Source organism: Pseudomonas costantinii (assembly GCF_001870435.1).
GTDB lineage: Bacteria > Pseudomonadota > Gammaproteobacteria > Pseudomonadales > Pseudomonadaceae > Aquipseudomonas > Aquipseudomonas costantinii.
Map to the genome: position 1 here is coordinate 1 of NZ_MDDR01000007.1, position 56,926 is coordinate 56,926.

The following is a 56,926-nucleotide window of genomic DNA, read 5'->3' on the forward strand; positions in this document are numbered from 1 at the left end:
CCCGCTCCACCGTGCCTACTTGCGGCCAGCGTGGTTTAACGGGGCGCCTAAGATCAAGATCAAAAGCAAAAGCACGGCGGCCTGAAAGCCGACCTGAGTGGTGTAGATCAAAAGCGGTCGAGTAATGTGGGTGCTCCATACATCAGGGAAACTGCATTCTGCCCTGCTTCTGATCTGGCTTTTGATCCACACCACTCAGGTCGGCTTTCAGGCCGCCGTGCTCTGCTTTTGATCTGCTTGTGATCTTGATCTCAGGCGCCCCATTAACCACGCTGGCCGCACGCAGGCTTGAATCCGTGGGTAACCCGGCAGGACGCCGGGTTAGCCGCGCTGGGCCAAGGATGGCCCATCGCGGCGGCCCACGGATTCAAGACTGCGTGCGGGCACACCGAGCCACAGCGAGGTGCCGAGTGGTGGGGCGAAGGCCTTTTGGTTACTTTTGGGCCTTTCCAAAAGTGACCCGCTGTAAGAGCGGAACCATAGGCCGCCGTTACCTAAATAACGGATATACACCTAAAATTACTTGTCAGCCTTAAGCACTTCGTAATCACGCAACTTATTGGCAATAGTGGTATGCGAAACCCCCAAGCGCTTGCCAAGCTGCCGACTACTGGGATGCTCTAAATACAACATCTCCAAGACAGCCTTCTCAAACCGCCCAACAATCTCCTCCAACCCACCTTCCAGCGAAAAATCGCCAAGCGGCTGACGCACGCCGTAATCGGGCAATCGAATATGCTCCGCCTTGACCATCCCCCCCTCACACAACGACACCGCCTGAAACAGCACATTCTCCAACTGCCGCACATTACCCGGCCAGTGGTAATGACTGAGCCGATCCATAGCCGCCGGTGCCAACTTGGGCAAAGGGCAACCAATCTGCCGACTGGCCTGATCAAGAAAATGCTCAACCAGCGGCGCCAAGCCATCCAGGCATTCGCGCAACGGCGGAATATGCAACGAAAGCACGTTCAGACGGTGATAAAGGTCCTGGCGAAACTCCCCACGGGCGCAGAGTTCCGACAAGTCCACCTGAGTCGCGCAGATCACCCGCACATCCAGATACACCTCTTCATCACTGCCTACCCGGCGAAAGCAGCCGTCCTGCAAAAAGCGCAGCAATTTCACCTGCAACCGTGCACTCATTTCCCCCACGCCATCTAGAAACAACGTACCGCCCGCCGTCAGCTCCAGCAGCCCCAACTTGCCTTCAGCCCGCGCCCCTTCAAACGCGCCGGGACCGTAGCCAAACAGCTCGGTCTCGGCCATCGATTCCGGCAGGCCTGCGCAGTTAAGCGCCATCAGCGGCGATTGCCCACGCGGGCTAGCCAGGTGGCAGGCGCGCGCCAGCAGTTCTTTACCAGTGCCGGTCTCGCCTTCTATTAATAGAGGCGCATCCAGCGGTGCCATGCGCCGCGCTTCGCGAACCACCGCGGCCATAACCTTGGAGCTTTGGAAAATACTGTCGAAGCCGCGCAGCTCTTGCTTGCGCACATTGTAGATTCGCTCACCCACGCGGTCGGCACGGTGCAGGGTCAGTACGGCGCCAGCCATGGCCTCACTGTCATCGTGCTCGGAGGATTGCAGCGGCGCGATATCCGCCAGGAACACATCGCCCTTGACCTTGACCCGCATGCCGTTGATCCGCGATTTGCTGGCACGCACCAGTTCCGGCAGATCGAAATCCTCGGCGTAACGCGACAACGGAATCCCCGGGACCTCGTCCACCCGCACCCCGAGCAACTGCGCCGCCGCGCGGTTGGCGGCGACGATCGAGCCACCCATGTCGATCGACAGCACTGGAAACTCCAGAGCGCCGAGCAACGCGTTGAGCTCCATATGTCGCCGCTCGCTGGGCATCAGCCCTACCCGTTTTACGCCGAATACACCGGCAATTGCCTCGAACTGCGGGCGCAGCGACTGGAACTGCATGTTCACCAGGTTCGGGCAAAACAGGTAAATGGCATTGCCATGTTCACCGCCGACCTCACCCTTGGCTACGTTGACGCCGTACTCCACCAGCAGGTTGAGGATGTCCCGCAGGATGCCGATGCGGTTCTGGCAGTGCACTTTGATACGCATGAAAAGGCCCGAAAAGTGGGTAGGCGCCGCGTCTTTTTGTCGCTGGGCGCAGATAGTCGTCAAGATTATGTGACAGCTTTCGGCCTTTTCACAGCCCAAGACACCGACAAACCCTACAATCGTAACGAATACTTTACGAAATTCGGTAAATTTTCCTACATCCCTAAGCCGCAGGCTGATGGAAACCGGCACTTTCCGAGTTATCAATAGACTCATCGCAGGACATAACAAGAACGAATGCCTAGCAGGAGAGCCGTATGAAGCAGACGCAATACGTGGCCCGCGAGCCCGATGCGCAAGGTTTTATCCACTACCCGCCGGAAGAACACGCGGTGTGGAACACCCTGATCACCCGTCAACTGAAAGTGATCGAGGGTCGCGCCTGCCAGGAATACCTGGACGGTATCGACAAGCTTGGCCTGCCCCTGGACCGTATTCCGCAACTGGGCGAAATCAACCAAGTGTTGGCCGAGACTACCGGCTGGCAAGTTGCCCGCGTGCCGGCGCTGATCCCCTTCCAGACCTTCTTCGAATTGCTCGCCAGCAAACAGTTTCCGGTGGCGACCTTTATTCGTACCCGTGAAGAACTGGACTACCTGCAAGAACCGGACATTTTCCACGAGATCTTTGGCCACTGCCCGCTGCTGACCAACCCCTGGTTCGCCGAATTCACCCACACCTACGGCAAACTCGGTCTGGCGGCCACCAAGGAGCAACGCGTGTACCTGGCGCGCCTGTACTGGATGACTATTGAGTTTGGTCTGGTGGATACGCCCGAGGGCCGACGCATCTACGGTGGCGGCATTCTGTCGTCGCCCAAGGAGACGGTGTACAGCCTGTCGTCCGAGCCTGAACATCAAGTCTTCGACCCACTGGAAGCGATGCGCACGCCGTATCGCATCGACATCCTGCAACCGTTGTACTTCGTGCTGCCCGAACTCAAGCGCCTGTTCGAAGTGGCGCAGGAAGACATCATGGGTATGGTCGAACGCGGAATGCAGCTTGGCTTGCACGCACCGAAATTTCCGCCCAAACCCAAAGCTGCGTGAACCTTACGTTTTGATGCCAGGTGAGTCTGTTCCCTGGCCCCGCGTTGCTTTAGGGTGACGCCACTGACGACCGTTTTTCAAACACTCGAATTCAGGACACTCCACATGACCACCTTGAACCAAGCCCACTGCGAAGCCTGCCGCGCCGACGCCCCACAAGTCAGCGATGAAGAGTTGCCGGTACTGATCAAGCAGATCCCTGACTGGAACATCGAAGTACGCGACGGTGTGATGCAGCTGGAAAAGGTTTTCCTGTTCAAGAACTTCAAATTCGCCCTGGCCTTTACCAACGCCATGGGTGAAATCTCCGAAGCCGAAGGTCATCACCCTGGCCTGCTCACCGAGTGGGGCAAAGTCACCGTGACCTGGTGGAGCCACTCGATCAAAGGCCTGCACCGCAACGACTTCATCATGGCCGCACGCACCGACGAAGTGGCCAAGACCGCCGAGGGCCGTAAGTAATGCACTTCGATGCCATTGGCCGCGTGCCCGGCGACCCGATCCTCGGGCTGATGGACCTGTATGCCCAAGACGCCAACCCGAACAAGTTCGACCTGGGCGTGGGCGTGTACAAGGACAACCAGGGCCTGACGCCGATTCCGCACTCGGTGAAACTCGCCGAACAGCGCCTGGTGGACACCCAGACCACCAAGACTTACATCGGGGGCCACGGTAATGCCGCGTTCGGCACCCTGATCAGCGAGCTGGTGCTCGGCTCCGACTCAGCGCTGATCCGCGAACGCCGTGCCGGCGCAACCCAGACCCCTGGCGGTACCGGCGCCCTTCGCTTGAGCGCCGACTTTATCGCCCACAACCTGCCCGGACGTGGCGTGTGGCTGAGCAACCCCACCTGGCCGATCCACGAAACCATCTTCGCCAAGGCCGGGTTGAAGGTCAGCCACTACCCCTATGTTGGCAGCGACAACCGCCTGGATGTGTCGGCGATGCTGGCCACGCTGTCCACCGTGCCAAAGGGCGATGTAGTGCTGCTGCACGCCTGCTGCCATAACCCGACCGGCTTCGACCTGTCCCAGGATGACTGGCGCCAGGTATTGAAAATCGTCCGTGAGCGCGAACTGCTGCCGCTTATCGACTTTGCCTACCAGGGTTTTGGCGACGGTCTGGAGCAAGATGCTTGGGCGGTGCGACTGTTTGCTGCCGAGTTGCCGGAAGTGCTGATCACCAGTTCCTGCTCGAAAAACTTCGGTTTGTACAGCGACCGTGTGGGCGCGTTGATTGTCTGCGCGGCGAATGCCGAGAAGCTGACGGATGTGCGCAGCCAACTGGCGAATACCGCGCGCAACCTATGGTCTACGCCGCCGGATCATGGCGCGGCAGTGGTAGCGACCATTCTGGGCGACGCCGAGCTGAAGAAACTCTGGAGTAGTGAAGTCGAAGCCATGCGTTCGCGGATTGCACAGTTGCGCTCCGGCTTGGTGCAAGCGCTGGCGCCACACGGGCTGGCCGAGCAGTTTGCGCATATTGGTGCGCAGCGTGGGATGTTTTCCTATACCGGTTTGAGTGCAGAGCAGGTGAAGCAACTGCGGGAGAAGCACAGCGTGTATATGGTCAGTTCGGGGCGGGCTAACGTAGCCGGAATTGATGCGACGCGGTTGGCGCTGCTGGCTGAGGCGATTGCCGACGTTTCCAACTGACGAAACCGAATCAAACTGTGGGAGCGGGCTTGCTCGCCCCCACAGTTGGACCGAGCAGGACCTTTAACCAGTGACCATTTCAGCTTTTAGCTGCGCTTCTTTCGCCTGTGCATCCGCCAACCGATACAACTCGATACTTCCATCCCAGTGCTCGATCAACGCCGTGCACGACTCCACCCAATCCCCGCAGTTGAGGTAATCCACCTCACCCACCTTGCGGATCTCCGCGTGGTGGATATGCCCGCACACCACACCATGCAGCTCACGCTTGGTCACTTCGTGGGCAATCGCCTCTTCAAAATCACTGATAAAATTCACGGCCGTTTTGACTTTGTGCTTGAGGTAGGCCGACAGCGACCAGTAGCCATAGCCATACCGGGCACGCCAGTGATTCAACCAACGGTTCAGCGTGAGAGTGAATTCATAGGCCGAGTCGCCGAGGAAGGCCAGCCAACGGTGATAGCGGGTGATCACATCAAATTGATCGCCGTGAATCACCAGCAAATGGCGGCCATCGGCGGTGACGTGTACCGCCTCATCGACGAGTTGGATATTGCCCAGGATCAGCTTGGAATAGCGGCGCAGGAATTCGTCGTGGTTGCCGGTGACGTAGATAACCTCAGTACCGCGCTTGGCCATGGTCAGCAAACGGCGAATCACGTTAGTGTGGGCCTGAGGCCAATACATGCCACCGCGCAGTTTCCAGCCGTCGATGATGTCACCCACCAGGTACACCTTGTCGGCGTGGTAACCCTTGAGGAACTGCGACAAGTGTTCGGCCTGACAATCCCGGGTGCCCAGGTGCACGTCGGAAATCCACAGGGTACGCACCCGTTGTTTGCGGCTGGGTTTGACGAACTCGGCACTGGTCATGGGCATCCCTCGACGGTGTTTTCGCGAGCTTGCGCCACGGCGATTAATAGCCCATGACAGATATGCGTCAGTCTGATGACAGCGCCTGGCGACGGCGAAGCGCTGTAGACTCTGCAAGCCAGCCCAGGAGACCGCGATGAGACCGACCCTCACGCTACGCCACTACCTCGAAGCCCCCATCGCCCACAGCCATGACCATGCGCAGCTGGTGTTCGGCCTGTCCGGGCACCTGGACCTGGAAGTCGATGGCCGTGGCAGCCAGGTGCACGAAAGCAGCGTGATGGTACTGCCCTTCTCTGCCCACCATAGTTGCGGCAGCCGTGACGGCAGCCGATGCCTGGTGTTGGATGTGCCTACTGAACACTGGGTGCTGCAATCTTTGGGCGAACACGCCGATGCCAGCCGCCGCTTGCTTGATCAACCGTCACGCCTCGCGCTGGACTCCCGGCAAAACCAGCTGGTGCAATGGTTGGCGCATAGCCCGGTGAATGATCCGCTGATCGTCCAGCAAGGCGCGGTGCTGTTGCTGGCCAGCCTCAATCATTCGCTGGCTCGACCGGTGCCGGGCAGGCGCCTGCCGTATGCGGCGTTCAATGCACATATCGAACGCCATGCGGCGCATCCGCTGCAGGTTGCCGACCTTGCACGGATTGCGGATCTTTCAGTGGCGCGCCTGCATGCACGTTTTATGGCGGAATGCGGACAAACGCCGATGGACTATCTGCGCAGCCGTCGCCTGCACATGGCTCTGGGGCTATTACGAAAGACACCACTGCCCATCGGCGAGATTGCCGAACGCGTCGGTTACACCTCACAAAGCGCGTTCTGCGCCGCCATGCTGCGTGAGTTTGGCGCCTCGCCCGGAAAGTTACGTCGGTCGGTGTAACAAGAGCCCTGCGTTAAAAAACGCGAGGTCGGCGACAGACGCCGACGCCCTCGAGCCTCTAGACTGCGATTCTGTTACCCCGTTGGTTCAAGGATCGCAATGACTCCCCGCTCAGCCCTCGGCGCCCTGCATATCGGCGCATTGATGTTTGGCCTTACCGGTGTCTTCGGCAAACTGGCCGCCGCCTCGCCCGCCATTATCGTATTTGGCCGAGCGGCGTTTGCCGTGCTTGCCCTTGCGGTATTTGCGCGGTTTGCCAGCAACACCACCTGGAAAAAACTGGAAATGCGCGACTGGCGCCGACTGCTGGTCAGCGGCGTATTACTCGCCGCGCATTGGGTAACCTTCTTTATTGCCGTTAAAGTCGCCGGGGTCGCCGTCGCAACCCTCGGATTTACAGCGTTTCCAGCCTTTACCGTGATCCTCGAGGGGCTGATTTTCCGCGAACGTATTCGCGCCAATGAAGTGCTGCTGGTCGTACTGGTGAGCGTCGGGCTGGTGCTGGTGACACCAGATTTCAACCTCGCCAGCGAAGCCACAGGCGGCCTGCTCTGGGGCATCGCCTCAGGGCTTTTGTTTTCGCTGCTGTCGCTGAATAACCGCGCCAGTTCCGGGCGGATTCCTGCCGTGCAGGCAGCGCTGTGCCAGAACGTGGTGGTCGCAGCCTGCCTGCTGCCCGTGGCGGCGCCGGGGTTGGCGGATGTGCGCGCGATTGACTGGCTATGGATCGGTTTACTCGGCGTGTTCTGTACGGGGCTGGCCCACAGCCTGTTTGTCGCCAGCCTCGCGGTGATCAAGGCGCGCACCGCGTCGGTGGTGTTTGCCATGGAGCCGGTCTACGGCATCACTATGGCCTGGTTGCTATTTGCCGAAACCCCGACCTTGCGCATGCTGCTGGGCGGCGTACTGATCATTGTCGCTATCGTCCTGTCCGGCCTGATGGGCAGCGCCAGCCAGGCCAAACAGCCGGCGGCAACGGCCTGATCTATACTTTAAACATCCGTAACAGTCTGTAGTCGTTCAACGGATAAAAGACAGCTCGACGACAGCCATGGTGTGTTCTGAAGTTGCTGCAAGCGAGTGGTCATCCCATCTACGCGATGCAGGGGTTTCATCATGGAAATGCTCATCAGCCTGTTGGTTCAGATCATCAGCGGTGCCATCGGCGGTAACTTGGCCGGCATGACAAATCAAAGCCTGGGGACCACCGGGCTCAATTCAATGGTCGGCGGTGTCGGAGGTTTGGTACTCGGCCAGCTCCTCGCCTGGGTGCTTGGCGCACCAGCAGGTGATGCTTTGAATGTTGCAGCGCTCGGCAGCAACATCATTGGGGGTGGCGTCGGCGGACTGGTACTGACCTTTGTCGTCGCCTTCATCAAAAACAAGATGGCTGCCAAATAATCGCGCACACCGGGTCACCGTCCTTCAGTGGCGGTGACCTTATTGCGTGCGGTCGTTATGCCCCAGGTCGCGCTGTGGATCTATCTGATCACGCACGCGCTGCTTAAGCACCTTGGCTTCCGGAAAGCCACCATCGGCCTTGCGCTCCCAGATCTGCACGCCATCGCAGGTGATGCGAAATGCACCGCCGGTGGCCGGTTCCAGTGCCACACGACCCAGATCATCGGAAAACGTGCTCAACAACTCCTGGGCCAGCCACGCGGCGCGCAGTAGCCACTGGCACTGGGTGCAATAGGTGATGACGATCTCGGGTTTGCTTGTGGACATAATTTGAGAGGTTCCTGGCGTAACGGGCTCGGAGGATCGAATGGCTATAATAGCGGCCTTTATCGCCCAGCCCGAGATTCATGATGCGCCGCCTGTTGTCCTGCCTGTTCTTGTGCCTGCTCCCTCTGCTCGCCGACGCCGTTGAAACACCACGCCCTAAAGTCGGCTTGGTGCTCTCAGGTGGTGCCGCCCGTGGCCTGGCGCATATTGGTGTGCTCAAGGCCCTGGAAGAGCAAGGCATCCAGATCGATGCAATTGCCGGCACCAGCATGGGGGCGGTGATTGGCGGGCTGTATGCGTCAGGCTACAAGATCGACGAACTGGAAAAGCTCGCGCTGAGTATCGATTGGCAGCAGGCACTGTCCGACGCACCGCCACGGGAAGATGTGCCATTTCGACGTAAACAGGATGACCGAGACTTCCTGATCAAACAGAAACTCAGTTTCCGCGACGACGGCAGCCTGGGTTTACCGCTGGGCGTGATCCAGGGCCAGAACCTGGCGCTGCTGCTGGAGAGCATGTTCGCCCACACCAGCAATACGCGTAACTTCAACAAACTGCCGATCCCGTTCCGCGCCGTGGCCACCGACATCACCACCGGCGAAAAAGTGGTGTTCAGCAAAGGCCACCTGCCCCAGGTGATCCGCGCCAGCATGTCGATCCCTGCGGTGTTCGCGCCGGTGGAGATTGATGGCCGGCTGCTGGTGGATGGCGGCATGACCGATAACATCCCACTGGATGTAGCGCGGGAGATGGGCGTCGACATCGCCATCGTGGTGGACATCGGCACCCCACTGCGCTCACGCAAACAACTGGCCACCGTGGTGGACGTACTCAACCAGTCCATCACCCTGATGACTCGCCGCAACTCTGAAGAACAACTCAAGGCTCTGCATCCGAAGGATGTGCTGATCCAGCCGCCCTTGGCCGCCTACGGCGTGACGGACTTCGGCCGTGCCAAGGACATGATCGACGCTGGCTACCGCGCCACTCGAGCCCTCGATATACGCCTGGCGCACCTGCGCCCCGCCGAACCGGTCGACCCGCAGCTGGTAGCCGCGCGCACCCCAGGTGAGCGCACGCCGGTGATCACCGCGATCAGCGTAGAGAACGACTCGAAAGTCAGCGACGACGTGATCCGCTACTACATCCGCCAGACCCTGGGTGAGCCGCTGAACCTGAGCCGCCTGCAAATCGACATGGGCACCCTGTACGGCCTGGACTACTTCGAGCAGGTGCAATACCGCGTGGTGAAAAAAGGCCAGGACAACACGCTGGTGATCAGCGCACGGGGTAAGCGCAGCGGCACCGATTACCTGCGCCTGGGCTTGAACCTGTCGGATGACATGCGCGGTGACAGCGCCTTCAACATCGGCGCCAGTTACCGCATGAATGGCATCAATCACCTCGGCGCGGAGTGGCTGACGCGGGTACAGATCGGCGATCGCCAAGAACTGTACAGCGAGTTCTACCAACCGATGGACACCGGCTCACGCTACTTCATCGCGCCCTATATCAGGGCCCAGGCGCAAAACGTTGAACTGATCATGGACAACGACCCCATCTCCGAATACCGCCTGGAACGCTATGGCTTTGGCCTGAACGTTGGGCGGCAGATCGGCAACAGCGGCGAGATCCGCTTCGGCGTCGGCGAAGCCTGGGGCAAGGCGGACGTGCGTATTGGCGACCGCGACCTACCGAGCGTGAGCTTCAGCGAAGGTTTCTATGAGTTGAAGTACTCGTTCGACTCCCTGGATAACGTGTACTTCCCTCACACCGGCGAAGACATTGGCCTGGCCTTGCGTGAGTTCGAGCCGGGCCTGGGCTCGGACCAACGCTACCGACAGTGGGAGTTCAAGCTGGACAAGGCCATGAGCCACGGCCCAGACACCCTAATATTGGGCGGTCGCTACGGGCGCACCCTGGATAAATCCGACGTAGTGACTTCCAGCTTCCTGCTCGGCGGCGCGCGACAATTGTCGGGCTTTCGCGAGGATGCGATCTCGGGGCAAAACATCAGCCTGATGCGTGCGGTGTACTACCGCCGCCTGACGCCACGCTCGTACCTGCCGTTGGATTTCCCACTGTACCTGGGGGCCTCGGTGGAACGCGGCCGGGCCTGGAACAACGACAATCAGTTCGACAGCGGGTATATCAACGCAGCAAGTGTGTTCCTGGGGTTTGATACGCCGTTGGGGCCGCTGAATTTCAGCTATGGGTTCAATGATGATAATCAGCAGGCGGTGTATCTGAACCTGGGGCAGACGTTCTGATACCCCATTCTCTTCCCGTAGCAGCTGCCGAGCCTTGGCGAGGCTGCGTAAGCCGCGCCGCCGCTATCAAACCCGGCACATTACCGAGGCGCGGCAGACGCCGCCTCGCTTAAGCTCGACAGCTGCTACGCCAACGAAGATCAGGACTTTTCCAGATTCGCCAGAATGTGCCCATGCACACGCATGCACACGCTCAAATCAGCCTCATCCACACCCACAAACAGCTCATGGCGCAAGGCCGTGGCAATGGTTTCGATCTGCTCGATCAAAGGACGGGCGGTGTCGCAGAGCAGGATGCGCTTGGCGCGACGGTCTTCCAGCACAGCTTGGCGTTGCACCAGGCCTTGGCCTTCCAGGCTGTCGAGCAAGCGAGCCAGGGTCGGCCCTTCCACTCCAACACTTTGTGCCAGTTCACGCTGAGTCGGTGCTTCTTCAAAACGGGCCAGGTGCAACAGCACCAGCCAACGCGCCTGGGACAAGCCCAGACCCGCCAAGCGGCGATCCAGTTCGGCGCGCCAGCCTCGGGACATTTGCGCCAACTGCATGCCAAATCGGTGTTGATCGGTTAACGGCATAAAAAACTCATGTTTTAGACTGAAAATAAAGTGTGGCTAATTATTAGTCAGCTAAGCATGAGCCATGCCAGTAGGCAAGAGTTGCTATGTACTGATTCGTTACATTGTCGTAATTGACGCACTAAATTTCGAATTCCGACTGCAACGCGGCACGCACGCAGTACAAAACACCCTCAGGAACACGCCCGGTAAACAGCGGTGAGATCTCCGAAACCGGTGGCAATTCACCCTCCCCGTCGAGGAAAGCGTCCTGGATTTCGCCGAGCAAATCTTCCGGCAAATCAAGGGCCTGCTCCAACGACAACTGCTGCTTGCCGATGGACTCGGCGAGCAAGGTGTAGACGTTCTTTTCCGAGCATTGCAGCTGGCCGGCGATCTGGATCGGGGTCATGCCGGCGCGCGCCAGGCTGATCAGCTCGTGGCGAATATCGGCGACTTCCTTCGGCGCTTCGGCCTGGCCACCGAGCACTTCCAGGAAGGCCTGGCCATAACGCTCCAACTTGCGTGCACCCACGCCGCTGACCCTGGCCATTTCGGCCATGGTGGTCGGCTGCTCACGCAGCATCTCAAGCAACGTGGAGTCGGGAAAAATAACGTAAGGCGGTACGCTGTGTTCCTGCGCCAGCTTGCGCCGCAGCGTACGCAGGGCCTCCCACTGCTCGCGCTCCTCGCCACGCACCAACTGGCTGGCCTGGCTGGTGCTGCTCTTGGCGGTGGTTTGCGGCTTGAGGTCGCGGCGCAACTCCAGGCTCACTTCGCCCTTGAGCAATGGCCGGCAACTGTCGTTCAAACGCAGGCCACCAAAGCCGTCGATATCGATATCTACAAGGCCACGCGCAACCATCTGCCGGAACAATGAGCGCCACTCACCCTCGGCGCGGGCCTTGCCGACACCGTAGACCGAGAGTTTTTCGTGGCCGAAGCTGCGCACCTTTTCGTTGTCCTTGCCCAACAGGACATCGACCAGATGGCCGACGCCATAACGCTGGCCGGTACGAAAAATTGCTGACAACGCCTGACGCGCCGGCTCGGTGGCGTCCCAGGTCTGCACGCCGTCGATGCAGTTGTCACAATGGCCGCAGGGTTCCGGCATGTCCTCGTCAAAATACGCCAACAGCGTCTGACGGCGGCAGCGGGTCTCTTCGCACAACGAGAGCATGGCGTCGAGTTTATGTTGCTCCAGGCGCTTATGACGCTCGTCGCCTTCGGAGTTCTGCAACATCTGCTTGAGCATCACCACGTCTTGCAGGCCGTAGACCATCCAGGCATCCGCCGGCAGGCCATCACGGCCCGCACGACCGGTTTCCTGGTAGTAGGCCTCAAGGGATTTGGGCAGATCCATGTGTGCCACAAAACGCACGTTGGATTTATCGATACCCATGCCGAATGCGATGGTGGCCACCATGATCAGGCCTTCCTCGTTGAGGAAGCGCTTCTGGTGATGGGCACGCGTGTCATTGGGCAAACCGGCGTGATACGGCAGCGCCGGGTAGCCCTGCTCACAGAGGAAGGCCGCCACTTCATCGACCTTCTTGCGCGACAGGCAATAGACAATGCCTGCATCGCTGCGCCGCTCGGACAGGAACGCCAGCAACTGCTTGCGCGGCTGCTCCTTGGGCACGATACGGTAGAAAATATTCGGTCGGTCGAAGCTCGATAGAAAGCGCTCAGCGTTCTGCAAATGCAGGCGCTCGACGATTTCTTCGCGGGTGCGCTTGTCGGCGGTGGCAGTCAGGGCAATGCGCGGGACATCGGGGAACAACTCCGCCAACTGGCCCAACTGCAAATATTCGCGACGGAAATCGTGGCCCCATTGCGATACGCAGTGGGCTTCATCGATGGCAAACAGGGCGATTTCCAGGCTCTGCAAAAAAGCCAGCATGCGCGGCTGAACCAGGCGCTCGGGGGCCAGGTAGAGCATCTTGACTTCACCGCGCTTGATCCGCGCGGCCAGGTCACGCTGCTGTTCAGCGCTGAGGGTGGAGTTCAGGGAAGCGGCGGCGACGCCGAGCTCTTCGAGGGTGGCAACCTGGTCGTCCATCAACGCGATCAGCGGTGACACCACCACGGCCAGGCCATTACGCAACAAGGCCGGCACTTGGAAGCACAACGACTTGCCCCCGCCGGTAGGCATCAATACCAAAGCGTCGCCGCCATTGGCCACGCGCTCAATGATCGCACCCTGGCGGCCACGAAAACTGTCGTAGCCGAAGATGTCCTTGAGGACGCGTTGAGCCTGCTCGAGCATGTAAAACTCCAAAAAAGTGCCGAAACCCTCTGTACAGGCTGGCCGAAAAAACACGCGCTCACGGGAAATAATCCGTAAGTGAAGTTTTCTCGGGTTGGTGCTTGGCCTGCAAGGGCATCACAAAACGCGGCAGTATACCCGAGCGTTACCCGGCAAAGGGCGCGGCTGACGAATAGCGACTGCTATCTAAAACCTGGCAAATATGCAGTGCGGCTGGCCTGGGCGCTCAAGAAAGCCTAGAATTCAGCATCGTTTATTCCCAAGGTAGTCCTTCAATGTCCTTCGCTGAGCAACTAACCCGCCTGCAAGCCTTCCTCGACGCCGATGAGCTGCATGACGAGGCGCTGGACTACGTGGCCGCCCACGGCTACCTGACCGCCCTGTCGATCTGTTCCGATATCGTGCCGGACCGTGAGTGGATCGACGCTTTGTTCGCTGAAGAACCTCATTACGCCGACGCCGCCCAACGCGAAGAAATCGAATCCACCCTGCTGGCCCTCAAGGCCCATATCGGTCGCCAACTGGCCTCCGATGAGGAGTTCGAGCTGCCTTGCGACCTGGACCTGGGCGAAGAGCCGGACGACTCCGACCTGCGCGGCTGGTGCATCGGTTTCATGGAAGGTGTGTTCCTGCGCGAAGCCGCCTGGTTCGAAACCGCCGAAGAAGAAGTCAGCGAAATGCTGCTGCCGATCATGGTCGGTTCGGGCCTGTTCGACGATCAGCCGGAATTCTCCGACATCGCCGCCGACGCCAACCTCATGGACGACATGATCGTACAGATCCCGGAAGCCCTGACCGCCCTGTACCTGCTGTGCAACGCACCTGACGAAAAACCGGCGATCCTCAAGCCTCGTCACCACTGAGTCGTTTGCCCGTGACATCCATGGGCAATCGCTCGCTACTCCTGCGTTACGTGTTGCTGGCCATCGGCTGGCTGAGCGTAGCGCTGGGGGTGATCGGTATTTTCCTTCCGGTATTGCCAACCACACCCTTTCTGCTTCTCGCCGCCGCCTGCTTCGCTCGAAGCTCTCCACGTTTCTACCGATGGCTGGTGGAACACCCGCGCCTGGGTCCGTGGATTCGTGACTACCTGGACGGCAATGGCATCCCGCTCAAGGGCAAGGTCTACGCCATCGGCTTGATGTGGTTGAGCATCGGCCTCTCATGCTACTGGGTGCCGCTGCCTTGGGCGCGTGGGTTCATGCTGACCAGCGCCGTGCTGGTGACCCTCTACATCCTGCGTCAAAAGACCCTGCCACCCCGCTCAGAACCCCCTGCGACATAAAATCTCACACGACCTTGGTCGACACTGACTAACCCCAAGCATCATGCGAGACTGTCCAACCGGGCCTGGAATGCCTGGGTGTTCTTATGCTCGGAGTTACCATGACGCTGTCCAGCGGGCTGATCGCCGCCGTTGCCCTGGCCTATATGGCCATTATGTTTGCCATCGCCTTTTACGGTGACCGCCGCCATGCGCCGCTGCCGCCGCGCATGCGTGCCTGGGTGTACAGCCTGTCGCTGGCCGTCTATTGCACCAGCTGGACCTTCTTCGGCGCTGTAGGCCAGGCCGCCGAGCAGTTGTGGGCGTTTTTACCGATCTACCTGGGGCCGGTGCTATTGCTGGTGCTGGCACCCTGGGTGCTGCAGAAGATGATCCTGATCAGCAAGCAGGAAAACATCACCTCAATCGCCGACTTTATCGCCGCGCGCTACGGCAAATCCCAGTCCCTGGCAGTGGTCGTCGCGCTGATCTGCCTGGTCGGCGTACTGCCCTATATCGCCTTGCAGCTCAAAGGCATCGTGTTGGGTGTGAACTTGCTGATCGGCTCCGGCCCCGACACCACTGGCACCCGCGCCCAGGACACCGCATTGATCGTGTCGCTGGTATTGGCGCTGTTCACCATTGTGTTTGGTACGCGCAACCTCGACGCCACCGAACACCACCGTGGCATGGTGTTGGCGATTGCCTTTGAATCCTTGGTCAAGCTGTTCGCCTTTCTTGCCGTTGGCGCGTTTGTGACCTACGGCCTGTACGACGGTTTCGGTGACCTGATCAGCCAGGCGATGCTGGCGCCGCGCCTCGAAGAATACTGGCAGGAGACCATCAACTGGCCATCGATGGTCGTGCAGACCGGCGTGGCGATGATGGCGATCATCTGCCTGCCCCGACAGTTCCATGTGACGGTGGTTGAGAACATCGACCCCCAGGATTTACGCCTGGCCAAATGGGTGTTCCCGGCTTACTTGATCCTCGCCGCACTGTTCGTCATCCCCATCGCCCTCGGCGGCAAAATGCTGTTGCCCGGTTCGGTATTGCCGGACTCGTACGTGATCAGCCTGCCCATGGCCGAAGCCCATCCCGCCCTTGCCGTGCTGGCATTTATCGGTGGTGCATCGGCGGCTACCGGGATGGTGATCGTGGCCAGCATTGCATTGTCGACCATGGTCTCCAACGACATGCTGTTGCCTTGGCTGCTGCGTCGCTCCAGCGCCGAGCGGCCGTTCGAGGTGTTCCGCCATTGGATGCTGTCGGTGCGCCGGGTCAGCATTGTGATCATCCTGCTGCTGGCCTACGTGAGTTATCGGCTGCTGGGCTCTACCGCAAGCCTGGCGACCATCGGCCAGATCGCCTTCGCGGCCGTCACCCAACTGGCACCCGCGATGCTCGGCGCGTTGTACTGGAAGCAGGCCAACCGTCGCGGGGTTTTTGCGGGTTTGGCCGCAGGCACATTCCTGTGGTTCTACACCTTGGTCCTACCGGTTACCGCGAAAAGCCTTGGTTGGTCAGTCAGCCTTTTCCCTGGACTGGCATGGATGCATTCACATCCGTTTGGCTTGTCCGTGACCTCGTTAACCCTCGGTACGGTGTTCTCCCTGGCAGGTAACTTCACGCTGTTTGTCTGGGTTTCGATGCTGTCGCGCACCCGCGTTTCCGAGCATTGGCAGGCTGGGCGCTTTATTGGTCAGGAAATTAGCCAACGTGCCAGCGCTCGCTCGATGTTGTCGGTACAGATCAGCGACCTGCTCAGCCTGGCTGCGCGCTTTGTCGGTGAAGAACGTGCTCAACAGAGTTTTATCCGCTTCGCCTATCGCCAAGGTAAAGGCTTCAACCCCAACCAGAATGCCGATAACGATTGGATCGCCCATACCGAACGTTTGCTGGCGGGCGTATTGGGTGCGTCGTCGACACGGGCTGTGGTGAAAGCCGCTATTGAAGGACGGGAAATGCAGCTGGAGGACGTCGTACGGATCGCCGACGAAGCCTCCGAGGTCTTGCAGTTCAATCGGGCGCTGCTACAAGGTGCCATCGAAAACATCACCCAAGGCATCAGCGTCGTCGACCAGTCACTGAGGCTGGTGGCCTGGAACCGGCGTTATCTGGAGCTGTTCAATTACCCTGAAGGCTTGATCAGTGTCGGCCGGCCGATTGCCGACATTATTCGCTACAACGCCGAGCGCGGCCTGTGCGGGCCGGGCGAAGCCGAAGTGCATGTGGCGCGACGCCTGCACTGGATGCGCCAAGGCCGCGCGCACACCTCCGAGCGCTTGTTCCCGAATGGGCGAGTGATCGAACTGATCGGCAACCCGATGCCCGGCGGTGGTTTTGTCATGAGCTTCACTGACATCACCGCGTTCCGTGAGGCCGAACAGGCGCTGACCGAGGCTAACGAGGGCCTCGAACAACGGGTCACCGAGCGTACCCATGAACTGTCGCAACTCAACGTGGCACTGACCGACGCCAAAGGCGTGGCCGAATCCGCCAGCCAGTCGAAGACCCGCTTCCTCGCTGCCGTCAGCCATGACCTGATGCAACCGCTGAACGCTGCCCGGCTGTTCTCCGCCGCCCTCTCACACCAGAACGATGGCCTGTCTACCGAGGCCCGGCAGTTGGTGCAGCACTTGGACAGTTCGCTGCGCTCCGCCGAAGACTTGATCAGTGACCTGCTGGATATCTCGCGCCTGGAAAACGGCAAGATCAATCCACAGCGCCAGCCTTTTGTACTCAACGAGCTGTTCGACACCTTGGGTGCCGAATTCAAGGCGCTGGCCCAAGAACAAGGCCTGCGCTTCCGCCTGCGCGGCAGTCGACTGCGAGTGGACAGCGACATCAAGTTGTTGCGGCGTATTCTGCAGAACTTTCTGACCAACGCGTTCCGCTATGCCGACGGCCCAGTGCTACTCGGCGTACGCCGACGCAAGAACGAACTGTGCCTGGAAGTCTGGGATCGCGGCCCAGGCATTCCGCTGGATAAGCAGAAGGTGATTTTCGAAGAGTTCAAACGCCTGGACAGCCACCAGACCCGCGCCGAGAAAGGCCTGGGCTTGGGCCTGGCGATCGCCGATGGCCTGTGCCGCGTGCTGGACCATAAGCTGAGCGTGCGTTCCTGGCCGGGCAAGGGCAGCGTATTCAGCGTGCGCGTGCCGTTGGCACGTAACCAGGCCAGCCCATCGGTCAAGGCCACGCAGGACAATGGGTTGCCATTAAGCGGCGCGCAGGTGCTGTGTGTGGATAACGAGGAAAGCATCCTGATCGGCATGCGCAGCTTGTTGACGCGCTGGGGCTGCGAAGTGTGGACCGCCACCGACCAGGCGCAATGTGTAGCGCTGCTGGCCGATGGCGTACGCCCCCAACTGGCGCTGGTGGATTACCACCTGGACCACGGCGAAACCGGCACTGAGCTGATGGGCTGGCTACGGGCGCAACTCGCAGAACCGATTCCGGGGGTGGTGATCAGCGCCGACGGGCGTCCGGAGATGGTGGCTGCGGTGCATGCGGCGGGAATGGATTATTTGGCCAAGCCGGTGAAACCAGCTGCACTAAGGGCGTTGCTCAGCCGACATTTGCCGCTGTAAGAAGACTTCACTCAATACCCTGTGGGAGCTGGTTGCCTGCTCCCACATGGACAGCCCCCTACTCTGGCAAATGCGCCACACCGTCTTCATCAGTCATTGCACGCTCGAGCAGATCAGCAGGCAGGCTTTTGCTGGCGCGAGCACCGAGCAACCTTAATTGCTCAATTCGACTGACCAGATTTCCGCGTCCATCCGTCAGTTTGTTTCGTGCCGAACTGTAGGCCTTATCCAACTGTTGCAGGCGGTTGCCGACTTCATCCAAATCCTGAATAAACAGCACGAACTTGTCGTAGAGCCAGCCGGCGCGCTCAGCGATTTCCCGGGCGTTCTGGCTCTGGCGCTCCTGCTTCCACAGACTGTCGATCACCCGCAGGGTGGCCAGTAAGGTAGTGGGGCTGACGATAACGATATGACGGTCAAAGGCTTCCTGGAACAGGTTCGGCTCGGCCTGCAGTGCGGCTGAAAAAGCCGCCTCGATCGGCACGAACAGCAGAACAAAATCCAGGCTGTGCAAGCCTTCCAGGCGTTTGTAATCCTTGCCCGCCAGCCCTTTCACATGATTGCGCAAAGACAGCACGTGCTGCTTGAGAGCGGCCTGACCGATCACGTCATCATCCGCCGCAACGTATTGTTGATAAGCCGTGAGGCTGACCTTGGAATCGACCACCACCTGCTTGTCACCAGGCAACATGATCAACACGTCCGGCTGAAAGCGCTCACCGTCCGGCCCTTTGAGACTGACTTGGGTCTGATACTCGCGGCCCTTCTCCAGACCGGCATGTTCCAGCACCCGCTCCAGGATCAGCTCACCCCAGTTACCCTGGGTTTTCTGGCCCTTGAGGGCACGGGTCAGGTTGGTGGCTTCGTCCGACAGGCGCAAGTTCAATTGCTGCAGACGCTCAAGCTCCTTGGCCAGAGAGAAGCGTTCGCGCGCTTCGTTCTGATAGCTTTCTTCGACCCGCTTTTCGAAGGACTGGATACGCTCCTTCAACGGATCGAGCAACTGACCCAGGCGCTCCTGGCTGGTTTCGGCAAAGCGCTGTTCACGTTCGTCGAAAATCTTCCCGGCAAGCTCCGCGAACTGCGCACGCAGTTCGTCCCGCGAGCCTTGCAAGTCAGTGAGACGTTGTTGATGACTGTCCTGTTGTTCACGCAGCTCAGCGCGCAGCGCAGCTGACAGCGCGTCGAGACGCCGCAGCTCGGCTTCCTTCGCATTGCGGTCGAGATTCCAGGCATGGGCCGCATCACGGGCGTTATCGCGGTCGATTTGCAGCAGCTCGACTTCACGGCGCACGGCGGCCAAGTCGGCCAGTTTGGCGACGTTGGCCTGGCTCAGATCGCTGATTTCGTCACGACTGGCCTCAAGCTGAGCGGCAAGCCCTTCCTGGGCCAGTTGCGCAGTGGCCAAACGCTCTTCGAGCAGTTCCCATCCGGTCATGCGCGCGCTCAGCCGCCGTTGAATCTGCCAGCACACGGCCAATAAAGGCACCGCAGCACCCGCGAGTCCCAAGGCAATGCTGGTCCAGTCAAAAACCATAGCCATTTCTGCCATCACCGAAAAAGAGCAAGGTTAACGGAGCACAGGGGGCCCTGGACAGCTCAGTCTTCGACCTGCCCCAGTTCGCGCTGGGCGCGGCGGTCACCGGCGCGGGCGGCCAGGCGCAGCAGGTCGTGGCCGATGCGGCGATCGCGCGCGTTGCCGCACTCGCGGCACATCAATTGACCCAGGCGGCTTTGCGCGGCGACCACACCTTCACGGGCCGGCTGCTTGAGCAGGCGCCCAGCGAAGTGTTTGACGTTGGAGTTGTGCCCCAGGCGCGGGCTGTCAAGTAGCCACAAGGCGACCTTCAAGGAGAAGCGCTTGGGTGCGGTAACAGTTTGGGGGAGGTCGGTAACAGAAGGTGATACTGAGCGAAACTTCATAAAGCACTGTGGGACAGAACGGAAGGCGCGCCACTCTACTCTTTTTTTCGTACAGGTAAAGATGAAAAAAACCTGCACGCCCGTTCTAGAGCAAGCGCTCGGGACAATCCACAGAAGCTGTGGATAACTCAGTGGACAACCCTCCTTTAACTCGCTCAAAGCCCCATGGAATGGGGGCCGCAGTCAAACTGACGATTTTTTCACCAATAAAAAAAAGCGATATTTTTCATTGACTTAAATTTTCATTGCAGGCAAATGGCGACGCTTCCAAGCAGTTGACAGAGTGGTTACATACCTCGCAACTAATGTGCACAAGTACCCACCCACTGGTTATATCGCCGGTGCTTTTTGCTTCAACGCACCGGAAAGATGTTACCGGTAGGCTAAACCAAGGGACTATTCAAATCTGTCCCGGCTCGCCACACTGCCCCACCGACAACGTAACCATGTAAGGGCTGATGAAAGGAATCTTGTTATTCGCTGTGTTGCTGCTGGCTATCTGCGCAACCTCACTCGGAATCAATGCGGCACTGCCCTCCCCCGACGGCGCACTATTTGCCATCGCCATCCTGCTTTCGGCAGCGTTTACCGCAGTGAGCCTGTGCATCGAGTTAGGTGACGGTCGGATCAATGACATGCGTGACGTGATGAAAGTCATCGAAACTGGTCGCTCGTTACGCCTGACCCTCGCGGCTTATGGGCTAGGCTGCTCGGTGGCCGCAGCCGCCACAGTGCTGATCTATCGCGGACTGTTGGGCGGCTGATTGAAGTTTTTTGGTTAGCACACTTCCCTTCCTTGTTTCAATCCGTTACTATCCGCGGCGTTAGTACCAAGCTGAAAGTCAATTCTGGTCGAATAACTCCCCTGAACAACACGGGATCGACCACCTCGATGGTTTCCAGGTATTTCTTGCGACGACACTGCCTTTGAACAAGCAAAGGGTGCCGCCAAGCTTCAATACTCTGACCGAACCAACCTGCAAATTGATCAGGATCTTCACCCCGGGCCCAGAACCTTTGCCCCTGTTGTGTTGCCTGCCCTCCTAAGTACCTACCTGCCAGCCCAAGCGCGCCTAACTTATCAGCGCTTCAAACTGGCTGCTTTGTTCCAGTCGGGTTCTTCGTTTGATCAATGGTGATCAACGTTACTGGAACGTTTTAACGTTGCACGGTTCTTATCCGTGTCATTTGTAGGAACACCAATAATATGTCCACTCAAATCCACACTCAGGATGCCATTCGCACCCTCACCAATGCTTTTGCTCCAATGAACTGCCTGATCATGGCCGCTCGCAAAGGCTGCTTCAGCTTCACCCTGGTCAACGAACACGGCATCGCTCGTCACAGCGAACGCCTGTACCCCGATCAATACTCCAGCGCAGAACCGCTGCAGGCCGTGATCGAGCGTACCCGTCAGGCACTGACTGCCTGATCGACCCGAGTCGCTGAAACACAAAAAACCCTGTTTAAAAAACAGGGTTTTTTATTGCCTGAAATTCGGCTTTGGAGCGTCTGCACTAAGTTCCAATAGATATAAACGTTATAACTAAATGAAGAAGATGTTTTAAAAACAGTCCTTTACATCATAAATATGACACTACACTTCAACTCAAGCGGCATGATCCGCTTACGACGAGCCTGAGATCCGATCCACAGCTGCCAAGCCCCCTTCTCAGGCATCGTCGACCACTTTCATGGATTGAGGCTTGTATGGGTATCGCCGCCAGCGAATTGTGTCGTTATGTGATCAGGCCGACGTTGCTTTATCTCGGCTGCCACAACCCGACAGCTGAGTCTCTGCTGCTGGGCATTGCCGCCAGCCAGTCTGAACTTGGCTCCGCCCTGCATGATCGGCGCGGCCATGGCCTGTACAGCATCACCGAACCTCGCCACCGCGCCCTCTGGGACGATTACCTCGCACTGGACCCAGAACGTGCCAGCCTGGTTCGCGGCCTGGCCAGCCAGCATGCGTTCCTCAGTGCCCCACAGTTGGAACTGACGGTCAACTTGCGTTACGCCACCGCCATCGCCTGGCTGCTTGTCGAACAACATCGCCCCGCACTACCACCGCCTGACGATGTACTGGCCATGGCGCGTATCTGGAAAGAAATATTTCACCCTCAAGGTCGACTGCGAGATTTCGCCCAAACCTGGAAAACCTGTGTTTCACCCATGAATCAGGTCACTTGTTGATCAGGCGTTTTGCAAGATTCGGCTAAAAACGCTTATTTTGGTCTGATTGTCCTACAAAAAGGCTCTATCTCCTGCATTTCAGCCTATAGCGCTAACTTCAATTTATTGTTACTTTCCGCAGCGGTGATCACCACGGAGTTCTAATAATGAAAAAAGTAATGCTCAAGACCACACTTAGCCTCGCCGTTACCATGGCATCCTCCCAACTGTTCGCAAGCGGCTTTGCCCTCAACGAACAAGACGTCGCCGGTATGGGTACGGGTTTCGCAGGCCGCTCTTCTTCTGCCGATAACGCAAGCACTGTCTACGGTAACCCTGCCGGTATGGCTCGCCTCGAAGGCCAGCAAATTACGGGTGGTGTTGCAGCGATTGACGCTACATCGAATATCAAAGATGCCAGCGGTACAGCTCGTGGCTCCAACAAAGGCGACATGGTGCCTTTCACTGCTGTGCCTTTCGGCTTCTACACCAACAAACTCAACGATCAGTGGGCTATCGGCTTTGGTGTTTACGCACCGTTCGGCCTGAAGACTGACTACGAGCGTGGCTTCCAAGGTCGCCCTTTCGGCAACAAAAGTGAAGTGGCGGTCATCACCTTCCAGCCGACTGTCAGCTATGCCTTCAATGACAAGGTTTCGATCGGTTTTGGTCCGACCATCAACCGCATCTCCGGCACTCTGGAGTCGCAGCCGAACCTGGCAGGCGTTGGCCTGGTGGGCAGCGGCGACAACAAAATCAAGGTTAAAGGTGATGACACCGCCCTCGGTTTCAACGCCGGTATCCTGGTACAAGCCACAGACACCACGCGTGTCGGCCTGACCTATCACTCGGAAGTGAAGTACAAGCTCGAAGGTCATACCGACGTCACTCCAGGCGCAGGCGTTCCTTCGTTCCTCCTCGGTGCAGGGCGCTACGATGCTTCGTTGAAAGTTGACACCCCTGAATCCTGGGACGCATCGGTCACTCAAGACTTGAACGACGCCTGGAAGGTATACGGTGGTGCAACCTGGACTCGCTGGAGCCGCCTGAAAGACATTACCGTCAACAACGAAGGCGTGACGACAGCTGGCGGTGCACTCGCACCTCGCATCGTCGGCCAGATCTCAGAGCCACAGAACTGGCACGATACCTGGGCCTATGCCCTGGGTACTTCGTACCAACTCACCAAGCAAGTGGTACTGCGTACCGGTCTGACCTTCGACCAGTCGCCTACCAACAATACTGATCGTTCGCCGCGCATCCCTACTGGCGACCGGACCATCTTCAGTGTTGGCCTGGGTTACGCAGTGATGGATAACATGACCGTCGATGTGGCTTATTCCTACCTCAAGGAAGAAGCTGTCACGGTTAATAAAACCAACGCACTGGGCCAGAACTACAAAGCCAAGTACGAGAACAGCGCCAACGGTTTCGGCCTGGGCGTAACGTACAAGTTCTGATCTAACGCTGCATGAAAAAGCCCCGCTCTCCTGCAAGGGAGGCGGGGCTTTTTAGTGCGCGATAATCAGGGCTTGGAAGCCAACGCCTCTTCCACCGCCTTGATCAAATCCGGGCTGTCCGGCTTGGTCAAACTGGAGAAGCTGGCGATCACCTTGCCCTGGCGATCGATCACGTACTTATAGAAATTCCACTTCGGCGCACTGCTCTGCTGCGCCAGGACCTTGAACAAGTGCACCGCATCCGGGCCTTTGACCTTCTGCGGCTCGGTCATGGTGAAGGTCACGCCGTAATTCACGTAACACACCTTGGCGGTCTCTTCGCCGGTCTTGGCTTCCTGCTTGAAATCATCGGACGGCACGCCAATCACTTCCAGCCCCTGGCCTTTGTAGCGCTGATACAAGGCTTCGAGACCTTTGAATTGCGGGGCGAACCCACAGAAGCTCGCGGTGTTGACGATCACCAGCGGCTTGCCGGCAAAGCGCTGGCACAGGTCAATGGATTCCTTGGCCCGCAGCTTGGGCAATTGGCCCTCCAGCAACGGCGGGCAATTGGCAGCCATGACCACACTGCCAACAGCCATCAGGACGGGTACAGCGAGCCAACGCCTCAACATGTCGAAAGTCCTTGAGTCAGTTCAGACACAGAACTTAACAGATCGCCATACCCAACTGCATCAACGCAAGACCACCTTGCTGCCAACCCCACCAGGCCAGCAGCAACAGGACCAGCATTGCCGGGATGGCCAACCACCTCAAAGTCACACTCATGCTGCCTCCATCTGCGCCTGCAATCGCGCCACCGGTCGCTCGCGCACCGGCCAGTTAAGGGCCGCAGCGAGCAGGCTCAACAGAATCGCCACCTGCCAGATCAAATCGTAGCTGCCGGTTCGATCATAGACCACCCCACCCAACCATCCGCCGAGGAACGAACCGAGCTGGTGGAACAGGAAGACGATCCCACCGAGCATCGAGAGGTTTCGCACCCCAAACAATGTTGCGACGGTGCCGTTGGTCAGCGGCACGGTGGACAGCCACAGGAAACCCATGGCCATGCCGAACAGGTAGGCTGTGACTTCAGTCACCGGCGCCCACAGGAACAGCGCGATCACCACCGCGCGCAACAGGTACAGACCGGTGAGCAGGCGCGGCTTGGACATGCGTCCACCGAGCCAACCGGCGGTGTAAGTGCCAAGCACGTTAAACAGACCGATTAACGCCAGCACCGTGGTGCCCACCGTCGCAGGCAAATGCTGGTCCACCAGATAGGCCGGCAGGTGCACACCGATAAACACCACCTGAAAACCGCACACGAAAAATCCGAAGGCCAGCAACCAGAAACCGGAGTGGGAGCAAGCTTCCTTTAATGCTTCGCGCAGCGTTTGCTGACCGACCATGACCGGCAGCGGTTTGTCCTTAAGCATCGCCACCAGCGGCAAGATCAACGCCACCATCATGCCCAACGCCAATAATGCAGCCGACCAACCCAACCAGCCAATCAAGCCCAAGGTGCCTGGCACCATGGCGAACTGGCCGAACGAACCCGCAGCGCTCGCGATGCCCATGGCCATGCTGCGTTTTTCCGGCGGCACGGCGCGGCCGACCACACCAAGGATGACCGAGAACGAGGTGCCCGACAGGCCAATACCAATCAGCAAACCGGCACTCAACGACAACGACCACGCCGAATCGGACATCCCCATCAGAACCAGGCCCACGGCGTATAACACCCCGCCGACAAACACGGCTTTGGTCGCGCCGAAGCGGTCAGCCAAGGCGCCGGTAAACGGTTGAGCCAAGCCCCAAATCAAGTTCTGCAAAGCGATGGCGAAGGCGAAAGTCTCACGCCCCCAGCCGAATTCGGTACTCATGGGTGCCAGAAACAGGCCGAAGCCATGCCGCACGCCCAGGGACAACGCCAGAATCAGCGCACTCCCCAAAAGAACCCAGCCGCTGGTGCGCCACATCGAAGTCATTTCTTATTCTCCGCTCGCGGGTATATACCCGCTTGTATTCGAACAAACTCCCCTTCAGGCGAGTTCATCCAGCAAGGCCAACAGGGTTTCGCGTTTTTCCGCGCCCAGTTGATCGATCAATTTCTGCTGTGCCGTTTCCCAAGCCGGCAACGCGGCGGCCAGTCGTTCTTCGCCGGCTTCGGTCAACAGCACCAAGCGGTTGCGCAGATCATCGCCTTCGACCAACTGCACCAGACCTTCACCTTCCAGTACCCGCAGGTTGCGCCCCAAGGTACTGCGATCCAGGCCCATGGCTTCCGCCAGACTGGAAATGCTCGGTTGGTCGAGGCGCTGCAGGTTACACAGCAAAGAATACTGGGCGACGTTGATCCCGAAGCCGTCAAGGGCGCCGTCGTAATGCCTGCTGACGCCACGGGCGGCACGACGCAGGTTGGTGCATAAACATTGGGAGGCAAGCATAGAGCGTGTATATACCCGGGATTAAGGAAATGCAAGAAAGTGTTACAGAACCAGCCCAATCAGAACGGCCACTTCCAGCAGCTCCAGCAGAGCACCAGCAGTGTCGCCCGTGGTGCCGCCAAGACGATTGACCATCAACTGGCGCAGGCCGATAAAGCACAGCGCTGCGATTAAAACGGCGATGCCGCCACTGAAACCGCCTATCAGGATACAGGCCAGACCGCTGAGGATCAGTACCTGTTGGCCGACGATCCTCGGTAAATGATCCGACAGCGCCTGGCCCAACCCACCTGCACGCACGTAGCGTGTTGTAAGAAACAACGCCAGCATCGAAGCACGTCCGATCAGTGGTGCGAGGATCAGCGCCATGCCATTGTGCTGCTCGATCAACGCCACCAACGCAGTGAACTTGAGCAGTAACACCAAACCCAAGGTGACCACGGCTATCGGCCCGCTGCGCGGGTCTTTCATGATGCTCAGCGTGCGCTCACGATCACCGAAGCCACCGAGCCAGGCATCCGCGCTGTCCGCCAGGCCGTCCAGGTGCAAACCACCACTGAGCAGCACCCACGCCGTCAGCAGCAGCGCAGCGTGCAGCAGCAGCGGCGCGCCCATCAACGCCATATTCAGGCCCCACAACAGCAGCCCGAAGAGCAAACCCACCAACGGGTAGAACAGCAGCGAGCGCCCCAGTTCCTGGGGCTGTGGCATGCCAGGCAAACGAATCGGCAGGCTGCTGAGAAATTGCAGGGCGATCCAGAACGGCAGCATCGTCAGATTCCTTCCTTCAGCACGCCATCGGCCGCGACTTGCAGGCTGAACAGCCCACCGTGACCGACCTCGACATTCAGCAGTTGCTCTCGGGGCAAGCCGCGCGCACGTGCCAGCAACAGACGCATCACCCCACCATGGCTGATCAGTAACACGCGCTCACCAGCATAAGCCTGATGCAAACGTGAGATGGCACCGAGAACACGCGCAGAAAAGTCGCTGACAGGCTCGCCCTCAGGCGGCGTAAAACTGTAGGGATCAGCCCAGAACAGGCCGAGCCCTTCGGCGTCGGTTTCCATCAAGGCAGCCGCGCTGTGCCCTTCCCAGGCGCCGAAATGCAGCTCCTGCAGATCTTTTTCCAGGCTTACCGGCACGTTGAGCCGAGCGCCCAGCTCATGGGCGAACAGTGCACAACGCTGCAGCGGTGAGCTGATCACTCGGTCCCAGGGCCCCTGCTCCACCACGACGGCACGCATCTGCTCCCAGCCCTTGGCGGTCAGCGCATCATCCAGGCTGCCGCGCAGACCACCACCCAGCTCGGTTTCGCCGTGGCGCAGCAGGTCCAGATGCAACGTCATGCCGGACGATCTGCCACGGCCGCCTCGGCGAACGTCGCCATCTGCCCGTGCAGCGCACACGCCAGGCGCAGCAATGGCACCGCCAACGCCGCGCCACTGCCTTCGCCCAAGCGCAGACCCAGCTCCAGCAGCGGTTCAGCTTCAAGACTTTGCAGTACATGACGATGGCCAGGTTCAGCGCCACGATGACCAAACACCAGCCACTCGCGGCATGCCGGGTTCAGGCGCGTGGCAACCAGCGCGGCGACGGTGCAGATAAAGCCATCCACCAGCACCACAATGCCTTCCTGCGCACAGGCCAGATACGCACCGACCAAGGCGGCAATTTCAAAACCGCCGAGGTTGAACAGCGTTTGCAACGCATCACCCCGCTGCCCGGCATGCAATGCCAGCGCGCGCTCGATAACGGCAACCTTGTGACTGACACCCTGTGCGTTCAACCCGGTGCCGGGGCCTGTCAGATCAATGACCTGACAATCGAGCAAAGCACACGCCAGCGCACTCGCCGCCGTGGTGTTGCCGATCCCCATCTCACCGCCGATAAACAACTGCGCACCGTTTTCCAATGCCCGACGCACGCTGTCACGCCCGGCTTGCAACGCGAGACGCCCTTGAGCTTCGGTCATCGCCGGGCCATTCACGAAGTTGGCCGTGCCCGCGCCAATGTTCAGGTGACGCACGCCCGGCAAGCTCAGCGACGGCGTAACCGTACCGAGGTCAACCACTTCCAGTTGCGCATCCAACTGCCGCGCCAACACGCTGATGGCCGCACCGCCGGTGACAAAGTTGTGCAGCATCTGCCCGGTCACTTCTTGAGGGAAGGCCGACACGCCTTCCGCGACCACACCATGGTCACCGGCGAAGATGGCGACCCACAGCTGATCCACCGAAGGTTTGACCTTGCCTTGCAGGCCAGCCAACTGAACGGCCAGCGCCTCCAGTTGGCCGAGCGAACCGGCGGGTTTAGTCAGTTGCTGCTGGCGCGCCAGCGCCTGTTCATGCGCCGAGGTATCGATTGCTTTGCACGGGCTCAGCCACCAGGTGTCAGTCATAACGCAGTACCTTTCAAAGTCAGGGGCAGGCCGGCAACAGTCAGGACAACACGCTGACACCGCTCGGCCAAGGCTTGATGCAGCCAACCGGCTTCATCGACATAGCGGCGAGTCAATTCGCCCAGCGGCACGACACCCAGACCGGTCTCGTTGCTGACAAAAATGATTTCACCTGGCAGCGAGGCCAGGGTTTCAAGCAGGTGATCACGCTCAAACGCCAAGCGTTCCGGGCTATCGAGCATCAGTAAATTGGTCAGCCACAGGGTCAGGCAATCCACCAGCAAGCAGCGATCAAGCGCGGCGTTTTCGCGCAACACCCGCGCCAGCTCAACAGGCTCTTCGATCAAACCCCAGGCTTCAGGGCGACGCTGACGATGCTGGGTGACACGCTCATTCATTTCGCCGTCCAGCGGCTGGCTGGTGGCGATATAAATGACGGGCAAACCACTTTCACTGGCAAGCTTTTCGGCGAGGCGACTTTTGCCGGAACGGGCGCCGCCGAGGATCAGTTGGAGCATGGGATAACACCTTGTTTCGCCGGTCGGATTTTCAAGACTGGTCCGCTCCCACATTTGGATTGCAGTGCGTCAGCGTAATATTGGTAGGCTACCAGGCCACCATCGCAGGCAAGCCAGCGCCCACAGAGCGCGCGCGCATACACCGTCAAATCCCACACAGCGTGCGTAATAAATCAGTGTCCAGATGGTTCTCCACCAAGTCCGCCAACCGCTCGATATCTCGCTCACGCAAGGCGTGATAATCCACCTCCTGCACAGCCTGCAACCCCGCCCAACGCAGTAAGGCACTGCACGCGGCCGGTGTCTCGAACAAGCCATGCAGATAAGTGCCGAGAATCTGCCCGTCAGCGCTCTGCGCGCCATCACTACGGCCATCATCCAGAAGCACTGCGGCCTGAGACAGAGCACTGCCTGACGTTACGCCAGCATGAATCTCATACCCACTGACCTCGGCATCCTCCAGCAGCAAGCGCCCACGTACATTACGCAACTGCTTCTCTTCTTCCAGCGTCGTACTGAACGCCAACAACCCCAATCCTTCACTGGATCCGGCCGGCCCTTCCAGCCCGAGCGGGTCATGCACCTGCTCACCCAGCATCTGCAATCCGCCGCAGATCCCCAGTACCTTGCCGCCATAACGCAAATGCCGAGACACCGCAGCATCCCAGCCATTGGCCCGCAAATACGCCAAATCACTGCGCACGCTTTTCGAGCCCGGCAAAATAATCAGGTCGGCAGCAGGAATCGCCTGCCCCGGCCCGACAAACTGCAAATCCACCTGCGGATGCAACCGCAGCGGATCAAAATCCGTGTGGTTGCTGATACGCGGCAACACCGGCACCACCACCTTGAGCACCTGCGCCGCCTTATCGATCTGGCGCTGGTCGATACCGTCTTCGGCTTCCAGGTGCAGGTCCATCACATAAGGCAATACGCCCACCACCGGTTTGCCGGTGCGGGCCTCCAGCCAATCCAGCCCTGGCTGCAACAGTGCAATATCGCCGCGAAAACGGTTGATGATGAAACCTTTGACCCGCGCCTGTTCAGTGGGCGAAAGCAACTCCAGGGTGCCGACCAGATGGGCAAACACGCCACCGCGATTGATATCGGCGATCAACAGCACCGGACAATCCACCGCTTCGGCGAAGCCCATATTGGCGATGTCATTGGCACGCAAGTTGATTTCCGCCGGGGAGCCCGCACCTTCCACCATCACCACCGGGTAGGCGTCGCTCAACCGTGCGTGAGAGGCCAGCACCGCCTGCATCGCGATGGCTTTGTAGTCGTGATAAGCCACGGCGTTCATGCTGGTCACGGCTCGGCCGTGGATGATCACTTGGGAGCCGGTGTCGCTGTTGGGCTTGAGCAGCACCGGGTTCATGTCGGTGTGCGGCGCCAGGTTGGCGGCCTGGGCCTGCACCGCCTGGGCGCGGCCGATCTCGCCGCCTTCGGCAGTCACAGCACTGTTGAGCGCCATGTTCTGCGGCTTGAACGGCACGACCGCCACGCCCTGGCGCACCAGCCAACGGCATAGTGCGGTCACCAGGGTACTTTTGCCCGCATCGGAGGTGGTGCCTTGCACCATCAACGTACTCATGTGGCTTCCTTGTAGGCGGCCAGAGCTTCATCGAGTCGCAGCCAATCCGTGTCGGTGTCGGGCAGGCCGAAACGCAGGCTGCTGTCGTGAACAAACAGACGCAGCAGAATGCCGCGCTGGGCCATGAACTCATGCAGCCGCTCGGCGTGAGGGGTGATCAGCCATTGGAACAAGGCGCAGCCGCCGTGGGGTTGAAAACCATGGCGCTCAAGCAACTCAAACAATCGCTGCCCCGCTTCGATGCAACGATGACGTTGGTGTATGTGCCCGGCCGTATCACGCAGGCACACCTGACCCAGCACCCGCGTCGGCCCACTGACCGCCCATGGCCCGACCTGTTCGGCCAGCAGCTTGAGCAACCTGCGCTCCGCCAGCACAAAACCCAGGCGCACACCCGCCAGGCCAAAGAACTTGCCGAACGAGCGCAACACGATCAGGCCGACCTGATGAGCGTGGCTCGCCAAGCTCAGTTGCGGGGTGACGTCCATAAACGCTTCGTCCACCACCAGCCAACCGCCGCGCTGGGCCAGCCGTGCGTGCCAGTCCAGCAGGCGCTTGGGGGGCAAGCTCAGGCCCGTGGGGTTGTTGGGATTGACCACCACCAGCACATCGAGGCCGTCGAGAAAAAAGTCGACTTCCTGCTCCTGCACTTCGCGCACGACGTAACCTGCGCGGCGCCAGGCTTCCGCGTGCTCGGCATAACACGGTGACAAAACGCCGACCTTGCCGGAGCGACGCAGGCGCGGCAGCAATTGGATCGCCGCCTGGGAGCCCGCCACGGGCAACACATGAGCGGCGCCGTAATACTCGCTGGCGGCCTTCTCCAGGCCATCATCGGTTTCCGGCAGACGCGCCCACGCGCGTAGCGGGATCTCGGGGATCGGCCACGGCCAGGGCGCCAGGCCGCTGGACAGGTCGAGCCAATCCGCTTCGGCAATTCCGTACTGGATCGCTGCCTTACGCAGCCGGCCACCATGTTCAAGCATAGAATTGCGCCCCCGCACACAGGATCAGCAGCCACAACCATACGCCGCGCTGCACCAGTTGCCAGCCTCGTTCGATAGAGTCGGCATCCGCTGCCGGGCCTTCGCCCAATGGCGGGCGCTGATGCAACTCACCGTGATAAATTGCCGCGCCACCCAACTCTACGCCCAGTGCGCCCGCGCCCGCCGCCATCACCGGCCCGGCGTTGGGGCTGTCCCAGGTCGGACCCTGGGTGCGCCAGCATTTAAGCGCCAGACGGGTTTTGCCCAACACGGCGTAGGTCAAGGCCACCAAGCGCGCAGGGATATAGTTCAACACATCATCGATCTTCGCCGCCGCCCAGCCGAAGCGTTCAAAGCGTTCGTTGCGATAGCCCCACATGGCGTCGAGGGTGTTGCTCAGACGATAGAGCACCACGCCCGGTACACCGGCGATGACAAACCAGAACAGTGCGGCGAACACAGCATCGCTGCCGTTCTCCAGTACCGACTCAGTGGCAGCGCGGGCGACCTCGGTGCTGTCCAGTTCGCTGGTCTGGCGGCTGACCAGATAGCTCACGCGCTTGCGCGCTTCATCCAGGTCATCACTGCGCAGAGCCTGCGCGACCGGGATCACGTGCTCACCGAGGCTGCGCATGCCGAGGGCGCAGTACAACGCCAGGATCTCCAGCACCCAGCCGATATAGGGCGCCCACGACAACGCAGTGGCCAGCAGTGTCAGCGGCACCACCGCGATAAACCATGCGGTCACGCCGTGGCTTCGCCAACCGCGGCCACCGGTATTGAAACGTTGCTCGATGCGTCCGGCAAAATTGCCGAATGCCACCAGCGGATGCCAGCGCTTGGGTTCGCCCAGCAGCGCATCCAGCGCCACTGCGGCGACACACAGCAAGGCCACACTCATTGACTCACTCCCCACACATTCTCATACAACATGTCACTCAGCGGCCGCGGTTCGGTCCAGCCTTCGAGCTGCAACATCGGTGCCGGGTAGAACTCGACCACCGGCCCCAGGCACAACACCGCCAGGGGTTTCGCGCCGGGCGGCAAGCCCAGTAAATCGGCCAGGGCCTGAGGCTCGAACAGCGAAACCCAGCCCATCCCAAGACCTTCGACGCGGGCCGCCAGCCACAGATTCTGGATCGCGCAGGACAACGACGCCATGTCCATTTCCGGCAACGTGCGTCGCCCAAAGATATGGCGTTCGCGATCATCCATCAGCGCGGCCACCAGCACTTCGGCGCAGTCGTGGATGCCTTCGACCTTGAGCTTCATAAACTCGTCGGAACGCTCGCCGAGGGCCTCGGCGGTGCGCACACGCTCTTCTTCCACCAACTGTTGGATTTGCCCACGCAGTTGACGGTCGCTGATCCGGATAAAGCGCCAAGGTTGCATCAAGCCGACGCTGGGCGCCTGGTGCGCGGCCTGAAGCAGACGCTGCAACAACTCGGGAGCGACGTTGCCGCCGCTGAAGTGGCGCATGTCGCGGCGTTCGGCGATGGCGCGGTACACCGCGTCGCGGTCGACCTGGGGGAAAGCGTTGTCACTCATGATGTTGTGCTGACTCAAGGTCGGGCGCAAACAACGCGGCAACCGCTTGGGGATTGGACGGGAAATAGAAGTGCACGTAGGAAGCGGTCATTCGCCCCTGCCGGTAAACCGCCTCGGCGCCGCGTCCACCATTGGGGCTCAGGCCACGGGCAATCGGCTGCCATTCGGTACTTGTCAGGGAATGGTGATAGGTGTGACCACGCAGCACCCCTTCCGGCAATTCAACACTTTGCAGGGCCAGGGCCGCCAGCTTCTTCTGCATCACCGCATCGCCCTGTAGCAGGCCGACCAATTCGGCACGGGTTCCGTCAACGTCGGTGAGCGAGTCCAGCAGGTAGAGCATGCCGCCACATTCGGCGAGCAACGGCTTGCCGGCAGTGTGATGAGCGCGGATGGCGTCGAGCATCGAGGTGTTTTCCGACAGCGCCTTGTGGTGCAGTTCCGGGTAGCCACCGGGCAGATAGAGACTGTCGGCGTCAGGCAATTCGCGATCGTGAATCGGCGAGAAGAACCGCAACTCGGCACCCATCGCCCGTAGCAGGTCGAGGCTGGCACCGTAAGTGAAGGCGAAGGCTTCGTCGCGCGCCACGGCAATGCGCACACCGGCCAGCAGCGGCTCAGCCTCGATCACTTGTGGCGCGGCGAACGTTACCGGCGGCGGCAACGACACTTCACAGCTACTGCCCAGGGCTTGTGCGGCGGCGTCCAGGCGCAGGTCGAGATCATTCAATTCGCTGGCTTGCACCAGGCCCAAATGGCGGCTGGGCAATTCGATACCGGTTTCACGGGATAACGCGCCGTACCAGCGCAGGCCTTCGGTGAGGCTGCCTTCCAGCAGTTGCGCATGGCGCAGGGTGCCGACGCGGTTAGCCAGCACGCCGGCGAACGGCAAATCGGGCTGATAGCGCGCGAGCCCCAGGGCCAGGGCGCCGAAAGTCTGGGCCATGGCGGTACCGTCGATCACACCGAGTACCGGCACGCCGAAGTGCCGCGCCAGGTCGGCGCTGGACGGTGTGCCGTCGAACAGGCCCATCACGCCTTCGATCAGGATCAGGTCGGCCTCCCCCGCCGCCTCCCACAGTAAACGGCGACTTTCCTGCTCGCCCACCATCCACATGTCCAATTGATACACCGGCGCACCGCTGGCACGCTCGTGGATCATCGGGTCCAGGAAGTCCGGCCCGCATTTGAACACGCGCACTTTGCGCCCCAGGTTGCGGTGCAGGCGGGCCAGCGCGGCGGTGACGGTGGTTTTGCCCTGGCCGGACGCCGGTGCGGCGATCAATACGGCCGGGCAATGACGGGGCTGATTCAAAGTTCGACGCCTTTCTGTGCCTTGATACCGGCCTGGAACGCGTGCTTGAGCATGCCCATTTCGGTGACGGTGTCGCCCAGTTCGATCAGTTCAGGCTTGGCGCCACGACCGGTGACCACCACATGCTGCATCGGCGGGCGGGCTTGCAGATCGCTGAGCACTTGGTCGAGGTCGAGGTAGCCGTGCTTGAGGGCGATATTCAGCTCGTCCAGCACCACCATGCCGATGGAAGGGTCTTGCAGCAACTCGCGGGAAACCGCCCAGGCTGCTTCAGCGGCGGCGATGTCGCGTTGGCGGTCCTGGGTTTCCCAGGTAAAACCTTCGCCCATTACGTGGAAGCGCACTTGCTCAGGGAAACGACGGAAAAACAGTTCTTCACCGGTGCTGTTACGCCCCTTGATGAACTGCACCACACCACACTGCATCCCATGGCCCATGGCTCGAGCCAGCATGCCAAACGCCGAACTGCTCTTGCCTTTGCCGTTGCCGGTCAGCACCAGCAGCAATCCGCACTCGTTGGGGGAATTGGCGATGCGCTCGTCGATCACGGCTTTTTTACGCAGCATGCGCGCCAGGTGGCGTTCGTCGCGGTCGGGGGAATCAGTCATGGCAGCTCTCCGTTGGGGCTGGACAAAAACGGCGGGCAGGAAAAAGAAAACAGACAGCCAAGCATCGCCCACCGTGATGCTGTTGGATGATCCAGGCCGGTCTCCGGACTCATGAGTGGCGCTCCTGCTCTTATAAAAAAGAGAGAGCTGGCCGACGGCGCGCCTTCCCATATCGCGGGCGATACAGTGGCAAAAGGCACCGTTTTGACTCATTTACCGTTGCGGGGGCAGCGCCGGAATTGCGGCGGCACTGTGTATAAGTGCGCTCACTCACCGGCTTCCCTGTTTCACTCTGTCGACACACGGGTCACAGAGCACCTGGAACAAGCCGCGAAGGTTAGTGGGTTGGGGGTGGAGCGTCAAATTAAAGCCTCACACTGCAAGCAGGCATTGCACCCACTTGCAGCTAACCACTTGAAGCGTGTAGCTGCCTCTTAAGGATTTCGCGCCAGATGCTCAGCCGGCAACACGCGCTTGGCGCTCAGGTAGGCATTCTGCCAATACGCCTTGGACAAGGTATCCAGCTTCACCGTACCGCCTGTTTGCGGCGCGTGCACAAAGCGGCCTTCACCCACGTAGATCCCGGCATGGCTGACCTGTGAACCGCCACCGGTGGCGAAGAACAGCAGATCACCGGTCTGCAGGTTCTCTTCGCTGACATCCTGAGCACGCATCACGATCAATTCACGGGTTGTACGCGGCAAGGAAATGCCCGCTGCGTCACGGTAGACAAACCCGATCAGACCACTGCAATCAAAACCTGAGTCAGGCGTGTTGCCGCCCCAGCGATAAGGCGTGCCAACCAGGCCCAGCGCACGAAAGAGCACGTCTTCGGCTGCAGGCGAGAAACTTTGAGTGGAATAATTGAACACCGGCCTAGGCTTGACTGCTACGGGTGCAGGCGGTGGGCGGCTTGCGCAGGCGCTGAGGAGCGCGGCGCAAACAAGAAGAATGAGGCGGGCTGAGGTCGACATGGGCAGAACAATCCTGGTCTGGATGCGGCTTTTCGCTGCCGAACGCTGAAAACCAGAACGCGCAAGCAAAGCTTGCGCGAACGGATTCCAACAATATCCAGGGATTCTAGCGCTTACACGTCAAACTTCAAGTATCACTTTAACTTTACTTGCTAGCGGTAACCGTAGTCGGGGCCATGGCGAGTGCGCGCTTGGCTTCGATGAAGGTTTTGCTCCAGTAGCTGTCACCCAGGTTGTCGACTCGAACACCGCCACTGCGACGGCTGCTGGAGTGGATAAACTGGTTATCGCCCAAGTAGATACCGGCATGGCTGACACGACCACGGCCAGCTGTACTAAAGAAAAGCAGATCACCCGGCTTGAGGTTGTTGCGTGCGACCAACGGTGCATTCACGTTGATCATTTCGCGCGTCGAGCGAGGCAAATTCATGCCGGCTTCTTCACGAAACAGGTAGCCGATGAAGCCGCTGCAGTCGAAACCGGCTTCGGAGGTACCACCGAAACGGTAACGGGTACCGATCAGGGACATGCCGCGTTCGAGGATGCTGTCGGCCAGAACTGGAAGCTGGTAAGGCTTGTTGCCGGCGAAGTCGGCCAGTTCCTTCTCGGTCGCCACTTCTTCTTCATAAACAGTCGAAGACTGAGAAGCGACGAATTTTGCCTGGGACTGTTGTTGAGTTTTTTGCTGCTCAGCCACTTGTTGAGGGTGGGAGGCGCAACCAAACAACAGGGTAACGAGTGCGAGAGGCACGAGGGGTGCGAAGCGATTTAGCATGGGCACGACCGTGGCTGATGTGTAAAGAAGTCGAGACTATGCCCACTATCGGATCGATTTGCAAATTCAATCGTGTTCTATGTGACTTCTTGTTCGGACTATGACATCTAAGCCCTTAACACCCTTTACACGCCTTTTGCGTGGCCAAACCGGCCAAAACGCAGGTTTTCTGGCGCCTGAAACTTGCCAAAAGCCCCGAAATGACTGGGCTTGCTACCAGCCGAGGGTTTCTTTCAGGAAGGGAATGGTCAGCTTGCGCTGGGCCTGCAAAGAGGCCTGATCGAGTTGCTCGAGCAAATCGAACAACGCGCTCATGCTGCGGGTGCCGCGCGTGAGGATAAAGTGCCCGACTTCGTCGGTGAGGTGCAGGCCGCGACGGGATGCGCGCAATTGCAGGGCGCGCAATTTGTCTTCGTCAGACAGGGGGCGCATCTGGAAAATCAGCGCCAGGGTCAGGCGCGACTTGAGGTCGGCAAGCTTCACCGGAAGCTCACGCGGCGACGTGGATGCGGCAATCAATAAGCGCCGCCCACTGTCACGCAAGCGGTTGAACAGATGAAACAGTGCCTCTTCCCAATCTGCCTTACCGGCGACCGCTTGCAGATCATCAAGACACACCAGCTCGTACTGCTCCAGGTTGTCGAAGATCCCAATGCCGCGGTCCATCAACTCGGCCAACGGCAGGTAAACCGCCGGCTCGCCCATTTGCTCGAAGCGCAGGCACGCTGCCTGCAACAGGTGGGTACGCCCCACGCCGTGCTTACCCCACAAATAGATCAGGCTTTCTGTCCACCCGGCGTCGGCTTCGCAGAGCCGCTCGACATAGCCGAGTGCAGCGGCATTGGCGCCTGGGTAGTAGTTGATAAAGGTGGCGTCGTCACGCAGACGCACACCCAAGGGCAGCTGAATCGGTTTCATGCTGACTGAACGGCTCCAAACGAACCGTTAGTGGCCTCTGTGTAAAGTTTGCAAAGTTTATACCCGTGACGCCGGGCGCACAATGCAGCAGACCACAAGCAAAATCAAAGGTTTGCGTTAACTTGGGGGATTTGCGCAGATTGTTTGACGCGACGCATACAGAAATAACAAACCCGGCCTAAGCCGGGTTTGTGACGGTGCGGTTACAGATCGGGGCTTTCAACCCCTGCATACACATCTGAATCCTTGTACAAATCGTGCACATGGCGCACCAGCACCATGATCACCGCCGCTACCGGCAGCGCCAGCAGGATCCCGGTAAAACCAAACAGCTCACCGCCCGCCAGGATCGCAAAGATCACCGCCACCGGGTGCAGGCCAATTCGGTCACCCACCAGCAACGGCGTCAACACCATGCCTTCCAGGGCTTGGCCAACCATGAACACCGCGACGATACCCAGCATCGGGTAGAGGTCGCCGCCAAACTGGAACAGCCCAGCCACCAGCGCCGCGCCGATACCAATCACAAAGCCCATATACGGCACGATGGCTGCCAAACCAGCAATCAAGCCGATCAACAAGCCCAACTCAAGACCAATCGCCATCAACCCTGCGGCGTAGATGATCCCAAGGGCCAGCATCACCAACAACTGGCCGCGCACGAACGCACCCAGTACTTCATGACATTCATCCGCCAGGGCGACGATGCGCTCCTCACGGTTACGCGGAAGCAGGCTGCGGATCTTGGTCATCATGATGTCCCAGTCACGCAGCAGGTAGAACGCCACCACCGGGATCAGCACCAGATTGGTCAGCCAACCGATCAGCGCGAGGCTGGACGCCGTCGCCTGACTGAGCACAACACCGACAATATCGGTGGTCTGCCCCATATGCTCACTGATCGCCGCCTTGACCTTGTCAAACTTCCAGAAGCCATCCGCCAGCCCCAACTTGGTCTGGGCCCACGGCATGGCCGTATGCTGCAGCCAGTCGAGCATTTGCGGCGCCAACTCATAAAGCCGGAACAACTGCTTGGCCAGCATCGGCACCAGCACCAACACCAGCGCCGTGATGATCAACGTGAACAAGGCAAACACCGTCACCACACCCCAGGTGCGCGACATGCCGACTTTCTCCAGACGATCCACCACGGGATCAAACAGATAGGCGAGCAGTAACGCGACCAGGAACGGTGTCAGGATCGAATGCAGCAAGAACACAAAACCGCACAGCAGGACGATCCCGCCAACCCATATCCAACGACGCGCATCCGCCATAAACCACTCCATCTGTTATTTGCTTCCTTCTTCTATATAGAAGAAGGAGGAACATTTACCAACGAAAACGCAGTTGCGCCTGAGGTGCAGGTGCCGCAGGCGGCTGCGTACCGTCTGCCACCGACTGCTGAGCAGGCACCTCACCCGCAGGAACCTCCTGCAACTTGGCCAGGCTCAACTGAGTACGTAACTGATCAGCGCTGCCGTTAACGCGATACACAATGCGGTTGCCATCCACGAGTTGCGGCTGACCACCAAAGGGTTCCAGCAGGTGACCCAAGGCGGCATAGCGCTCCAGGTTCATGCCCTGCACTTCCAGCAGTTGCTCGGTGCTCACGCCTGGCTTGACCGCAAAACGCGGCGCCAGCTTTTGACTGACCGCCAGCATCACGGCATCAGCCACGGCGGCGGTGTCGGCACCTTGGGCGGTGCCCTGCTCACTTTTGTCGCCCAGCCACAGGCGCCATTTGGCCTGCCATTGGCTGCCGTCCTGGCGGGCGTGTACAGCCAGCAAAGCATCGGCGCCGTAGCGTTCAGAAGCTGCGCGCAGCGGAGTAGCGTCCGCGCTTTCAAGATTAGGCGCTGTGGCGACGACTTGTTCATCCAGGTCGCCCAGCGGCAGGCGCAACGGTAAACCGCGGTGTTGCGCCGCCCGGCGCAGCGCCTGGGCAACCGCTTGACCATCACCGACCAGGCTGCTGCCCTCGGTGGAGTCGTTCAGCCACCAGCCGAGAATCGACGGCCGATTGCTGCCCCAAATCGACAAGCCTGCCCCACGCAACGCGCGGTCGGTGCTGACTGGATCGAAGTCCACTTGCAGGCTTTCCGGCGGCCCGGCGTCGTAGCCATACTGAGTGATGATCTGTTGCGGGTCCTTGCGAATCGCCGCCAAACCCGGGCCATCAGCAGCCTTGGCGTCCCCGGTCAAGCGGATCACCAAGGTTTGCACGGCGCGCTGGGTAGCCTGGTCGCGCTCTTGGGGCGACTGGCTGCTGACCGGCTCGAGCACTTGATACAAGCCATTGAGGGTTTCGGCATGACTCGCCAGGCTGACCAACGACAAGCAGCCTACAAAGAAGAATTTACACAGACGCATGGAAGATTCCCGAACGACAAATTTAGCGGCTGGAACAGACCGCGTGAACTCGGCTTGGCAAGGCTGTGACCACAGCGACCGGTAAAACATTCACAGGGTCTCGGTAAGATTTTGTACTGTCATAACGATAGCGGGTTAAAGGCTATACCTTAATACGTGCCATAACAGACCCGATTAGCATTTTTTTAACCTCATATGCCTCTGCCCGTCGGCCCGAGGATGGCCGCTGCCCCTCAAGCCTGATAAAATCGCGCGCCTTCGCAGACCGTCAACGGCTGGGCCTTTTACCAAAAGCCCCCGCCCGCTCGGTCGTTACCCCTGAATCCCCCCTAAAGGCCTGGATCATGAGCAAGCAACCCTCCCTGAGCTACAAGGACGCCGGTGTAGACATCGACGCCGGTGAAGCATTGGTCGAACGCATCAAGAGCGTCGCCAAGCGCACTGCGCGCCCTGAAGTCATGGGCGGCCTGGGCGGTTTTGGTGCCCTCTGCGAAATCCCGGCCGGCTACAAACAGCCCGTGCTGGTCTCCGGCACCGACGGCGTGGGCACCAAGCTGCGCCTGGCCCTGAACCTGAACAAGCACGACAGCATCGGCATCGACCTGGTTGCCATGTGCGTCAATGACCTGGTGGTTTGCGGTGCAGAGCCGCTGTTCTTCCTCGACTACTACGCCACCGGCAAACTCAACGTTGAGACCGCGACCCAAGTCGTAACCGGTATCGGCGCAGGCTGCGAGCTGTCGGGTTGCTCCCTGGTCGGCGGTGAGACCGCTGAAATGCCAGGCATGTACGAGGGCGAAGACTACGACCTGGCCGGCTTCTGCGTCGGCGTTGTAGAGAAATCCGAGATCATCGACGGTTCCAAAGTCGCTGCCGGTGACGCCCTGCTCGCCCTGCCATCGTCCGGCCCGCACTCCAACGGCTACTCGCTGATCCGCAAGATCATCGAAGTGTCCGGCGCCGACATCGAGACCATCCAACTCGACGGCAAGCCGCTGACCGACCTGCTGATGGCCCCGACCCGCATCTACGTCAAGCCACTGCTCAAGCTGATCAAGGACACTGGCGCTGTTAAAGCCATGGCCCACATCACCGGCGGCGGCCTGCTGGACAACATCCCGCGCGTCCTGCCAAAAGGCGCCCAGGCGATTGTCGACGTGGCCAGCTGGACTCGCCCTGCGGTATTCGACTGGCTGCAAGAGAAAGGCAACGTTAACGAAACCGAAATGCACCGCGTGCTGAACTGCGGCGTGGGCATGGTGATCTGCGTCGCTCAAGAGCACGTAGACACTGCGCTGAATGTACTGCGTGAAGCCGGCGAGCAGCCGTGGGTCATCGGCCAGATCGCCACTGCCCCGGAAGGTGCAGCCCAGGTTGAACTGAAGAACCTCAAGGCTCATTGATGTCTCAGACCTGTGATGTCGTGGTGCTGCTTTCCGGCACTGGCAGTAACTTGCAGGCCCTGATCGACAGCACGCGCACCGGCGATAGCCCGGTGCGCATCGCTGCGGTGATTTCCAACCGCAGTGACGCCTACGGCCTGCAACGCGCCAGGGACGCAGGGATTGAAACCCGCTCTCTGGATCACAAGGCTTTCGAAGGCCGCGAAGCCTTCGACAGTGCCTTGGTCGAACTGATCGATGCCTTCAACCCCAAACTCGTGGTCCTCGCCGGCTTCATGCGCATTCTCAGCGCTGATTTCGTGCGGCACTACGAAGGGCGCCTGCTGAATATCCACCCTTCCCTGCTGCCCAAGTACAAAGGTATGCACACGCATCAACGCGCCCTCGACGCCGGTGACAGCGAGCATGGCTGCAGTGTGCACTTTGTGACCGAGGAACTCGATGGCGGGCCTCTGGTCGTACAGGCAGTGGTTCCGGTAGAGTCTGCAGACTCGGCGCAGACACTTGCGCAACGGGTTCACACCCAGGAACACAGGATTTATCCGTTGGCTGTTCGCTGGTTTGCCGAGGGTCGGTTGATTCTTGGTGAGCAGGGTGCATTATTGGACGGTCAGTTACTCGCGGCCAGCGGCCACTTGATTCGAACCTAGGAGATTTTATGCGTCGCGCCTTGCTCTTCGCTTTTGCGCTGTTCGCCTTGCCTGCCGTGCAAGCAGCAGACCTTCACCCTTTCTCCGCCAGCTACACCGCCGACTGGAAACAGTTGCCCATGAGTGGTTCGGCCGAACGCAGCCTGACCAAGAATGACAATGGCTCCTGGACCTTGAACTTCAAGGCCTCCATGCTCATCGCCAGCCTCACGGAGACCAGCGTGATCCTGTTCGACAAGGACGCCCTGCAACCGAAGAGCTACACCTTCGAACGCGGCGGCCTGGGCAAGGCGAAAAAGATCAACCTGGACTTCGACCACTCGACCAACAAGGTCACTGGTTTCGAAAACAAAGACCCGGTTAACGTCACCCTCGAAAGTGGCATGCTCGACAAATCGACCTACCAGCTTGCCCTGCAACGTGACGTTGCGGCCGGCAAGAAAAGCATGAGCTACCGTGTGGTCGAAGGCACTGACGTCGACACCTACGACTTCCGCGTGATCGGCCCGGAAAAGGTCCAGACCAAAGCCGGCGCCATTGATGCGATCAAAGTCGAGCGCGTGCGCGATCCGTCGCAGACCAAACGCATCACCCAGATGTGGTTTGCCAAGGACTGGGGCGGCATCCTGGTTGCCCTGCGCCAGGTGGAAACCGACGGCAAGGAATACAACATCATGCTGCTGGACGGTACTGTTGACGGCAAGGCTGTCAAAGGTAGCTGATGGGCTGATGAGCCAGAAAAGAGCCTCGCTGAATGCGGGGCTTTTTTTCGCCTGGGTTTTTTTCGGTGAGACGGATACCGCTATCGCAGGCAAGCCAGCTCCCACATTGGAATGCATTTCAAATGTGGGAGCTGGCTTGCCTGCGATGACGTCAGCACGGCCAACCTAAGCTTGAAAGCCTGCCTATAACATGAAACTTCTGTCATAAAACTCAAGCGCCTACGGTGCAATGCCACGGTTTACGGGGCCTGCGGGATTGTTGCGTTTTTTGCAATGAATTGTTGCGCGCAAAACCGGTTTACTTAGCAAGCTAACAAAATATATAAAAGGGGCCTGCGACGACTTGCCGCAGATCAACCAGAGATTGGAGCAAGCAGATGACTGTAAAAGTAACTGAACGCGACGATGAGCATATGTCCCACGAAGCTTTGGGCCATGGGATTCACATCTGGGATGTACATCAACAAGACCTGCTGGTCGGTATGTTTCACAACGAGAGCGACGCCCACAATTATAAAAACGAGCTCGAAACTCTCGAAATGAAACGCCAGGCACAAAGCTCCTGAAACTCTGAAATCCCGTAGACGCCCGGCCCACGCAGCCGGGCGGCCTACACACAAGAACCCCGCCTTTTGAGCGGGGTTTTTCGTTTTAAAGGTAACCGCCTCCCCGCAAACCTTCGTTCGTATAAAAACAGACACATCCCACAACGTCTCAGGCCATGCACTACAAGCCACTGCAAAGTCACTGAACTAGCCTGTTCCAGACGCCTCAAGACCACGCCACAACGCCTCCGTGATCACGCCATTCGCCTACCAGGCGACCTCCCGGTCCCGATGAATAATCGATTCCGCAAATAATGTAACAATAAATAGACATTTGGTAATGGTTCTCGATACCATTCCGCCGCCTTCCACCCAGGCTTACGGATGAGGAGTTCGACTTGATGCTCGGAAACAGCAGAACTGCGGAAAAATCGCTGCTTGAACGTTGGGGTGAAGCACTCGCAACCCCGCAGTTCCAGGCCAACCACATCACCCTCGACGCCCTTATCAACACCCTGGCTCCAGCTGCCGAGCGTAGCTTTCAGCGCCTGATCCAAGCATTGTTTCGTGAAGGCCTGCTGGCCCCCAGCACTCGCACCTATGACGAGCGCGGCCACTGCTGGCTAACACTGCCCGATCAATCAAGCCTGCGCTTCGATCATCTGCGTCCCGGCCGCATGGCAAGCTGGGACCTGCGTGGCAAGGTCACCCTTTTGCGTGACGGCCAACCCGACCAGAAGATTCAATTTCCATCGCAATTGCTGACGTTGCTTAACAGCGCACTCGAATCATCTGCCGACCCGGAAGTCTTGAGCCGTCTCAATGCCGAGATCGATGACAGCTTCGTCAACGATACGTTGTGCCTCGCCTTTCATGAGCAATGGACGATCCAGCTCCATGCGTCAATGGACCCGGCACATCAACACAATTTACTGAACTACCTCAAGAACGACCCAAGCGTTAGCAACCCGACATCCGTGCTTGAACAGTGGGGCACGTTGGGCCACCCATGGCACCCCAACTACAAGACCAAACTGGGTTTAAGCACAGAGCAGGTCATCAACTTCTCGCCAGAGTTCGAAGCACGCTTCCCGGTGTTCCTGTGCGCACTGCACCGCCAATTCGCCCATGTCGAAATGCTGGCCGGTACCGCCGATTACTGGCAGTGGTGGCAAAACCACTTTCCGCAGGCCGCCCAGCAATTGACCGCAGAGCTGCGATCTCTGGGCCTCGATGCCAACGACTATCTGCCGCTGCCCGCCCACCCTTGGCAAGCTCACCAGGAATTACCACAACTGTTCGCCAACGAAATCGGTGACAGGCTGCTGGTGTTGACCGAAATCGTCGCGTTTACCGCCCACCCCACCATGTCATTCAGGACCGTGCTGCCTGAAGGCCGGCGCGACGCGCCAATGGTCAAACTCCCGGTGTCACTGCGACTGACCAGTGTGCAGCGCACGGTGTCACCACGCTCGGCACGCATGGGCCCGAGAATCAGCCACCTGCTGCAGACGATCCTGGATCGCGAGCCTGGGATTCAGAAAACACTGAGCATTGTTCCCGAGCGAATCGGCGTCCATTTCAAACCTCAACCGGCCAATGACGAGCACTCCCGCCACTTGGCCGTCCTCTACCGTGACAACCCCCAGAGCCTGCTCCGACCGGGCGAAATGGCCGTCCCGGTAGGCAGTCTGTTCGCTATCGACCAGCACGGGCAGCCGCTGCTGCGGCAATGGGTACGCCTGAGCCAAGGCACGGACGACGCCGAGGCCATGCTCGCGTTCTTCCGGGACTACGCAGCGATCGCCGTGCCGGCCCTGCTGGGTATGTACCTGCGTTATGGCGTAGCGTTTGAGGCCCATCAGCAGAACTCTTTCATGGTCATGGCCGCAGACGGACAACTGAGCCGCCTGTTACTGCGTGATTTCGGCGATATCCGGATCGACCGCAAGACCTTGCACGCCCACGGCCTGGACATCGAACTGCACGACCCCAAGATGACCCTGTACGACGACTCCAGTTTCGTGCGAGATAAGCTGCTGCACACGGTTTTCATGTGCCACTTGGGCGAACTGGTGTTGCTCAGCGCTCGCCACTTCGATATCCCCCAGGCGCGGCTTTGGAGTGAATTGTCAGCCCAAGTCAGCCGGTGCTTCGACGACTTGCGCAGCCAGGTCGAACCACAACGCTGGAAAACCGAGCGCGAAGCCCTGTTGGAGCAGGACTGGCCGGCCAAATCGTTTATGCGTATGCGCCTGCTGGACAGCCATGCGGATATCGTCGGGCGCCTGCCGAACCCGCTGAGTGCTGCCGCCAATGTCAGCTAACAGCACTGCGCTGCGGCTGCTGGTAGTGATTCAACTGGTGTCGATGGGGGCCATGGAAATGAGCGGCCCCTTCTGGCCCCTGCAAATCCAGAAGCTGCTGGGCGTCGCCAATGCCCAGTACACCGGCCTGCTTTCTTCGCTGGTGTACGCGGGGCCGATGATGGCGGCGATGATCCTGACGCCGATGTGGGGGCGACTGGGTGACCGTACCGGCCACAAGCCGATGATCATTCGGGCGCTGCTGGCACTGGCGGTCTGTCAGGCGCTGGCCGCTATCACCTTCGATCCTTGGCTGCTGGTGGCAATCCGAGTCGCACAAGGCGCACTGGCCGGCTTCATCGCGGCAGCCCAAGCCTATGCGCTGGCCTGCTGCGGTGACGGCGGGCGCGGGCACATTCTGGCACGACTGCAATCGGCGACCGCCGTGGGCTCGCTGGCCGGGCCGGTATTGGGCGGTTGGTTGATGGACGCCTCGGGCTTCGCACTGCTGTGCTACAGCGCTACCGCGGTCTGCCTGTTGTGCGCGGTGATCAGCGTGTTCCTGCCCAGTGATTCGCCGCGATCGCGGCAAGTCCACACCTCGAAACCCACCGCGCTACCCAAAGGCTGGCTTGGTGCAATGCTGGGAATCATCGTCTTGATTCAAGCAGCCAAGATGATGCCCCAGCCGTTTTACGCTTTATACGTCGCCGATGTTTTACACGCACCCGCGTGGTTGATCGGCGCCAGCTACGCCGCCAGCGCATTGACCCTGGCGCTGTCCGCACCGCTATGGGGCCGCCTGTTTGACCGGCACTCACCGGCGCACACGCTGCGCATCATCGAATGGGTCACGTGGTCCTGCGCCTTGACGCTGGCCTTCACGGCGCTGGCCAACGAATGGCTGGGATTCCTCGCCAGTCGCCTGCTGTGGGGCGTATGGCAGGGAGCCTTATTGCCCGTAGCCTACACGCTGATCGCCAACACCGTTACGCCCAGCCAGCAGGGTTTTGCGCTAGGCATGGGCAACAGCGCCGCCAAAGCCGGCGCGCTATGCGGTGCCCTGATGGGTGGCATCGGCATGGGGATGGTGGGCTTGGCGCACAGCTTCTGGCTGGTCGCACTGACGTACGCCCTGGCCGCCCTGGGTATCCGCGCAATCCGTTCGTTCACCCGAACACCTGAGACATCCGGTTTTTCTGTCAATACTTCTAATAACTGAAAGGCAAGGTCATGAACAAATCGCAATTGGCAGTTCTACTGCCCCTACTCGGGTCGATCAGCGCCCCTGCCTGGGCCGATGAGATTGAGGCCCCCCAAGCCGCGCCCACCAACCTGCAACTACAGGCAACAGTGGTATCCGCCACGCGCAGTGAAACCAGTATCGCGGCGATCCCTGGCTCTGTGCAGGTGATCAGCGAAGAGCAGATCCGCCAGCAAGCGGGCGCGGGTCGACGAGTCGCGGATATCCTCGGGCAATTGGTCCCAGGCATTTCCCCTTCCAGCGGCGGCATGAGCAACTTCGGCCAGACACTTCGCGGACGCAATACGCTGATCTTGATCGATGGCGTGTCCCAGAACGCCACGCGCGACAATTTCCGCCAGCTCAACAGCGTGGCACCGGAAAGTATCGAGCGCATCGAAGTGATTTCCGGCGCCAGCAGTGTCTACGGTGCCGGCGCGTCAGGCGGCATCATCAACATCATCACCAAGCGCAACAAAGGTGAAGACCTGGCTTTCAGCAGCAAGATCGGCATGACCGCCGGCAACAACTTCAGCCACAAAGGGTTCTCGTACGAAGCCTTCCAAAGCGCAACGGGTCGCAAGGGCCCCTTGGACTGGTATGTATCGGGCAACACCGTGCAACGCAACGACCAGTTCGACGGCAACGGAAAACGCATTCCCCAGGACACGTCCCAGGGCAGCAACATGGACACCGACACCTACGACCTGCAAGGCCGATTCGGCTACGAGCTTGATGACGACAAGAAGATCAGCCTGTCGTTGCAAGACTACAAAGACGAACAAGACACCCGTTACACCAAGAACCCACGGATAACAGACACCGCCGTCGCCGTAAAAGGCCTGGACCTGGACGACCAACCCTTCACCCATAACCAGGCGGTCAACCTCAATTACGCCGATAAGGATTTCTACGGCCAGGGTTTGCAGGTCGAAAGTTACTGGCGGCGTGCCGACGCGTTGTTCTTCCCGGACCTGTCCCGGGGCCGCGCCGGGGTCTCCAACAATAACAGCGTGCAAGATGTCTATGGCTTGCGAGCAGCGATCGATACGCAAATGCCGGACATCGGCCCGGCGACCGGCAACCTGGTGTGGGGTGCTGACTACGATCATGAAACCTCGCGTCAGCGCGGCGACCAATACCGGGTCAACGGCCTGACCTACACCAAGACCGGCACCACTTTTGAACTGGGTCCGGACATCGCGACCGCCACCAAAGCCATCTTTGGTCAGCTGTCCTACGACATCGATGACTGGACCTTACGTGGCGGTGTGCGTCGCGAATGGATTCAAAGCGAGGTTTCCGACAGCATCGCGTATGGCGAGATCGTTCAGACCGGCAACCGCGCGACACTGCCGGGCGGCACGCTCAAATACGACGACACCCTCTACAACCTCGGGGCGGTGTATCACCTGAGCGAAAACCAGGATGTGTTCGTCAACTTCAGCCAGGGCTTTTCCCTGCCGGATATCCAGCGCTTCCTGCGTGACGTCAACAGCAAGTACGACATTCAAAACCTGAATGCCCAAGCGCTGAAGGTCGACAGCTACGAGCTGGGCTGGCGTGGCAACTGGGACAAGTGGCTGGCCAACGTCACAGCGTATGAAAACACCTCGGATGTCACGCAATTCTATGATGCCAATGATCGTGTGCTGCGCCTGATTAACCAGAAAGAGCGCGTACGCGGCATCGAAACCAGCCTGACGTACAACGTCACTGACCAATGGTCGGTAGGTGGTACTTACGCTTACGCCAAAGGCGAGACCCAGCAAAACGGCAAATGGATCGACTTGCCCGCCACACGCATCTCCCCCGCCAAGACCACCGCCTTTGTCGGCTATGACCGTGGCGACTACAGCCTGCGCTTGCAAGGCATGCGCCTGTCCGACTACGACGCCGCGTTCAAAGACAACAACGGCCGCGATATAAAAGGCTACACGCTGGTCGACGTGCTGGGCTCGGTAAGGTTGCCGGTAGGTCGCCTGGAAGGTGCGATCTACAACCTCAGCAACCGCAACTACCAGAACATGTTTGCCCAGGCCAACGCCCGTGCACCCTACCCGAATGCCGAAGGTCGTACCTTCAGCGTGAGTTACGCAGTGGATTGGTGATCGGCTGACGCTGCTCGCTAAAACACAAACCCCGCCTTTTGAGCGGGGTTTTCTTTGGGGCTGCTTCGCAGCCCGACGCGGAACAAGCCCGCTCGCCACAATGTTGTTTCTAACGGCTTACCACATCAGATCGTCAGGGATCTGGTAGGCCGCGTACGGATCATCCTCATCCGGCACCTGGCTTTCGGTCAGGATATTGAGCTGCACGATACGTTCCGGTGCGCGCTCCTGAATCTTCAGCGCCGCCTCGCGCGGGATCACTTCGTAACTACCGCCGTGGTGCACGATCGCCAGGGAGCCGTTGCTCAGTTTGTTGCGCATCAGCGTGTTGACCGACAGGCGCTTGACCTTCTTGTCGTCCACGAAGTTGTAGTAGTCCTCGGTGGTCAGTTTCGGCAGGCGCGAGGTCTCGATCAGTTGCTTGACCTGGGCGGTGCGGGCCTTGGCCTCGGCTTTTTCCTGTTGCTGGCGGTTCAGCTCCTGGTCGCGCTTGACCTTCTCGGCCTGCGCTTCCTGGGCCAGGCGAGCCTGGGTGTCATCGGCCTCGACCTGGCCTTTGTGGACCAGGCGCTGCTGCTTCTGTTTCTCTTTGCCGACCTGCTTGGCCTGCTTTTGGTTGACCAGACCTGCTTTGAGCAACTGGTCGCGAAGGGAAAGGCTCATGGTGCTTACTCACTTAGGCAACTGCTCAACCGCAGCTGGACACATTCTTTTCCTGACGTTTGGCTTCGCCCCACAGGGCGTCCAACTCTTCGAGGGTGCAATCTTCTATGGATTGGTGCGTATCGCGCAATGCCTGTTCGATAAATCGGAAACGTCTTTCGAACTTGGCATTGGCGCCACGCAGCGCAGTTTCCGGGTCGACTTTGAGGTGACGGGCCAGGTTGACCGCCGCAAACAGCAGGTCACCGACCTCATCGGCAATCGCCACCGAATCGTTATCGGCCATGGCCTCGAGCACTTCATCCAGCTCTTCGCGCACGTTATCCACCACCGGCAAGGCTGATGGCCAGTCGAAGCCGACTTGGCTGGCGCGCTTTTGCAATTTGGCGGCACGGGACAAGGATGGCAACGCCGTGGGCACATCATCCAGCAGGGAGAGTTGCTCCGGTGCGTCGGACTTTTCCGCTCGCTCCTCGGCCTTGATCTGCTCCCAGCGCTCCTTGACCTGTTCTTCGCTCAATTGCGGGATATCCAGCGGTGCGTACAGATCACCGGTGGGGAATACGTGAGGATGGCGACGGATCAGCTTGCGCGTAATGCTGTCGATCACCCCGGCAAATTCGAAGCGCCCTTCTTCCCGCGCCAACTGGCTGTAATACACCACCTGGAACAACAGGTCGCCGAGTTCACCTTGCAGGTGATCGAAGTCACCGCGCTCGATGGCGTCGGCGACTTCGTAGGCTTCCTCCAAGGTATGCGGGACGATAGTCGCGTAGGTTTGCTTGATGTCCCACGGGCACCCGAATTGCGGGTCCCGCAGACGGTTCATCAGGTGCAGCAGGTCTTCAAGCGAATACATCAGCAACTCTCAAAAAAGCAGTCATGGCGTACGATTGCGCCGGGTCTCGATGATGTTCGGCAACTGGGAAATCCGCCCCAGCAACCGCCCCAACGCGTCCAGCCCCGGAATCTCGATGGTCAGGGACATCAACGCAGTGTTGTCCTCTTTGTTCGAGCGGGTGTTGACCGCCAGCACGTTGATCCGCTCATTGAGCAGCACTTGCGACACGTCACGCAGCAAACCGGACCGATCGTAGGCTCGAATCACGATGTCCACCGGGTAGGTGAGCACCGGTACCGGCCCCCAGCTGACCTGGATGATCCGCTCCGGCTCACGCCCGCCGAGTTGCAGCACCGAGGCGCAGTCCTGGCGGTGAATACTCACCCCACGGCCTTGGGTGATATAGCCGACGATCGCGTCGCCCGGCAACGGCTGGCAGCAACCGGCCATTTGCGTCATCAGGTTGCCCACACCCTGGATCTGAATATCGCCACGCTTGCCCGGTTTATAACCGGTGGCCTTGCGTGGAATCAGCTCCAGCTGTTCGCTGCCGCGCTCCGGCTCCACCAATTGCTGGGCCAGGTTGACCAATTGCGCCAGGCGCAAGTCGCCTGCGCCAAGGGCGGCAAACATGTCTTCGGCGGTCTTCATGTTGGCCTTTTCGGCCAGCTTGTCGAAATCCACCTGCGGCAGGCCCAGGCGCGCCAATTCACGTTCGAGCAAGGTCTTGCCGGCGGCAACGTTCTGGTCACGCGCCTGCAATTTGAACCAGTGGACGATCTTCGCCCGCGCCCGCGACGTGGTGATGTAACCCAGGTTCGGGTTCAGCCAGTCGCGGCTTGGCGTGCCGTGCTTGCTGGTGATGATCTCGACCTGTTCACCGGTCTGCAGGCTGTAGTTGAGCGGCACGATGCGCCCGTTGATCTTGGCACCCCGGCAGTTGTGGCCGATTTCGGTGTGCACGCGGTAGGCAAAGTCCAACGGCGTGGCGCCCTTCGGCAAGTCGATGGCGTGGCCGTCGGGGGTGAAGATATAGACCCGGTCCGGCTCGATATCCACCCGCAGCTGCTCTGCAAGACCGCCGATGTCGCCCAGCTCTTCGTGCCACTCCAACACTTGGCGCAACCAGGAGATTTTCTCTTCGTACTGGTTGGACCCGGACTTGACGTCGGTGCCCTTGTAACGCCAGTGCGCGCAAACCCCCAGCTCCGCCTCTTCGTGCATGGCGTGGGTGCGGATCTGCACTTCCAGCACCTTACCTTCAGGGCCGATCACTGCGGTGTGCAGCGAGCGATAGCCGTTTTCCTTGGGGTTGGCGATGTAGTCGTCAAACTCCTTGGGAATATGCCGCCACAGGGTGTGAACGATACCGAGCGCGGTGTAGCAATCGCGCATTTCCGGCACCAGCACGCGCACGGCACGTACGTCGTAGATCTGGCTGAAGGCCAGGCCCTTGCGCTGCATTTTGCGCCAGATGGAATAGATGTGCTTGGCGCGACCACTGATGTCGGCGTCCACGCCGGTGGCCTGCAACTCTGAGCGCAATTGGCCCATCACGTCGGTGATAAAGCGCTCACGGTCGAGCCGCCGCTCGTGCAGCAGCGCGGCAATCTGTTTGTATTGATCGGGTTCGAGGTAGCGGAAGGACAGGTCCTCCAGCTCCCACTTGATATGGCCGATGCCCAGGCGATGCGCCAACGGCGCGTAGATGTCAAAGACCTCGCGGGCGACACGGTTGCGCTTCTCGTCGTCGGCAGTTTTCACCGCACGGATCGCGCAGGTGCGTTCAGCCAGTTTGATCAGGGCGACGCGCACGTCGTCGACCATCGCGACCAACATCTTGCGCAGGTTTTCCACCTGGCCCTGAGTGCCCATCACCATGGACTGGCGCGGGCTGAGACTGTCGCTGATGGCCGCCATACGTGCCACACCATCAATCAGTTTGGCCACCACCGCACCGAAACGCTGGCTGACCAACGGCAGCGCGATATGCCCTTCGCGCACGCCGCGATAGAGCACGGCGGCGATCAGCGAATCCTGGTCCAGCTTGAGATCGGCGAGGATCTCTGCGATTTCCAACCCGGTACGAAAGCTCGAAGTGCCTTCAGCCCACAGGTTCTTGGCCGCATTATCTTGTTGCTCAGACTCACGAGCGAACTCGCAAGCCGCCTTCAAGGCTTCACGGTCCAGTGCCGGGTCGACACTGACGGCATGATCCAGCCATGCCTCGAGATTGATACTGCCGTCGGTGTTGATCGGCTGGTGTGCTCTCACCTGTACCATCTTGCTTACCTTCCCTACGACGCACCTTTGATGCGCCAGAAATCATCGCTGACCTGCTTCGTAACCTTAGGCTACGCACAACTCCCTGACAGGTCACGGCCCAGGAGATACAGGCCAGTCGGATTAAACGGGCATCCTAGCCCGCTTCAAATAACGCCATGGCCTCGACATGCGCTGTTTGCGGAAACATGTCGAGGATCCCGGCACGCTTTAGCCGGTAGCCTTGCTTGACCAACTCAACCGTGTCCCGCGCCAGCGTTGCCGGGTTGCAGGACACATACACCAGGCGCTTGGCTCCCAGAGTGGCTAGCTTGCGCACAACCTCCAGGGCACCATCACGGGGTGGGTCCAAGAGTACCGCAGAAAAGCCCTGTTTGGCCCATTCCGCGTCAGTCAAAGGCTGGGACAAATCGGCCTGAAAAAACTGCACATTATGCAAATTATTACTGACGGCGTTCTGCGCAGCCCGATCCACCATGGTCTGCACACCTTCTACCGCCACCACTTCGCGTACCTGTTTGGCCAGTGGCAGGGCAAAGTTGCCCAGCCCGCAAAACAAGTCCAGCACCCGCTCGTCGGGCTGTGGCGCCAGCCAATCCAGGGCCTGTGCGACCATCGCTTCGTTGACTCCGGCATTGACCTGCACAAAGTCTCCCGGACGATAGGCCAGTTCCAGATCCCACTGTTCCAACCGATAGCCCAACGCTGAGTCCGCATCGACCGGCGCAGGCTCACCCTCGCCATGCAGCCACAATTGCGCTTCATGGAAAGTACAAAATTCTTTCAGGATCAGCAGATCCGCATCCGACAACGGCGCCATATGCCGCAGCAACACGGCGATGGACGAACCACTGAACAACTCCACATGCCCCAGCGCCTGCGGTTTGCTCAGGCGGCGCAGCATATTCGGCAACCGCTGCATGATCGGTTGCAAGGCCTGTACCAGCACCGGGCAATCATCGATGGCGACGATGTCCTGGCTGGCCACGGCACGGAAACCCACGGCCAAGTGTTTTGCCTTTGCATCCCAGCGTACGGCCACCCGAGCACGCCGGCGATAGGCAAATTCCGACCCGCTCAAAGGTGCGGCCCACGCTTGCGGTTCCACACCGGCCACGCGGGACAGTTGCTCGGCGAGCATGCGCTGTTTCAGGGCGAGTTGTTCGTCATGGGGCAAATGCTGCACGCTGCAACCGCCGCAGCGGCCAACATGGGCGCACGGCGCCGGGCGGCGTAGTTCACTGGCCTTGAACACGCGCTCGGTGCGGGCTTCAACCACTTTGCCGTGGGCGCCCAACACGCGCGCTTCCACTTCCTCACCGGCGAGCGCGCCGTTGACGAACCAGGTGCGCCCCTCGAAGAACACGATGCCACGGCCGTCATTGGCTAGGCGCTCGATGATCAAGCGTTGTTTCTTGCCTACTGGAATCTGCGGGGCCCGGCTGCCGCCCGTCGGTTGGAAGCGCAGGCCTCTCTCGTGCTTGGCCATCAGTTGGGTTCGTCGAAGATGCCGGTCGACAAGTAACGGTCGCCACGGTCACAGATGATCGCGACGATCACCGCGTTTTCTACTTCTTTGGACAAGCGCAACATACCGGCCACGGCGCCACCAGAGGACACACCGCAGAAGATGCCTTCTTCACGGGCCAGTCGGCGGGTGGTGTCTTCGGCTTCACGCTGGGCCATGTCGATGATGCGGTCCACGCGCGTCGCGTTGTAGATCTTCGGCAAATACTCTTGCGGCCAGCGACGAATACCAGGAATGGACGCGCCTTCCATCGGTTGCAGGCCGACGATCTGGATATTCGGATTCTGCTCCTTGAGGTAGCGCGAGTTACCCATGATGGTGCCGGTAGTGCCCATGGAGCTGACGAAATGGGTGATGGTGCCCTGGGTCTGACGCCAGATTTCCGGGCCGGTGGTGGTGTAGTGCGCCTCAGGGTTGTCACCGTTGGCGAACTGATCCAGCACCTGGCCACGGCCTTCGGCGGCCATGCGCTCGGCGAGGTCGCGGGCGCCTTCCATGCCCTCTTCCTGGGTGACCAGCACCAACTCGGCGCCATAGGCGGTCATTGCCGCCTTGCGCTCGGCACTGCCGTTGTCGGGCATGATCAGGACCATCTTGTAACCCTTGATTGCCGCGGCCATGGCCAGGGCAATCCCGGTGTTACCCGAGGTGGCTTCGATCAGGGTGTCGCCGGGCTTGATCTGCCCGCGCAGCTCGGCGCGGGTGATCATCGACAGCGCCGGACGGTCCTTGACGGAACCGGCCGGGTTGTTCCCTTCGAGCTTGAGCAACAGGGTATTGCTGGTTTCACCCGCCAGGCGTTGCAAGCGGACCAGGGGCGTGTTGCCGACGCAATCGGCGATTGTAGGGTACTGCAAGGTCATGGCGTATTCGCAATCCAGACTGCGGGGCGAACATCATACCGGGAAAGGCCGGCGGGCCATATCACGCAAAGTGCGGTGCTTATGGCTTTAAGGAATAAGCGTTGACTCAGCCGATAACGAAGTCCGTCCATTCTTCTTGCGTCAGTTGGGTAATAAGTGTGTTCTCGTCTGCCTTCCTCAACGTTTGAATATTGCTGACGAAAGCCAAATAGGCACCTTCGTCCATCGCCCCACTGTCCACCTGCTCCAGGGCGCGCTCCAGATCCCGATCGTAATGCCCCAGGAAAGACTCAAAACGCGCTGTGTATTTGAGCTCCAAAAACTCCACCCAATATTCTTCGCCCCTCACTCGCTCAGGCCAATTGAGGCCGAACTCTTCACGCAGAACACGTGTACGTAATTCATTTACCGACTCGCCGCGGGGCACTGCGCTGGCTAAATCAAACCGCCCCGACAGTGCAAGAGGCAAGTCCAGAGTGGCGGCCAGGGCGATTCGATAAGCAAGAATACGTGCGCAAGCTTCTCGCGAAGATTGCTGGGGAAACTCTCGCATCAAGTGGTGATCGATAGAGCCCAGGCGCCGTAAGGCTCGGTAATAATTCAAGAAGTCGGGACCTGCGGTTTCAATGTTTCCAGCCAGTCTCTGCACGGGCCACATCGCCAACTCAATGTCATTGAGACATAACAGCCAGCCATCGTTACCACCACTCATGTAACTCATGGGCGCCTGAAAAAGGATCTGCTGCAGCCGACCATTGTGGTTCGCACCGTCAATCAGCAGCCAGATGCGCTGCGTTACATCCTGACGCAGCGCTTGATGTTCCAAGGCAATCAATGGGGGATAAGAGGACAGGTTCCAGAGTAAATCAAAAAAACGATCGGCCATTTGCTCGCCTACCAATAGCGACCATTCAGCCCGACGCAGCGGCACTTCATTCAGAGGGACAGGCACCAGCCATCGCTCAACCGATGGGAGCGGAAATACTCCGTCGCGCCACAGCCCAAAATCAATGTTCTGATAACCCGGGTACCTGCGGTAAGAACCGAGCAGTTGCAAGGTCGCCTGGGAAAGCTGATTGCCGTGAAGGTTCATGGCGCGGTGGACGCGCTCACCCAAGTCAAGGTCGGACTCGGTCAGAACCGTTAATTGGTTATCGCGCAAATCGAAGGTTCGCAAGTTCTCCAACATCTCCACGCCCAACGGCAGCAGGTGAAGCTTGGCGCCCCTGAGCATCAACACACTCAGCACCTTGAGCGGGGTCAAATTCAGCCTCGCGCCGTGCCCGATCGGATTATGGGACAGGTCGAGTTTAGTCAGGCGGGACAATGCCTCAAGGCGCTGTACATCTCGAAGGTTGGGCTTGATCAAGTTGTTCGACAGTTTCAGGTGTTGCAGGTGCGTTAACCCATCCAATCCCTGCGGTACGTTTTGCAGTCGGTTGCCATCAAGATGCAGCGTACGTAATGCCGTAAAGCACCTGAGGAACCTGGCCGGCAAAGTTTCCAACAGGTTGTTCCTGACACTCAACTGCATCACATGAC

52 protein-coding genes and 1 riboswitch (1 of these 53 cut by a window edge) are annotated in these 56,926 nt (G+C 59.6%); of the genes, 21 read left to right on the plus strand and 31 right to left on the minus strand.

Features of this window, described 5'->3' with window-relative positions; genetic code table 11:
• Nucleotides 1-519 precede the first annotated feature (519 nt).
• Nucleotides 520-2,082 (minus strand): sigma-54-dependent transcriptional regulator, encoded by a 1,563-nt coding sequence (locus tag BFL40_RS05020; protein ID WP_071482907.1) that lies wholly within the window; start codon nt 2,080-2,082, stop codon nt 520-522.
• Between the two features lie 257 nt (nt 2,083-2,339).
• Between BFL40_RS05020 and phhA the strand changes: the two genes are divergently transcribed.
• The 3 genes from phhA (at nt 2,340) to BFL40_RS05035 (ending at nt 4,786) form a co-directional block, all read left to right on the plus strand.
• Nucleotides 2,340-3,131: a phenylalanine 4-monooxygenase gene (gene phhA / locus BFL40_RS05025; RefSeq protein ID WP_071482908.1), complete on the plus strand. Its 792-nt coding sequence runs from the start codon at nt 2,340-2,342 to the stop codon at nt 3,129-3,131.
• 105 nt (nt 3,132-3,236) lie between these two features.
• On the plus strand, nt 3,237-3,593 hold the full coding sequence (locus tag BFL40_RS05030) for a 4a-hydroxytetrahydrobiopterin dehydratase (RefSeq protein WP_003192995.1): 357 nt from the start codon (nt 3,237-3,239) through the stop codon (nt 3,591-3,593).
• Nucleotides 3,593-4,786: an amino acid aminotransferase gene (locus tag BFL40_RS05035; protein WP_071482909.1), complete on the plus strand. Its 1,194-nt coding sequence runs from the start codon at nt 3,593-3,595 to the stop codon at nt 4,784-4,786. Before BFL40_RS05030 ends, BFL40_RS05035 begins: the two co-directional genes overlap by 1 nt.
• A 63-nt stretch (nt 4,787-4,849) precedes the next feature.
• Here the strand turns inward: BFL40_RS05035 and BFL40_RS05040 are convergent, their stop codons facing one another.
• The gene (locus BFL40_RS05040; protein ID WP_071482910.1) at nt 4,850-5,659 is read right to left on the minus strand and encodes a UDP-2,3-diacylglucosamine diphosphatase; all 810 of its coding nucleotides are present in this window, start codon (nt 5,657-5,659) and stop codon (nt 4,850-4,852) included.
• Nucleotides 5,660-5,795: 136 nt separating this feature from the next.
• Here BFL40_RS05040 and BFL40_RS05045 point away from each other — a divergent pair, with 136 nt between their 5' ends.
• The 3 genes from BFL40_RS05045 to BFL40_RS05055 all read left to right on the plus strand — a co-directional run bounded on the left by BFL40_RS05045 (nt 5,796) and on the right by BFL40_RS05055 (nt 7,946).
• A complete protein-coding gene (locus tag BFL40_RS05045) occupies nt 5,796-6,545 on the plus strand; it encodes an AraC family transcriptional regulator (RefSeq protein ID WP_071482911.1) in 750 nt (249 codons plus the stop codon).
• Between the two features lie 99 nt (nt 6,546-6,644).
• A complete protein-coding gene (locus BFL40_RS05050; RefSeq protein ID WP_071482912.1) occupies nt 6,645-7,529 on the plus strand; it encodes a DMT family transporter in 885 nt (294 codons plus the stop codon).
• A gap of 132 nt (nt 7,530-7,661) precedes the next feature.
• Nucleotides 7,662-7,946: a hypothetical protein gene (locus BFL40_RS05055; protein WP_071482913.1), complete on the plus strand. Its 285-nt coding sequence runs from the start codon at nt 7,662-7,664 to the stop codon at nt 7,944-7,946.
• Between the two features lie 39 nt (nt 7,947-7,985).
• Here the strand turns inward: BFL40_RS05055 and BFL40_RS05060 are convergent, their stop codons facing one another.
• Nucleotides 7,986-8,273, minus strand: a complete 288-nt coding sequence (locus BFL40_RS05060; protein WP_071482914.1) for an Rdx family protein — start codon at nt 8,271-8,273, stop codon at nt 7,986-7,988.
• 83 nt (nt 8,274-8,356) lie between these two features.
• Between BFL40_RS05060 and BFL40_RS05065 the strand changes: the two genes are divergently transcribed.
• A complete protein-coding gene (locus BFL40_RS05065) occupies nt 8,357-10,546 on the plus strand; it encodes a patatin-like phospholipase family protein (RefSeq protein WP_071482915.1) in 2,190 nt (729 codons plus the stop codon).
• Between the two features lie 140 nt (nt 10,547-10,686).
• Here BFL40_RS05065 and BFL40_RS05070 read toward each other — a convergent pair whose 3' ends face one another.
• Entirely contained in the window at nt 10,687-11,121 is a 435-nt protein-coding gene (locus BFL40_RS05070; protein WP_071482916.1) for a MarR family transcriptional regulator, read from the minus strand.
• Between the two features lie 121 nt (nt 11,122-11,242).
• Complete coding sequence (gene recQ, locus BFL40_RS05075) at nt 11,243-13,369, minus strand: DNA helicase RecQ (RefSeq protein ID WP_071482917.1); 2,127 nt, start codon at nt 13,367-13,369, stop codon at nt 11,243-11,245.
• A gap of 275 nt (nt 13,370-13,644) precedes the next feature.
• Here recQ and BFL40_RS05080 point away from each other — a divergent pair, with 275 nt between their 5' ends.
• The 3 genes from BFL40_RS05080 to BFL40_RS05090 all read left to right on the plus strand — a co-directional run bounded on the left by BFL40_RS05080 (nt 13,645) and on the right by BFL40_RS05090 (nt 18,226).
• A complete protein-coding gene (locus BFL40_RS05080) occupies nt 13,645-14,232 on the plus strand; it encodes a UPF0149 family protein (protein ID WP_071482918.1) in 588 nt (195 codons plus the stop codon).
• 20 nt (nt 14,233-14,252) lie between these two features.
• Nucleotides 14,253-14,654: a YbaN family protein gene (locus BFL40_RS05085; RefSeq protein WP_071482919.1), complete on the plus strand. Its 402-nt coding sequence runs from the start codon at nt 14,253-14,255 to the stop codon at nt 14,652-14,654.
• A 101-nt stretch (nt 14,655-14,755) separates the two neighbouring features.
• On the plus strand, nt 14,756-18,226 hold the full coding sequence (locus BFL40_RS05090; RefSeq protein ID WP_071482920.1) for a hybrid sensor histidine kinase/response regulator: 3,471 nt from the start codon (nt 14,756-14,758) through the stop codon (nt 18,224-18,226).
• A 58-nt stretch (nt 18,227-18,284) separates the two neighbouring features.
• Here the strand turns inward: BFL40_RS05090 and BFL40_RS05095 are convergent, their stop codons facing one another.
• Together BFL40_RS05095 and BFL40_RS05100 are read right to left on the minus strand one after the other, a co-directional pair.
• Nucleotides 18,285-19,649: a DNA recombination protein RmuC gene (locus BFL40_RS05095; protein WP_174555597.1), complete on the minus strand. Its 1,365-nt coding sequence runs from the start codon at nt 19,647-19,649 to the stop codon at nt 18,285-18,287.
• A gap of 176 nt (nt 19,650-19,825) precedes the next feature.
• On the minus strand, nt 19,826-20,149 hold the full coding sequence (locus BFL40_RS05100) for an SEL1-like repeat protein (RefSeq protein WP_071482922.1): 324 nt from the start codon (nt 20,147-20,149) through the stop codon (nt 19,826-19,828).
• A 458-nt stretch (nt 20,150-20,607) separates the two neighbouring features.
• Here BFL40_RS05100 and BFL40_RS05105 point away from each other — a divergent pair, with 458 nt between their 5' ends.
• The 4 genes from BFL40_RS05105 (at nt 20,608) to BFL40_RS05120 (ending at nt 23,781) form a co-directional block, all read left to right on the plus strand.
• Nucleotides 20,608-20,913 carry a hypothetical protein gene (locus BFL40_RS05105; protein ID WP_071482923.1) on the plus strand — a complete coding sequence of 102 codons (306 nt, stop codon included), beginning with the start codon at nt 20,608-20,610 and terminating at the stop codon, nt 20,911-20,913.
• A 443-nt stretch (nt 20,914-21,356) separates the two neighbouring features.
• A complete protein-coding gene (locus tag BFL40_RS05110) occupies nt 21,357-21,581 on the plus strand; it encodes a hypothetical protein (protein ID WP_071482924.1) in 225 nt (74 codons plus the stop codon).
• 278 nt (nt 21,582-21,859) lie between these two features.
• Nucleotides 21,860-22,342, plus strand: a complete 483-nt coding sequence (locus BFL40_RS05115; RefSeq protein ID WP_071482925.1) for a hypothetical protein — start codon at nt 21,860-21,862, stop codon at nt 22,340-22,342.
• 146 nt (nt 22,343-22,488) lie between these two features.
• Nucleotides 22,489-23,781 carry an OmpP1/FadL family transporter gene (locus BFL40_RS05120; protein WP_071482926.1) on the plus strand — a complete coding sequence of 431 codons (1,293 nt, stop codon included), beginning with the start codon at nt 22,489-22,491 and terminating at the stop codon, nt 23,779-23,781.
• Between the two features lie 65 nt (nt 23,782-23,846).
• Here BFL40_RS05120 and BFL40_RS05125 read toward each other — a convergent pair whose 3' ends face one another.
• From BFL40_RS05125 to BFL40_RS05210, 18 genes are all read right to left on the minus strand, one after another.
• Nucleotides 23,847-24,395 (minus strand): glutathione peroxidase, encoded by a 549-nt coding sequence (locus BFL40_RS05125; RefSeq protein WP_071482927.1) that lies wholly within the window; start codon nt 24,393-24,395, stop codon nt 23,847-23,849.
• A gap of 150 nt (nt 24,396-24,545) precedes the next feature.
• A complete protein-coding gene (locus BFL40_RS05130) occupies nt 24,546-25,754 on the minus strand; it encodes an MFS transporter (protein WP_071482928.1) in 1,209 nt (402 codons plus the stop codon).
• Between the two features lie 54 nt (nt 25,755-25,808).
• Nucleotides 25,809-26,213, minus strand: coding sequence for a MarR family winged helix-turn-helix transcriptional regulator (locus BFL40_RS05135; protein WP_071482929.1), 405 nt, complete (start codon nt 26,211-26,213; stop codon nt 25,809-25,811).
• A gap of 42 nt (nt 26,214-26,255) precedes the next feature.
• Nucleotides 26,256-26,984, minus strand: a complete 729-nt coding sequence (locus tag BFL40_RS05140) for an adenosylcobinamide-GDP ribazoletransferase (RefSeq protein ID WP_071482930.1) — start codon at nt 26,982-26,984, stop codon at nt 26,256-26,258.
• 2 nt (nt 26,985-26,986) lie between these two features.
• Nucleotides 26,987-27,562: an alpha-ribazole phosphatase family protein gene (gene cobC, locus BFL40_RS05145; RefSeq protein WP_071482931.1), complete on the minus strand. Its 576-nt coding sequence runs from the start codon at nt 27,560-27,562 to the stop codon at nt 26,987-26,989.
• Nucleotides 27,559-28,614, minus strand: coding sequence for a nicotinate-nucleotide--dimethylbenzimidazole phosphoribosyltransferase (gene cobT, locus BFL40_RS05150; protein ID WP_071482932.1), 1,056 nt, complete (start codon nt 28,612-28,614; stop codon nt 27,559-27,561). The genes cobC and cobT overlap by 4 nt, the downstream gene beginning before the upstream one ends.
• Nucleotides 28,611-29,132 (minus strand): bifunctional adenosylcobinamide kinase/adenosylcobinamide-phosphate guanylyltransferase, encoded by a 522-nt coding sequence (cobU, locus tag BFL40_RS05155; RefSeq protein WP_071482933.1) that lies wholly within the window; start codon nt 29,130-29,132, stop codon nt 28,611-28,613. Before cobU ends, cobT begins: the two co-directional genes overlap by 4 nt.
• A 145-nt stretch (nt 29,133-29,277) precedes the next feature.
• Nucleotides 29,278-30,729, minus strand: a complete 1,452-nt coding sequence (locus BFL40_RS05160) for a cobyric acid synthase (protein WP_071482934.1) — start codon at nt 30,727-30,729, stop codon at nt 29,278-29,280.
• Entirely contained in the window at nt 30,726-31,715 is a 990-nt protein-coding gene (gene cobD / locus BFL40_RS05165) for a threonine-phosphate decarboxylase CobD (protein WP_071482935.1), read from the minus strand. Before cobD ends, BFL40_RS05160 begins: the two co-directional genes overlap by 4 nt.
• On the minus strand, nt 31,708-32,616 hold the full coding sequence (cbiB, locus tag BFL40_RS05170; protein ID WP_071482936.1) for an adenosylcobinamide-phosphate synthase CbiB: 909 nt from the start codon (nt 32,614-32,616) through the stop codon (nt 31,708-31,710). The genes cobD and cbiB overlap by 8 nt, the downstream gene beginning before the upstream one ends.
• Nucleotides 32,613-33,263, minus strand: coding sequence for a 5,6-dimethylbenzimidazole synthase (gene bluB, locus BFL40_RS05175; protein WP_071482937.1), 651 nt, complete (start codon nt 33,261-33,263; stop codon nt 32,613-32,615). Before bluB ends, cbiB begins: the two co-directional genes overlap by 4 nt.
• Nucleotides 33,256-34,578, minus strand: coding sequence for a cobyrinic acid a,c-diamide synthase CobB (locus tag BFL40_RS05180; protein WP_071482938.1), 1,323 nt, complete (start codon nt 34,576-34,578; stop codon nt 33,256-33,258). The genes bluB and BFL40_RS05180 overlap by 8 nt, the downstream gene beginning before the upstream one ends.
• Nucleotides 34,575-35,186: a cob(I)yrinic acid a,c-diamide adenosyltransferase gene (gene cobO, locus BFL40_RS05185; RefSeq protein ID WP_071482939.1), complete on the minus strand. Its 612-nt coding sequence runs from the start codon at nt 35,184-35,186 to the stop codon at nt 34,575-34,577. The genes BFL40_RS05180 and cobO overlap by 4 nt, the downstream gene beginning before the upstream one ends.
• A 77-nt stretch (nt 35,187-35,263) precedes the next feature.
• A riboswitch (cobalamin riboswitch) is annotated at nt 35,264-35,523 on the minus strand.
• A gap of 97 nt (nt 35,524-35,620) precedes the next feature.
• Nucleotides 35,621-36,160: a C40 family peptidase gene (locus BFL40_RS05190; RefSeq protein ID WP_071482940.1), complete on the minus strand. Its 540-nt coding sequence runs from the start codon at nt 36,158-36,160 to the stop codon at nt 35,621-35,623.
• 145 nt (nt 36,161-36,305) lie between these two features.
• Entirely contained in the window at nt 36,306-36,935 is a 630-nt protein-coding gene (locus tag BFL40_RS05195) for a C40 family peptidase (protein WP_071482941.1), read from the minus strand.
• 213 nt (nt 36,936-37,148) lie between these two features.
• Nucleotides 37,149-37,853, minus strand: coding sequence for a DnaA regulatory inactivator Hda (hda, locus tag BFL40_RS05200; protein WP_027603798.1), 705 nt, complete (start codon nt 37,851-37,853; stop codon nt 37,149-37,151).
• Between the two features lie 203 nt (nt 37,854-38,056).
• Nucleotides 38,057-39,130 carry an AI-2E family transporter gene (locus BFL40_RS05205; RefSeq protein ID WP_071482942.1) on the minus strand — a complete coding sequence of 358 codons (1,074 nt, stop codon included), beginning with the start codon at nt 39,128-39,130 and terminating at the stop codon, nt 38,057-38,059.
• Between the two features lie 55 nt (nt 39,131-39,185).
• Nucleotides 39,186-40,226, minus strand: a complete 1,041-nt coding sequence (locus BFL40_RS05210) for a DUF2066 domain-containing protein (protein WP_071482943.1) — start codon at nt 40,224-40,226, stop codon at nt 39,186-39,188.
• A 344-nt stretch (nt 40,227-40,570) separates the two neighbouring features.
• Between BFL40_RS05210 and purM the strand changes: the two genes are divergently transcribed.
• From purM to BFL40_RS05245, 7 genes are all read left to right on the plus strand, one after another.
• Nucleotides 40,571-41,629, plus strand: a complete 1,059-nt coding sequence (gene purM, locus BFL40_RS05215) for a phosphoribosylformylglycinamidine cyclo-ligase (RefSeq protein ID WP_071482944.1) — start codon at nt 40,571-40,573, stop codon at nt 41,627-41,629.
• Nucleotides 41,629-42,279 (plus strand): phosphoribosylglycinamide formyltransferase, encoded by a 651-nt coding sequence (gene purN, locus BFL40_RS05220; protein WP_071482945.1) that lies wholly within the window; start codon nt 41,629-41,631, stop codon nt 42,277-42,279. Before purM ends, purN begins: the two co-directional genes overlap by 1 nt.
• Before the next feature lie 8 nt (nt 42,280-42,287).
• Nucleotides 42,288-43,001 carry a DUF3108 domain-containing protein gene (locus tag BFL40_RS05225; RefSeq protein WP_071482946.1) on the plus strand — a complete coding sequence of 238 codons (714 nt, stop codon included), beginning with the start codon at nt 42,288-42,290 and terminating at the stop codon, nt 42,999-43,001.
• A 377-nt stretch (nt 43,002-43,378) separates the two neighbouring features.
• Complete coding sequence (locus tag BFL40_RS05230; protein ID WP_017845315.1) at nt 43,379-43,567, plus strand: hypothetical protein; 189 nt, start codon at nt 43,379-43,381, stop codon at nt 43,565-43,567.
• 380 nt (nt 43,568-43,947) lie between these two features.
• On the plus strand, nt 43,948-45,873 hold the full coding sequence (locus tag BFL40_RS05235; RefSeq protein ID WP_071482947.1) for an IucA/IucC family protein: 1,926 nt from the start codon (nt 43,948-43,950) through the stop codon (nt 45,871-45,873).
• A complete protein-coding gene (locus tag BFL40_RS05240) occupies nt 45,863-47,074 on the plus strand; it encodes an MFS transporter (RefSeq protein ID WP_071482948.1) in 1,212 nt (403 codons plus the stop codon). Before BFL40_RS05235 ends, BFL40_RS05240 begins: the two co-directional genes overlap by 11 nt.
• 11 nt (nt 47,075-47,085) lie before the next feature.
• Entirely contained in the window at nt 47,086-49,206 is a 2,121-nt protein-coding gene (locus BFL40_RS05245) for a TonB-dependent receptor (protein ID WP_071482949.1), read from the plus strand.
• A gap of 117 nt (nt 49,207-49,323) precedes the next feature.
• On the opposite strand, the gene BFL40_RS05250 is transcribed toward BFL40_RS05245, so the two are convergent.
• The 6 genes from BFL40_RS05250 to BFL40_RS05275 form a co-directional block, all read right to left on the minus strand.
• Nucleotides 49,324-49,869 (minus strand): DUF2058 domain-containing protein, encoded by a 546-nt coding sequence (locus BFL40_RS05250; protein ID WP_071482950.1) that lies wholly within the window; start codon nt 49,867-49,869, stop codon nt 49,324-49,326.
• Nucleotides 49,870-49,894: 25 nt separating this feature from the next.
• Entirely contained in the window at nt 49,895-50,728 is an 834-nt protein-coding gene (gene mazG, locus BFL40_RS05255) for a nucleoside triphosphate pyrophosphohydrolase (protein ID WP_071482951.1), read from the minus strand.
• 21 nt (nt 50,729-50,749) lie between these two features.
• Nucleotides 50,750-52,993 (minus strand): GTP diphosphokinase, encoded by a 2,244-nt coding sequence (gene relA / locus BFL40_RS05260; protein ID WP_071482952.1) that lies wholly within the window; start codon nt 52,991-52,993, stop codon nt 50,750-50,752.
• Between the two features lie 136 nt (nt 52,994-53,129).
• Nucleotides 53,130-54,482: a 23S rRNA (uracil(1939)-C(5))-methyltransferase RlmD gene (gene rlmD, locus BFL40_RS05265; protein WP_071482953.1), complete on the minus strand. Its 1,353-nt coding sequence runs from the start codon at nt 54,480-54,482 to the stop codon at nt 53,130-53,132.
• Nucleotides 54,482-55,384 carry a cysteine synthase CysM gene (cysM, locus tag BFL40_RS05270; RefSeq protein ID WP_071482954.1) on the minus strand — a complete coding sequence of 301 codons (903 nt, stop codon included), beginning with the start codon at nt 55,382-55,384 and terminating at the stop codon, nt 54,482-54,484. The genes rlmD and cysM overlap by 1 nt, the downstream gene beginning before the upstream one ends.
• Nucleotides 55,385-55,490: 106 nt before the next feature.
• Nucleotides 55,491-56,926 carry the 3' end of a dermonecrotic toxin domain-containing protein gene (locus BFL40_RS05275; RefSeq protein WP_071482955.1) on the minus strand. It continues 4,486 nt past the right edge of the window, so only the last 1,436 of its 5,922 coding nucleotides appear in the window; its start codon lies beyond the right edge, outside the window — the gene reads right to left on this strand; the stop codon is at nt 55,491-55,493.

What these genes read in the sequence shown, in the direction of transcription:
- BFL40_RS05020 (WP_071482907.1), bottom strand. Translation starts at nt 2,082, where the DNA reads ATGCGTATCAAAGTGCACTGCCAGAACCGCATCGGCATCCTGCGGGAC.
- phhA (WP_071482908.1), top strand. Translation starts at nt 2,340, where the DNA reads ATGAAGCAGACGCAATACGTGGCCCGCGAGCCCGATGCGCAAGGTTTT.
- BFL40_RS05030 (WP_003192995.1), top strand. Translation starts at nt 3,237, where the DNA reads ATGACCACCTTGAACCAAGCCCACTGCGAAGCCTGCCGCGCCGACGCC.
- BFL40_RS05035 (WP_071482909.1), top strand. Translation starts at nt 3,593, where the DNA reads ATGCACTTCGATGCCATTGGCCGCGTGCCCGGCGACCCGATCCTCGGG.
- BFL40_RS05040 (WP_071482910.1), bottom strand. Translation starts at nt 5,659, where the DNA reads ATGACCAGTGCCGAGTTCGTCAAACCCAGCCGCAAACAACGGGTGCGT.
- BFL40_RS05045 (WP_071482911.1), top strand. Translation starts at nt 5,796, where the DNA reads ATGAGACCGACCCTCACGCTACGCCACTACCTCGAAGCCCCCATCGCC.
- BFL40_RS05050 (WP_071482912.1), top strand. Translation starts at nt 6,645, where the DNA reads ATGACTCCCCGCTCAGCCCTCGGCGCCCTGCATATCGGCGCATTGATG.
- BFL40_RS05055 (WP_071482913.1), top strand. Translation starts at nt 7,662, where the DNA reads ATGGAAATGCTCATCAGCCTGTTGGTTCAGATCATCAGCGGTGCCATC.
- BFL40_RS05060 (WP_071482914.1), bottom strand. Translation starts at nt 8,273, where the DNA reads ATGTCCACAAGCAAACCCGAGATCGTCATCACCTATTGCACCCAGTGC.
- BFL40_RS05065 (WP_071482915.1), top strand. Translation starts at nt 8,357, where the DNA reads ATGCGCCGCCTGTTGTCCTGCCTGTTCTTGTGCCTGCTCCCTCTGCTC.
- BFL40_RS05070 (WP_071482916.1), bottom strand. Translation starts at nt 11,121, where the DNA reads ATGCCGTTAACCGATCAACACCGATTTGGCATGCAGTTGGCGCAAATG.
- recQ (WP_071482917.1), bottom strand. Translation starts at nt 13,369, where the DNA reads ATGCTCGAGCAGGCTCAACGCGTCCTCAAGGACATCTTCGGCTACGAC.
- BFL40_RS05080 (WP_071482918.1), top strand. Translation starts at nt 13,645, where the DNA reads ATGTCCTTCGCTGAGCAACTAACCCGCCTGCAAGCCTTCCTCGACGCC.
- BFL40_RS05085 (WP_071482919.1), top strand. Translation starts at nt 14,253, where the DNA reads ATGGGCAATCGCTCGCTACTCCTGCGTTACGTGTTGCTGGCCATCGGC.
- BFL40_RS05090 (WP_071482920.1), top strand. Translation starts at nt 14,756, where the DNA reads ATGACGCTGTCCAGCGGGCTGATCGCCGCCGTTGCCCTGGCCTATATG.
- BFL40_RS05100 (WP_071482922.1), bottom strand. Translation starts at nt 20,149, where the DNA reads ATGAAGTTTCGCTCAGTATCACCTTCTGTTACCGACCTCCCCCAAACT.
- BFL40_RS05105 (WP_071482923.1), top strand. Translation starts at nt 20,608, where the DNA reads ATGAAAGGAATCTTGTTATTCGCTGTGTTGCTGCTGGCTATCTGCGCA.
- BFL40_RS05110 (WP_071482924.1), top strand. Translation starts at nt 21,357, where the DNA reads ATGTCCACTCAAATCCACACTCAGGATGCCATTCGCACCCTCACCAAT.
- BFL40_RS05115 (WP_071482925.1), top strand. Translation starts at nt 21,860, where the DNA reads ATGGGTATCGCCGCCAGCGAATTGTGTCGTTATGTGATCAGGCCGACG.
- BFL40_RS05120 (WP_071482926.1), top strand. Translation starts at nt 22,489, where the DNA reads ATGAAAAAAGTAATGCTCAAGACCACACTTAGCCTCGCCGTTACCATG.
- BFL40_RS05125 (WP_071482927.1), bottom strand. Translation starts at nt 24,395, where the DNA reads ATGTTGAGGCGTTGGCTCGCTGTACCCGTCCTGATGGCTGTTGGCAGT.
- BFL40_RS05130 (WP_071482928.1), bottom strand. Translation starts at nt 25,754, where the DNA reads ATGACTTCGATGTGGCGCACCAGCGGCTGGGTTCTTTTGGGGAGTGCG.
- BFL40_RS05135 (WP_071482929.1), bottom strand. Translation starts at nt 26,213, where the DNA reads ATGCTTGCCTCCCAATGTTTATGCACCAACCTGCGTCGTGCCGCCCGT.
- BFL40_RS05140 (WP_071482930.1), bottom strand. Translation starts at nt 26,984, where the DNA reads ATGCTGCCGTTCTGGATCGCCCTGCAATTTCTCAGCAGCCTGCCGATT.
- cobC (WP_071482931.1), bottom strand. Translation starts at nt 27,562, where the DNA reads ATGACGTTGCATCTGGACCTGCTGCGCCACGGCGAAACCGAGCTGGGT.
- cobT (WP_071482932.1), bottom strand. Translation starts at nt 28,614, where the DNA reads ATGACTGACACCTGGTGGCTGAGCCCGTGCAAAGCAATCGATACCTCG.
- cobU (WP_071482933.1), bottom strand. Translation starts at nt 29,132, where the DNA reads ATGCTCCAACTGATCCTCGGCGGCGCCCGTTCCGGCAAAAGTCGCCTC.
- BFL40_RS05160 (WP_071482934.1), bottom strand. Translation starts at nt 30,729, where the DNA reads ATGAGTACGTTGATGGTGCAAGGCACCACCTCCGATGCGGGCAAAAGT.
- cobD (WP_071482935.1), bottom strand. Translation starts at nt 31,715, where the DNA reads ATGCTTGAACATGGTGGCCGGCTGCGTAAGGCAGCGATCCAGTACGGA.
- cbiB (WP_071482936.1), bottom strand. Translation starts at nt 32,616, where the DNA reads ATGAGTGTGGCCTTGCTGTGTGTCGCCGCAGTGGCGCTGGATGCGCTG.
- bluB (WP_071482937.1), bottom strand. Translation starts at nt 33,263, where the DNA reads ATGAGTGACAACGCTTTCCCCCAGGTCGACCGCGACGCGGTGTACCGC.
- cobO (WP_071482939.1), bottom strand. Translation starts at nt 35,186, where the DNA reads ATGACTGATTCCCCCGACCGCGACGAACGCCACCTGGCGCGCATGCTG.
- BFL40_RS05190 (WP_071482940.1), bottom strand. Translation starts at nt 36,160, where the DNA reads ATGTCGACCTCAGCCCGCCTCATTCTTCTTGTTTGCGCCGCGCTCCTC.
- BFL40_RS05195 (WP_071482941.1), bottom strand. Translation starts at nt 36,935, where the DNA reads ATGCTAAATCGCTTCGCACCCCTCGTGCCTCTCGCACTCGTTACCCTG.
- hda (WP_027603798.1), bottom strand. Translation starts at nt 37,853, where the DNA reads ATGAAACCGATTCAGCTGCCCTTGGGTGTGCGTCTGCGTGACGACGCC.
- BFL40_RS05205 (WP_071482942.1), bottom strand. Translation starts at nt 39,130, where the DNA reads ATGGCGGATGCGCGTCGTTGGATATGGGTTGGCGGGATCGTCCTGCTG.
- BFL40_RS05210 (WP_071482943.1), bottom strand. Translation starts at nt 40,226, where the DNA reads ATGCGTCTGTGTAAATTCTTCTTTGTAGGCTGCTTGTCGTTGGTCAGC.
- purM (WP_071482944.1), top strand. Translation starts at nt 40,571, where the DNA reads ATGAGCAAGCAACCCTCCCTGAGCTACAAGGACGCCGGTGTAGACATC.
- purN (WP_071482945.1), top strand. Translation starts at nt 41,629, where the DNA reads ATGTCTCAGACCTGTGATGTCGTGGTGCTGCTTTCCGGCACTGGCAGT.
- BFL40_RS05225 (WP_071482946.1), top strand. Translation starts at nt 42,288, where the DNA reads ATGCGTCGCGCCTTGCTCTTCGCTTTTGCGCTGTTCGCCTTGCCTGCC.
- BFL40_RS05230 (WP_017845315.1), top strand. Translation starts at nt 43,379, where the DNA reads ATGACTGTAAAAGTAACTGAACGCGACGATGAGCATATGTCCCACGAA.
- BFL40_RS05235 (WP_071482947.1), top strand. Translation starts at nt 43,948, where the DNA reads ATGCTCGGAAACAGCAGAACTGCGGAAAAATCGCTGCTTGAACGTTGG.
- BFL40_RS05240 (WP_071482948.1), top strand. Translation starts at nt 45,863, where the DNA reads ATGTCAGCTAACAGCACTGCGCTGCGGCTGCTGGTAGTGATTCAACTG.
- BFL40_RS05245 (WP_071482949.1), top strand. Translation starts at nt 47,086, where the DNA reads ATGAACAAATCGCAATTGGCAGTTCTACTGCCCCTACTCGGGTCGATC.
- BFL40_RS05250 (WP_071482950.1), bottom strand. Translation starts at nt 49,869, where the DNA reads ATGAGCCTTTCCCTTCGCGACCAGTTGCTCAAAGCAGGTCTGGTCAAC.
- mazG (WP_071482951.1), bottom strand. Translation starts at nt 50,728, where the DNA reads ATGTATTCGCTTGAAGACCTGCTGCACCTGATGAACCGTCTGCGGGAC.
- relA (WP_071482952.1), bottom strand. Translation starts at nt 52,993, where the DNA reads ATGGTACAGGTGAGAGCACACCAGCCGATCAACACCGACGGCAGTATC.
- rlmD (WP_071482953.1), bottom strand. Translation starts at nt 54,482, where the DNA reads ATGGCCAAGCACGAGAGAGGCCTGCGCTTCCAACCGACGGGCGGCAGC.
- cysM (WP_071482954.1), bottom strand. Translation starts at nt 55,384, where the DNA reads ATGACCTTGCAGTACCCTACAATCGCCGATTGCGTCGGCAACACGCCC.